This window comes from Paeniglutamicibacter psychrophenolicus, from assembly GCF_030812255.1.
Lineage (GTDB): Bacteria > Actinomycetota > Actinomycetes > Actinomycetales > Micrococcaceae > Paeniglutamicibacter > Paeniglutamicibacter psychrophenolicus_A.
In genome coordinates this window covers 169,812-224,666 of sequence record NZ_JAUSSH010000006.1, presented here as the reverse complement: position 1 = coordinate 224,666, position 54,855 = coordinate 169,812, and the positions used below count along the sequence as shown (strand labels likewise).

58 protein-coding genes and 2 tRNA genes (2 of these 60 running past the window's edge) are annotated in these 54,855 nt (G+C 67.5%); 38 read left to right on the top strand and 22 right to left on the bottom strand.

The features are described 5' to 3' along the window. From J2T21_RS11005 to J2T21_RS10985, 5 genes are all read left to right on the top strand, one after another. Window positions 1-843, top strand: the 3' portion of a protein-coding gene (locus J2T21_RS11005; protein WP_307581372.1) for an aminotransferase class I/II-fold pyridoxal phosphate-dependent enzyme. It extends 372 nt beyond the left edge of the window; only the last 843 of its 1,215 coding nucleotides appear in the window; its start codon lies beyond the left edge, outside the window; its stop codon occupies window positions 841-843. Further along, complete coding sequence (locus tag J2T21_RS11000) at window positions 840-2,012, top strand: cytochrome P450 (protein WP_307581370.1); 1,173 nt, start codon at window positions 840-842, stop codon at window positions 2,010-2,012. Before J2T21_RS11005 ends, J2T21_RS11000 begins: the two co-directional genes overlap by 4 nt. After that, window positions 2,009-2,794 (top strand): dethiobiotin synthase, encoded by a 786-nt coding sequence (gene bioD, locus J2T21_RS10995; protein WP_307581368.1) that lies wholly within the window; start codon window positions 2,009-2,011, stop codon window positions 2,792-2,794. Before J2T21_RS11000 ends, bioD begins: the two co-directional genes overlap by 4 nt. Before the next feature lie 81 nt (window positions 2,795-2,875). Next, window positions 2,876-4,087: an NAD(P)/FAD-dependent oxidoreductase gene (locus J2T21_RS10990; protein ID WP_307581366.1), complete on the top strand. Its 1,212-nt coding sequence runs from the start codon at window positions 2,876-2,878 to the stop codon at window positions 4,085-4,087. Window positions 4,088-4,203: 116 nt separating this feature from the next. Further along, window positions 4,204-4,569, top strand: coding sequence for a non-heme iron oxygenase ferredoxin subunit (locus J2T21_RS10985; RefSeq protein ID WP_307581364.1), 366 nt, complete (start codon window positions 4,204-4,206; stop codon window positions 4,567-4,569). On the opposite strand, the gene J2T21_RS10980 is transcribed toward J2T21_RS10985, so the two are convergent. Continuing rightward, entirely contained in the window at window positions 4,566-5,399 is an 834-nt protein-coding gene (locus J2T21_RS10980) for a hypothetical protein (protein ID WP_307581361.1), read from the bottom strand. The two genes, J2T21_RS10985 and J2T21_RS10980, sit on opposite strands and share 4 nt — an antisense overlap. A gap of 203 nt (window positions 5,400-5,602) precedes the next feature. On the opposite strand from J2T21_RS10980, the gene J2T21_RS10975 reads away from it, so the two are divergent. The 4 genes from J2T21_RS10975 (at window position 5,603) to J2T21_RS10960 (ending at window position 9,755) form a co-directional block, all read left to right on the top strand. Further along, window positions 5,603-6,889 (top strand): MFS transporter, encoded by a 1,287-nt coding sequence (locus J2T21_RS10975; protein WP_373457921.1) that lies wholly within the window; start codon window positions 5,603-5,605, stop codon window positions 6,887-6,889. 79 nt (window positions 6,890-6,968) lie between these two features. Next, the gene (locus J2T21_RS10970; RefSeq protein WP_307581359.1) at window positions 6,969-7,421 is read left to right on the top strand and encodes a DedA family protein; all 453 of its coding nucleotides are present in this window, start codon (window positions 6,969-6,971) and stop codon (window positions 7,419-7,421) included. Between the two features lie 205 nt (window positions 7,422-7,626). Then, window positions 7,627-9,003: a S1C family serine protease gene (locus tag J2T21_RS10965; protein ID WP_307581357.1), complete on the top strand. Its 1,377-nt coding sequence runs from the start codon at window positions 7,627-7,629 to the stop codon at window positions 9,001-9,003. A gap of 257 nt (window positions 9,004-9,260) precedes the next feature. Next, window positions 9,261-9,755, top strand: a complete 495-nt coding sequence (locus J2T21_RS10960; protein ID WP_307581355.1) for an Lrp/AsnC family transcriptional regulator — start codon at window positions 9,261-9,263, stop codon at window positions 9,753-9,755. Window positions 9,756-9,763: 8 nt separating this feature from the next. On the opposite strand, the gene J2T21_RS10955 is transcribed toward J2T21_RS10960, so the two are convergent. Further along, window positions 9,764-11,221, bottom strand: a complete 1,458-nt coding sequence (locus J2T21_RS10955) for a GuaB1 family IMP dehydrogenase-related protein (RefSeq protein ID WP_307581353.1) — start codon at window positions 11,219-11,221, stop codon at window positions 9,764-9,766. A gap of 239 nt (window positions 11,222-11,460) precedes the next feature. Between J2T21_RS10955 and J2T21_RS10950 the strand changes: the two genes are divergently transcribed. The 3 genes from J2T21_RS10950 (at window position 11,461) to J2T21_RS10940 (ending at window position 14,083) form a co-directional block, all read left to right on the top strand. After that, complete coding sequence (locus J2T21_RS10950) at window positions 11,461-11,754, top strand: DUF1540 domain-containing protein (protein ID WP_307581352.1); 294 nt, start codon at window positions 11,461-11,463, stop codon at window positions 11,752-11,754. A gap of 234 nt (window positions 11,755-11,988) precedes the next feature. After that, window positions 11,989-13,206 (top strand): NRAMP family divalent metal transporter, encoded by a 1,218-nt coding sequence (locus J2T21_RS10945; RefSeq protein WP_307581350.1) that lies wholly within the window; start codon window positions 11,989-11,991, stop codon window positions 13,204-13,206. A gap of 61 nt (window positions 13,207-13,267) precedes the next feature. Next, the gene (locus J2T21_RS10940) at window positions 13,268-14,083 is read left to right on the top strand and encodes a putative hydro-lyase (protein WP_307581348.1); all 816 of its coding nucleotides are present in this window, start codon (window positions 13,268-13,270) and stop codon (window positions 14,081-14,083) included. 258 nt (window positions 14,084-14,341) lie between these two features. Here J2T21_RS10940 and J2T21_RS10935 read toward each other — a convergent pair whose 3' ends face one another. Together J2T21_RS10935 and J2T21_RS10930 are read right to left on the bottom strand one after the other, a co-directional pair. Beyond that, window positions 14,342-15,337: an adenosine deaminase gene (locus tag J2T21_RS10935; RefSeq protein ID WP_307581346.1), complete on the bottom strand. Its 996-nt coding sequence runs from the start codon at window positions 15,335-15,337 to the stop codon at window positions 14,342-14,344. Further along, window positions 15,334-15,570, bottom strand: a complete 237-nt coding sequence (locus J2T21_RS10930) for a nucleoside hydrolase (protein WP_307581344.1) — start codon at window positions 15,568-15,570, stop codon at window positions 15,334-15,336. Before J2T21_RS10930 ends, J2T21_RS10935 begins: the two co-directional genes overlap by 4 nt. Window positions 15,571-15,859: 289 nt before the next feature. On the opposite strand from J2T21_RS10930, the gene J2T21_RS10925 reads away from it, so the two are divergent. Together J2T21_RS10925 and J2T21_RS10920 are read left to right on the top strand one after the other, a co-directional pair. Beyond that, window positions 15,860-17,134 carry an MFS transporter gene (locus tag J2T21_RS10925; protein ID WP_307581342.1) on the top strand — a complete coding sequence of 425 codons (1,275 nt, stop codon included), beginning with the start codon at window positions 15,860-15,862 and terminating at the stop codon, window positions 17,132-17,134. Between the two features lie 115 nt (window positions 17,135-17,249). Next, on the top strand, window positions 17,250-18,500 hold the full coding sequence (locus J2T21_RS10920) for an MFS transporter (RefSeq protein ID WP_307581340.1): 1,251 nt from the start codon (window positions 17,250-17,252) through the stop codon (window positions 18,498-18,500). Window positions 18,501-18,527: 27 nt separating this feature from the next. Here the strand turns inward: J2T21_RS10920 and J2T21_RS10915 are convergent, their stop codons facing one another. Next, on the bottom strand, window positions 18,528-18,992 hold the full coding sequence (locus J2T21_RS10915; RefSeq protein WP_307581338.1) for a hypothetical protein: 465 nt from the start codon (window positions 18,990-18,992) through the stop codon (window positions 18,528-18,530). Window positions 18,993-19,224: 232 nt separating this feature from the next. On the opposite strand from J2T21_RS10915, the gene J2T21_RS10910 reads away from it, so the two are divergent. Further along, window positions 19,225-20,001, top strand: coding sequence for a SurA N-terminal domain-containing protein (locus J2T21_RS10910; protein ID WP_307581337.1), 777 nt, complete (start codon window positions 19,225-19,227; stop codon window positions 19,999-20,001). A 19-nt stretch (window positions 20,002-20,020) separates the two neighbouring features. On the opposite strand, the gene J2T21_RS10905 is transcribed toward J2T21_RS10910, so the two are convergent. The 4 genes from J2T21_RS10905 to J2T21_RS10890 are packed head-to-tail and all read right to left on the bottom strand — an operon-like array spanning window position 20,021 to window position 24,865. After that, complete coding sequence (locus J2T21_RS10905) at window positions 20,021-20,707, bottom strand: GntR family transcriptional regulator (protein ID WP_373457920.1); 687 nt, start codon at window positions 20,705-20,707, stop codon at window positions 20,021-20,023. Between the two features lie 41 nt (window positions 20,708-20,748). Continuing rightward, window positions 20,749-22,491 carry an ATP-binding protein gene (locus tag J2T21_RS10900; RefSeq protein ID WP_307581333.1) on the bottom strand — a complete coding sequence of 581 codons (1,743 nt, stop codon included), beginning with the start codon at window positions 22,489-22,491 and terminating at the stop codon, window positions 20,749-20,751. Next, window positions 22,488-24,110 (bottom strand): 5-oxoprolinase subunit B/C family protein, encoded by a 1,623-nt coding sequence (locus tag J2T21_RS10895; RefSeq protein ID WP_307581331.1) that lies wholly within the window; start codon window positions 24,108-24,110, stop codon window positions 22,488-22,490. The genes J2T21_RS10900 and J2T21_RS10895 overlap by 4 nt, the downstream gene beginning before the upstream one ends. After that, window positions 24,107-24,865, bottom strand: coding sequence for a LamB/YcsF family protein (locus J2T21_RS10890; RefSeq protein WP_307581329.1), 759 nt, complete (start codon window positions 24,863-24,865; stop codon window positions 24,107-24,109). The genes J2T21_RS10895 and J2T21_RS10890 overlap by 4 nt, the downstream gene beginning before the upstream one ends. A 208-nt stretch (window positions 24,866-25,073) precedes the next feature. Here J2T21_RS10890 and J2T21_RS10885 point away from each other — a divergent pair, with 208 nt between their 5' ends. Together J2T21_RS10885 and J2T21_RS10880 are read left to right on the top strand one after the other, a co-directional pair. After that, complete coding sequence (locus tag J2T21_RS10885; protein WP_307581327.1) at window positions 25,074-25,262, top strand: hypothetical protein; 189 nt, start codon at window positions 25,074-25,076, stop codon at window positions 25,260-25,262. A gap of 68 nt (window positions 25,263-25,330) precedes the next feature. Then, entirely contained in the window at window positions 25,331-25,831 is a 501-nt protein-coding gene (locus tag J2T21_RS10880; RefSeq protein ID WP_307581325.1) for a DUF456 domain-containing protein, read from the top strand. Window positions 25,832-25,847: 16 nt separating this feature from the next. Here the strand turns inward: J2T21_RS10880 and J2T21_RS10875 are convergent, their stop codons facing one another. After that, complete coding sequence (locus J2T21_RS10875) at window positions 25,848-26,105, bottom strand: hypothetical protein (RefSeq protein WP_307581323.1); 258 nt, start codon at window positions 26,103-26,105, stop codon at window positions 25,848-25,850. Between the two features lie 245 nt (window positions 26,106-26,350). Between J2T21_RS10875 and J2T21_RS10870 the strand changes: the two genes are divergently transcribed. After that, the gene (locus tag J2T21_RS10870) at window positions 26,351-26,734 is read left to right on the top strand and encodes a hypothetical protein (RefSeq protein ID WP_307581321.1); all 384 of its coding nucleotides are present in this window, start codon (window positions 26,351-26,353) and stop codon (window positions 26,732-26,734) included. A gap of 383 nt (window positions 26,735-27,117) precedes the next feature. On the opposite strand, the gene J2T21_RS10865 is transcribed toward J2T21_RS10870, so the two are convergent. Continuing rightward, window positions 27,118-27,792, bottom strand: coding sequence for a TetR/AcrR family transcriptional regulator (locus J2T21_RS10865; RefSeq protein WP_307581319.1), 675 nt, complete (start codon window positions 27,790-27,792; stop codon window positions 27,118-27,120). Window positions 27,793-27,902: 110 nt separating this feature from the next. Between J2T21_RS10865 and J2T21_RS10860 the strand changes: the two genes are divergently transcribed. The 8 genes from J2T21_RS10860 to J2T21_RS10825 all read left to right on the top strand — a co-directional run bounded on the left by J2T21_RS10860 (window position 27,903) and on the right by J2T21_RS10825 (window position 36,681). Then, the gene (locus J2T21_RS10860; RefSeq protein WP_373457919.1) at window positions 27,903-29,327 is read left to right on the top strand and encodes a flavin monoamine oxidase family protein; all 1,425 of its coding nucleotides are present in this window, start codon (window positions 27,903-27,905) and stop codon (window positions 29,325-29,327) included. A 5-nt stretch (window positions 29,328-29,332) separates the two neighbouring features. After that, on the top strand, window positions 29,333-30,211 hold the full coding sequence (locus J2T21_RS10855) for a universal stress protein (RefSeq protein ID WP_307581315.1): 879 nt from the start codon (window positions 29,333-29,335) through the stop codon (window positions 30,209-30,211). Window positions 30,212-30,295: 84 nt separating this feature from the next. Beyond that, a complete protein-coding gene (locus tag J2T21_RS10850; protein WP_307581313.1) occupies window positions 30,296-31,822 on the top strand; it encodes an APC family permease in 1,527 nt (508 codons plus the stop codon). Between the two features lie 172 nt (window positions 31,823-31,994). Next, entirely contained in the window at window positions 31,995-32,525 is a 531-nt protein-coding gene (idi, locus tag J2T21_RS10845) for an isopentenyl-diphosphate Delta-isomerase (RefSeq protein ID WP_307581311.1), read from the top strand. A 230-nt stretch (window positions 32,526-32,755) separates the two neighbouring features. Continuing rightward, window positions 32,756-33,520 (top strand): electron transfer flavoprotein subunit beta/FixA family protein, encoded by a 765-nt coding sequence (locus J2T21_RS10840; RefSeq protein ID WP_307581309.1) that lies wholly within the window; start codon window positions 32,756-32,758, stop codon window positions 33,518-33,520. Between the two features lie 14 nt (window positions 33,521-33,534). Further along, window positions 33,535-34,503, top strand: coding sequence for an electron transfer flavoprotein subunit alpha/FixB family protein (locus tag J2T21_RS10835; RefSeq protein ID WP_307581307.1), 969 nt, complete (start codon window positions 33,535-33,537; stop codon window positions 34,501-34,503). Window positions 34,504-34,555: 52 nt separating this feature from the next. After that, window positions 34,556-35,488: a cytochrome b/b6 domain-containing protein gene (locus J2T21_RS10830; RefSeq protein WP_307581305.1), complete on the top strand. Its 933-nt coding sequence runs from the start codon at window positions 34,556-34,558 to the stop codon at window positions 35,486-35,488. A 56-nt stretch (window positions 35,489-35,544) separates the two neighbouring features. Continuing rightward, the gene (locus J2T21_RS10825) at window positions 35,545-36,681 is read left to right on the top strand and encodes an acyl-CoA dehydrogenase family protein (protein WP_307581303.1); all 1,137 of its coding nucleotides are present in this window, start codon (window positions 35,545-35,547) and stop codon (window positions 36,679-36,681) included. A gap of 177 nt (window positions 36,682-36,858) precedes the next feature. On the opposite strand, the gene J2T21_RS10820 is transcribed toward J2T21_RS10825, so the two are convergent. Beyond that, window positions 36,859-37,254, bottom strand: a complete 396-nt coding sequence (locus tag J2T21_RS10820) for a RidA family protein (protein WP_307581301.1) — start codon at window positions 37,252-37,254, stop codon at window positions 36,859-36,861. Between the two features lie 106 nt (window positions 37,255-37,360). Then, window positions 37,361-37,837 (bottom strand): Lrp/AsnC family transcriptional regulator, encoded by a 477-nt coding sequence (locus J2T21_RS10815; protein ID WP_307581299.1) that lies wholly within the window; start codon window positions 37,835-37,837, stop codon window positions 37,361-37,363. A gap of 399 nt (window positions 37,838-38,236) precedes the next feature. Between J2T21_RS10815 and J2T21_RS10810 the strand changes: the two genes are divergently transcribed. Both J2T21_RS10810 and J2T21_RS10805 read left to right on the top strand, forming a co-directional pair. Next, window positions 38,237-38,446 (top strand): helix-turn-helix domain-containing protein, encoded by a 210-nt coding sequence (locus J2T21_RS10810; RefSeq protein ID WP_175475412.1) that lies wholly within the window; start codon window positions 38,237-38,239, stop codon window positions 38,444-38,446. Window positions 38,447-38,524: 78 nt separating this feature from the next. After that, window positions 38,525-38,597, top strand: a tRNA-Ala gene (locus J2T21_RS10805). A gap of 22 nt (window positions 38,598-38,619) precedes the next feature. Here the strand turns inward: J2T21_RS10805 and J2T21_RS10800 are convergent. Next, entirely contained in the window at window positions 38,620-39,798 is a 1,179-nt protein-coding gene (locus J2T21_RS10800) for a DUF4232 domain-containing protein (protein WP_307581295.1), read from the bottom strand. A 48-nt stretch (window positions 39,799-39,846) separates the two neighbouring features. Beyond that, entirely contained in the window at window positions 39,847-40,317 is a 471-nt protein-coding gene (locus J2T21_RS10795) for a hemerythrin domain-containing protein (protein WP_307581293.1), read from the bottom strand. Between the two features lie 97 nt (window positions 40,318-40,414). Here J2T21_RS10795 and J2T21_RS10790 point away from each other — a divergent pair, with 97 nt between their 5' ends. The 5 genes from J2T21_RS10790 to J2T21_RS10770 all read left to right on the top strand — a co-directional run bounded on the left by J2T21_RS10790 (window position 40,415) and on the right by J2T21_RS10770 (window position 43,494). Next, window positions 40,415-40,630: a hypothetical protein gene (locus J2T21_RS10790; RefSeq protein WP_307581291.1), complete on the top strand. Its 216-nt coding sequence runs from the start codon at window positions 40,415-40,417 to the stop codon at window positions 40,628-40,630. A gap of 12 nt (window positions 40,631-40,642) precedes the next feature. After that, entirely contained in the window at window positions 40,643-41,056 is a 414-nt protein-coding gene (locus J2T21_RS10785) for a hypothetical protein (protein ID WP_307581290.1), read from the top strand. Between the two features lie 8 nt (window positions 41,057-41,064). Further along, window positions 41,065-41,514: a hypothetical protein gene (locus J2T21_RS10780; RefSeq protein WP_307581288.1), complete on the top strand. Its 450-nt coding sequence runs from the start codon at window positions 41,065-41,067 to the stop codon at window positions 41,512-41,514. An 85-nt stretch (window positions 41,515-41,599) separates the two neighbouring features. After that, a complete protein-coding gene (locus tag J2T21_RS10775) occupies window positions 41,600-42,754 on the top strand; it encodes a N(5)-(carboxyethyl)ornithine synthase (protein WP_307581286.1) in 1,155 nt (384 codons plus the stop codon). Between the two features lie 68 nt (window positions 42,755-42,822). After that, on the top strand, window positions 42,823-43,494 hold the full coding sequence (locus J2T21_RS10770; protein ID WP_307581284.1) for an alpha-ketoglutarate-dependent dioxygenase AlkB family protein: 672 nt from the start codon (window positions 42,823-42,825) through the stop codon (window positions 43,492-43,494). A 24-nt stretch (window positions 43,495-43,518) separates the two neighbouring features. On the opposite strand, the gene J2T21_RS10765 is transcribed toward J2T21_RS10770, so the two are convergent. Next, on the bottom strand, window positions 43,519-44,421 hold the full coding sequence (locus J2T21_RS10765) for an endonuclease/exonuclease/phosphatase family protein (protein ID WP_307581282.1): 903 nt from the start codon (window positions 44,419-44,421) through the stop codon (window positions 43,519-43,521). 333 nt (window positions 44,422-44,754) lie between these two features. Between J2T21_RS10765 and J2T21_RS10760 the strand changes: the two genes are divergently transcribed. Both J2T21_RS10760 and J2T21_RS10755 read left to right on the top strand, forming a co-directional pair. Further along, window positions 44,755-46,008, top strand: coding sequence for an NAD(P)/FAD-dependent oxidoreductase (locus J2T21_RS10760; protein ID WP_307581280.1), 1,254 nt, complete (start codon window positions 44,755-44,757; stop codon window positions 46,006-46,008). 175 nt (window positions 46,009-46,183) lie between these two features. Further along, window positions 46,184-47,416, top strand: a complete 1,233-nt coding sequence (locus J2T21_RS10755; RefSeq protein WP_373457918.1) for an MFS transporter — start codon at window positions 46,184-46,186, stop codon at window positions 47,414-47,416. 25 nt (window positions 47,417-47,441) lie between these two features. Here the strand turns inward: J2T21_RS10755 and J2T21_RS10750 are convergent, their stop codons facing one another. After that, window positions 47,442-48,050 carry a TetR/AcrR family transcriptional regulator gene (locus tag J2T21_RS10750; protein ID WP_307581278.1) on the bottom strand — a complete coding sequence of 203 codons (609 nt, stop codon included), beginning with the start codon at window positions 48,048-48,050 and terminating at the stop codon, window positions 47,442-47,444. 388 nt (window positions 48,051-48,438) lie between these two features. Here J2T21_RS10750 and J2T21_RS10745 point away from each other — a divergent pair. Further along, window positions 48,439-48,511: transfer RNA gene (locus tag J2T21_RS10745), tRNA-Ala, on the top strand. 62 nt (window positions 48,512-48,573) lie between these two features. Here the strand turns inward: J2T21_RS10745 and J2T21_RS10740 are convergent. Beyond that, window positions 48,574-48,990 carry a hypothetical protein gene (locus J2T21_RS10740; RefSeq protein ID WP_307581276.1) on the bottom strand — a complete coding sequence of 139 codons (417 nt, stop codon included), beginning with the start codon at window positions 48,988-48,990 and terminating at the stop codon, window positions 48,574-48,576. 293 nt (window positions 48,991-49,283) lie between these two features. Here J2T21_RS10740 and J2T21_RS10735 point away from each other — a divergent pair, with 293 nt between their 5' ends. After that, window positions 49,284-50,474, top strand: a complete 1,191-nt coding sequence (locus tag J2T21_RS10735) for an SH3 domain-containing protein (protein ID WP_307581273.1) — start codon at window positions 49,284-49,286, stop codon at window positions 50,472-50,474. On the opposite strand, the gene galK is transcribed toward J2T21_RS10735, so the two are convergent. Both galK and galT read right to left on the bottom strand, forming a co-directional pair. Next, complete coding sequence (gene galK, locus J2T21_RS10730; RefSeq protein ID WP_307581271.1) at window positions 50,475-51,641, bottom strand: galactokinase; 1,167 nt, start codon at window positions 51,639-51,641, stop codon at window positions 50,475-50,477. It lies immediately after the preceding gene. 11 nt (window positions 51,642-51,652) lie between these two features. Next, window positions 51,653-52,789 carry a galactose-1-phosphate uridylyltransferase gene (gene galT, locus J2T21_RS10725; protein ID WP_307581270.1) on the bottom strand — a complete coding sequence of 379 codons (1,137 nt, stop codon included), beginning with the start codon at window positions 52,787-52,789 and terminating at the stop codon, window positions 51,653-51,655. A gap of 267 nt (window positions 52,790-53,056) precedes the next feature. Between galT and J2T21_RS10720 the strand changes: the two genes are divergently transcribed. Then, window positions 53,057-53,833 (top strand): DeoR/GlpR family DNA-binding transcription regulator, encoded by a 777-nt coding sequence (locus tag J2T21_RS10720; protein WP_307581268.1) that lies wholly within the window; start codon window positions 53,057-53,059, stop codon window positions 53,831-53,833. 17 nt (window positions 53,834-53,850) lie between these two features. Here J2T21_RS10720 and J2T21_RS10715 read toward each other — a convergent pair whose 3' ends face one another. Together J2T21_RS10715 and J2T21_RS10710 are read right to left on the bottom strand one after the other, a co-directional pair. Next, a complete protein-coding gene (locus J2T21_RS10715) occupies window positions 53,851-54,378 on the bottom strand; it encodes a methylated-DNA--[protein]-cysteine S-methyltransferase (protein WP_307581266.1) in 528 nt (175 codons plus the stop codon). Continuing rightward, window positions 54,371-54,855 carry the 3' portion of a DUF1731 domain-containing protein gene (locus J2T21_RS10710; RefSeq protein ID WP_307581264.1) on the bottom strand. 916 nt of this gene lie beyond the right edge of the window, so only the last 485 of its 1,401 coding nucleotides appear in the window; its start codon lies off the right edge, out of view; the stop codon is at window positions 54,371-54,373. Before J2T21_RS10710 ends, J2T21_RS10715 begins: the two co-directional genes overlap by 8 nt.

Genomic DNA, 54,855 nt, shown 5'->3' with positions numbered 1-54,855 from the left:
CTGGGCGGACCGGGCAGCCACTTCATCCTCGACGCCCACGCCCACGCCAGCCTGATCGACGGCGCCCGCCTCTCCGGGGCCAAGGTGGCCACCGCCGCGCACAACGACCTCGACGCCGCCAGGGCGCTGCTTGCGGCGAACCGCGACTCGCCGGCACCGGCCCCGCGCGTGGCGCTGGTGCTCGAATCCCTCTACTCGGTGCTGGGGGATTCCGCCGACCTGGCCGCCGCGGCTGCGCTGTGCACCGAGTTCGGGGCGCTGCTTCTCATCGACGAGGCCCACTCGCTGGCCGCCACGCGCACCGGCTCGGCACTGCGTGCCGCCGGGCTGGCAGGATCCGGGCACGTCATCGCCACCGCCACGCTCTCCAAGGCCCTGGGCTCCCAGGGCGGGGTAGTGCTGCTGGGCGGGGAAACGGCGGGGTTGCTGCGCGAGCACCTGGTGAACACCGCCCGCAGCTTCCTCTTCGACACCGCGCTGGCCCCGGCCGCGGCCGGCGCCGCACTGGCCGCCCTGGAACTGGCCGACGCGCAACTGCTGGGACGGCTGGAACGCAACGCCGCCCTGGTGCACGACACCCTGTCCGCGGTGCCGCAGCTTTCCGGGCGCATCGAGCGGGGCGCCGGCGCGGTGCACTCGATCACCATGGCCAACGCCGCCGGCGCGGTGCGCACCGCCGCGGCCCTGCGCGCCCGCGGCATCGCCGTGGCCTGCTTCCGGCCCCCGTCCGTGCCCGACGGGGTGTCCCGGCTGCGGATCACCGCCCACGCCAACCACCGCCGGCGCGAGCTGCTCGCCGCGCTGCACACCATTGCCGCCACCATCCTGGAGGAAGAATCATGAGTTGTCCCCTTGCCGGGTCCACGGCCGTTGCCCCGACGCCTGCGCCGTTGGCCACGGCCCTGCCCGGCGCCTACCCCGAGGTGGTCAACAACCGCTACCGCAGCATCGAGGACCCCGCCCTGGTGCGCCGGATCCTGCAGCGCCCCGAGGACTTCACCCCGGCCAACGCCCTGGACACCGCCATCGACCTGGAACCGGCGGCCCTGCGCATCCTGGCCGCCGAGCGCTTCTTCCTGCCCCCGGTGCTGGCCAGCGCCGGCGGGGCAGCGCACCTGGCGGTCCGCCGCATCGTGGCACGCTTCTTCAGCCCCGCCAGGGTCGCCGCGCAGGCGGAGCCGATCCGGGCGCGCGTGGCCGGGATCTGCTCCGCACTGGCCACCGACTACCGCAACGGCGCCCGCGTCGACCTGGCCGCGCACCTGGCCGCGGTCATCCCGCCCGAGGTCATGGCCCGGCTCACCGGGATCCCGGTCCCGCCCGCAGCCGACCTCAAGGCCTGGAGCCTTGATTCCCTGGAGCTCTTCTGGGGCTGGCCCGACGCGGCCCGGCAACTGGAACTTGCCGCCAGCGCCGCCGGATTCCACGCATGGCTGCGCACCTCGGTCGCGCAGGGCCTGGCCCGCGACGACGGAAACCTCTATGCGGAGCTGCACAGAGGCGGGGTGGACCTGGACCGGATCCGCTCACTGGGCTACTTCCTGACCATTGCCGGACAGGAGACCACCGCGATGCTCATCTCCACGACGCTGGCCGCCGCGCTGCACGGGGGCCGCTGGGATTCCTGCGCGCAGGAATCCGCGGCCGCACAGCTGGTGGCCCAGTCGCTGGCGCGCGCATCCTCGGTGCCGACCTGGCGCCGGGTGGTGCGTGCCGACATCGAGCTGGACGGTGAGCGCTTTGCCGCCGGGGAGCAGCTGGTGCTCCGGCTCTCGGGCGGTGCCCTGATGGAGGGCGGGGACGATGATTCGCTGGCCTTCGGGTTCGGGATCCACCGCTGCCTCGGCGCGGGGCTGGCACGGATGGAAACCGAGGTGGTGCTGCACGCCGCGGCCCGCGCGCTGCCGGGGCTCGAACCGGCCGGCGGGGAACCGGACTGGATGCACCTGCTCTCCTTCCAATCCCCGCGCACCGTGTTCAGCTCGCGGCCGGGTGTGGGGGCGGCGGCATGATCATCGCCGTCACCGGGACCGACACCGACGTCGGCAAGACCGTCCTCACCGCGGCCCTGGCCGCCGGAGCCCTGGATGCGGGGCATTCGGTGGCCATCTACAAGCCCGCCCAAACCGGCGTGGAACCGGGGCAGGACGGGGATGCGCACGCGATCGGGTCCTGGCTGGGGAACCCGCCGGAGCTCACCCTGTCCGAGGGAGTGCGGCTGAAAGATCCGATGGCTCCGGTGGATGCCGCGCTGCACGCCGGGGGCCCGGCAGCCGCCGCGGCGCTGCCCAACCTGGCCGACCACCTGCGCCGCGCCCGGGCCCTGGCCAAGTGGCACGACGTGCTGCTCGTCGAGGGTGCCGGCGGCCTGCTGGTGTCCCTGACCCTGAAGGGGGAAACCATCGCGGATATTGCCCGCGGGCTGGGTGCCCGGTTGGTGGTGGCCACCCGCCCGGACCTGGGGACGTTGAACCACACCGCGCTGACCCTGGAAGCCGCCGCGGCGCGCGGCTTTGCCCGCGGGGTGCTGGTGCCGGGAAGCTTCCCGGCCGACCCCACCGCGCTGCAGCAGCGGAACCGGTCGAACTTGCGCGCGCTGGCCGGGCGCCACGGCTGGGCCTGGGCCGACGGCCCCCCGGCCGGAGCCGTGGCCAACCCGGCGCACAGACAGCGGATCCTGCACGCGGCGGGCCGGAAACTGGCCCCGGTGCTCGCCGAAGCGCCGTTGCAGGTTGCCCCGGACACCACGGACGGCCGTCCCGGCTTTGTGCCGGAGCCCGCCCACGCGGGATGATGGGAGGGCGGCAGGCGGCCACCGGTGTGTGCCCGCCCGCCGCACACACCCCTGACAGCCCCACGGATCGGCAACACCCCCATGAGCATTGAATCCATCCTGATCGTTGGCGGCGGCCTGGCCGGGTTCACCGTCGCGCAGAACCTGCGGACGCGCGGCTTCACCGGGACCATCGACATCATCGACCCCGCCGGGACCCCGTACGACCGCCCGCCGCTGAGCAAGGCCTACCTGCTGGGGGACAAGGACGCCGCGGGCATCGAACTGGCGCCGGCCTCCTGGTTCTCCGAACACCGGGTCGGACTTCTCCGCGCCACGGTGCACGCGCTGGCGACCGAACCGCTGGGCGTGGAACTTGCGGACGGCAGGAAACTGCACGCCGACATCCTGGTGCTGGCCACCGGCGGCTCCGCGCGCCCGTTGCCGGTGGCCGGCGGCGACCTGGACTCGGTGCTGGTGCTGCGCAGCCGCGCCGATGCCGACACGCTGCGCGGCAAGCTCGCCCCGGGCATCCGGCTGGCCATCGTCGGGGCCGGGCTCATCGGGGCCGAGGTCGCCTCCTCGGCGCTCGCACTGGGCGCCGAGGTCACGCTGATCGACCCCGTCGAGACCCCGCTGGTGCCCGCCGTCGGCCCGGAGCTGGCCCGGCGCCTGCACGCCATGCACTCCGGCGCGGGCATCACGGTCATCCACGGCACGCCCGCGGGCATCGAGCGGACCGGGGCGGGCCACCGGATCGAGCTGGACGACGGCCGGGTCCTCGAATGCGACGAGGTGCTCGTGGGCATCGGCATCATCCCCAATACCGCCCTCGCCCGGGGCGCAGGCCTGGCGACCGACAACGGCGTGCTGGTCGACGAACACCAGCGCACCTCGGACCCGCGGATCTACGCGGTGGGGGACATGGCCCGCACCCGGTCCGCCGACGGGACGCTGCAACGGCGCGGGGAGCACTGGGAACACGCCATGAACACCGGGGCCACCGCGGCCGCGGCGATCCTGGGCCAGGAACCGCCGGTGCACGGCGCCTCGTGGTTCTGGTCCGACCGCCACGGCACCCACGTCGAGGGCGTGGGGGACATGAACGCCGCGGGCACCACCATCCTGCGACTGAAAGAGGGGGAACCGGTGGCCGCCTTCAACGTTGCCGCGGACGGGCGGATGCTCGGGGCCGCGGCGATCGACGGCGGGCTGATGATCCGGGCGGCCCGCCGCATCATCGACCGCGGCATCGTTGTTCCGCCCGAAGCGCTTGCCGACCCCGAGGTCCCGCTCAAGAAGCTGGCCCGCTGACTCCCCGCACGTCCTTCGTGCCCCCCTTGCCCGCCGGGGCCCGGAAGGGCAAGACTGGGGGCAGTGGCGGCCGGTTGTCCCGGCCTGCCCTCCCGACGGAGAGGTGCGCGAATCGCATGGACACCGAGAACAGCCCCGGTTTGCCGGCCGTCGACCTGGGCGGCGAGGACCTGCTGGAACCGGGCACGGCGCTGCTGGTCCCCGCGGAATCCAGCGGCTACCCGGAGGACATAGCGCTTTTTCGCGCCGACTCCGGGGCTTACTACGCGCTGGACGATGAATGCCCGCACGAGGTCGCGTCCCTGTCCGAGGGCTGGATCGAGGACGACGAGGTCGAATGCCCCTTGCATTCCTCGCGCTTTTGCCTGCGCGACGGCAAGGTGCTGTGCCTGCCGGCCGTCCGCGATGCCCGCACCCACAAGGTCCAGGTCCTTGCCGGGCGGGTGCTGCTGCATCCGGGAACGGCCGCCGGCGGAAACTAGGGCAGCGGAATAAATCCCCGCACACGTTCCAGCGCCGCGGCCGTCCCGAGCTCGGCCCGGTCCGCCGGGTTGACCCGGTAATGCTCCAGGGTGCGCATCAGCTGGTCCGGGTTGGCGGTGAGCTCGTGGACCAGGATCACCAGGGCCTTGGCCTCGACGGCTTCCCCGGCCCGGTGACGCACCACGATCCAGGCCGGGCCGCGCTTGCCCAGGGGCCGGTGGCGGGCCGGATCGGTCGGCTCGATGCCCTCGAGGTCGTTCCAGTAGATTTCCCGGGTGCCGCGCGAGGAATGCAGCACGATGCGGCTGCGGGTGAGGTAGACCCCTGGATCCTGGGATGCGGCGGCAATGCGCGCCATGCGGATCCCGCGGTTCAAGACGTAGACCCCGATCCCGAGCAGGAAGACCGTCAGCAGGACGATCAATACCATCGGGTCGTAGCTGTGGATGACCAGCAGCCGTGCGCTCAGCGCCACGGTGGCCACCAGGATCACCACGGCCAGGCCCATCACCGCGGCGGCCCACTGCGGGGAGGTCCGGAACATCGGGAAGCACGTGGCTGCCCGCGGTCCCGTGCTGGTTCCGACCGCCGCGGTCGTGGCCGCCTGGTCCTCGGTCGGGCGGCGATAGGCCGCCACCACGCCCATCAGCACGGCCAGGGCACTGGCCAGCAGCCCGGTGGCAAGCACCGGCCGCTCGTGCAGCAGCGCGTACACCCCGGTGCCCGCCAGGAATGCCAGCAACACAAAGGACGGCACCAAATGGTGGGCCAGATTCCAGCCGCTGTGGCGCGGTGCCCACAACATTTGCCCGGATCCGCTTTTGCTCATGCCAGTAGCGTAATCTGCCCCGGCCCGAAAGCATGCGCGGTACGCGCAAGACAGGTGTCGTCAAAGGGGCGTTCGGGCCAAAACTCGCCTACGATAAACGCACTATGGAATCGATTCGCAAACGTGTCAAAGTGATCACCTGGCTGCTCATCGGGGCCCTGCTCGTGGGGACCGGAGCCGGCATGCTCTCGGGCATGATCTAGGTGGCGCGCACACCCAACGATCCCACCGCCCTTGCCGGCGGTGGCGAGGCGGGGCTCCCCGAGGCCCTGCGCACGCCGACCAAGGACGTCGCCCGAGGCTGGGTGGCCTCGGTCGTGGCGATCAACATCGGCATCAACATCGTCTTCTTCGCCCCCATCAACGTGTTGCTGGGGCTGCAGGCCACGGCGATCGATGCCGGGTCCAAGGAAGCGATCCTGTCGCTGGTCACCGCCTGCGGCGCCTCGGTGGCACTGGTGGCCAACCCGCTCTTCGGGGCGTTGTCGGACCGCACGGTCTCCAAGATGGGACGCCGCTCGCCGTGGATCCTCGCCGGGGCCATTCTGGGCGCCGCCTCGCTGCTGATGCTCTCCGGGGCCACCACCGTCGCGCTGATGCTGCTGGGCTGGTGCGGGCTGCAGGCCGGCGCCAACGCCGCCTATTCGGCCGTCACCGCCACCATCCCGGACCGCGTGCCGGAGCGCCGGCGCGGGGGCATCGGCGGGCTGGCCGCCATGGGCCAGACCGTGGGCATCCTGCTGGGTGCGGTGGTGGGCTTCGCCATCACCGGGAACATCGCAGTTGGCTACATGATCTGCGCCGCGGCCCTGCTGGTTTCCGTGGTCCCCTACCTGCTGCGGTCCAACGACCCGCAGCTGCCACGCGAGTTCCGCCCCGCCTTCAACCTGCTGGAGTTCGCCAAGGGCTTCTGGATCAACCCGCTGACCCACCGCGACTTCGGGTGGGCCTGGTTGACCCGGTTCATGATGAACACCGGCAACCAGATGACGATCGTGTATCTGCTCTTCTTCCTCACCGACGTGGTCAAGCACCCGGATCCCGCCGGCGGGGTGCTGGTGCTCACCGGCATCTACGCGGTCATGGTCATCATCAGCGCAGTGATCCTGGGGCCGATCAGCGACAGGAGCGGAAAGCGGAAGATCTTCGTGATCGTCTCCTCGATCGTGGTGGCCTGCTCCGCACTGATCATTGCCGTGTCGCAGAACTTCACCGGCGCCATCATCGGTGCCGCGGTGCTGGGGCTCGGGTTCGGCGCGTACCTGGCCGTGGACTTTGCGCTGCTGACCCAGGTGCTGCCCTCGGCCAAGTCCCGGGGCAAGGACATGGGCGTGATCAACGTTGCCAACTCCCTGCCCCAGGTCATTGCCCCCGCGCTGGCGTTCGTTTCGGTGAAGGTGCTCGGTGGCTATACGGCCCTGTTCATCGTGGCGGCCGTCATCGGCATCTTCGGTGCCTTGCTGGTGCGCAACATCCGCTCGGTTCCGTAGGAAAAGCGCACTTACCGTTCGATGTATGGTGGCTCACGAAAGTCCGGTTCCGTCACCCGGCACAGATAGGCTGGGAACCATGGACTGGTTAAAAGACGCACCCTTCGGCTGGGCGTTTGCCTTTCTGTTCCTGCTTTCCATGGCCCGTGCAAACACCACCTACTGGCTGGGCCGCGGCATCGCCGCCGGGGTGAAGCACACCCGGTTCCAGCATGTGCTCACCGGGCCGATCTACCAGCGGGCCGAACGCTTCATCCAGCGCTGGGGCACCTTTGCGATCCCGCTGTCGTTCATGACCGTGGGCATCCAGACCGCGGTCAACGCCAGCGCTGGCGTCGCCCGGATGCCGGCGCTGCGCTACCTCCCGGCGGTCGTTGTCGGCTGCCTGATCTGGGCCACCATCTATTCCACCGTGGGCATGGCAGTGATCTACGCCTGGCTGGCCCTGGGGTGGCAGTGGATCGTGGCGGGGGCCCTGGTGCTGGCGATCACGACCCTGGCGTGGATCCGCTACCGCCGCCGCGACGGTTAGCCCCGCACCTTAGAGCCCGGGATGCTCCACGGACATGGTGGCTGCCGGACTGGGTGCCCATGGCCCTTATAACGAACATACAACCTAAACCACGGATCTCTATCCTCGTCCGAAGCTCCCCCATATACTCCGATGACGTGCGCCGCACGTATTGGGGGCGTTGGCATGGTTCAGTGGGGACGGTGCCTTTTCTTGGGGAGGCATCATGACCGATTCACGAAAGATCGCTGCCACCGGCCTGAAAATGACGATCGGGCTTGTTCTCGCCGTGGCGTTGTCCGGATGCAATGGACCGGGCGCCGAAACTTCCACCCAAACACCACCGTCGCAAGGCGCCGGCGATGTGTCTCCAGAACCTGGCGGGACAGCAGGTACTGGAGCAACCCCAACGAATACAGCTCCGACCAAGCCAAAAACAAGCGATCCTGTGAGTCCGGAACCGATCAGTTCCCCACCGGTGCTGCCAAGCCCTTCTCCTTCGGGGGACTGGACTACGATGCAAACCGAGCTCGGGTCCGGAGTGGTCTTTATCCAGTCCCAAGGCTGCTGGAGGGAAACGTCAGGCCTCGGAACGGGTGCGCTCATCGGAAAAAACATGGTGCTGACAGCGGCCCACGTGGTGAATGAAGCGCACGAGATCCGGCTGATGCAGGGACACCGGGTAGCAACAGCCAAGGTCATTGGGTTCAACTTGAATGCGGATCTGGCACTTTTGCGTGTCGACAGCGATCTCGAAGGACACAAATTTGAAATTGCGTCACCGCTGCCGATACGCGGTGCCGAACTCGCAATTCTTGGTTTTCCGCATGCCGAAACATGGGATCCCGCACTTGGAAGTGATTCGCAGCTCCAGTTCAGCGAGGGGCATGTGAGCTCGCTGGGGCGGAGCATGGAGATTGAAGATATTGGAAAAGTGGCGAACCTTCTACAAACCGACGTGCTGGCCAATCCGGGAAATTCCGGAGGCCCCGTAGTGGACACCTCCGGCAAATTGATCGGTGTCGTTAGTGCGAAGGGGCGCTATGACGACGGCGGGCTCACTACGCCGCCGACATTTGCTGTTGAAGCCACACGTGCGGTGCAGGCAGTGGGTGAGTGGATTGAGCGGCCAACCGAGTACCCCGTCGCCGATTGCAGCGTTGATTCGGACCAAGAAAGCAGCGTCATTTTGGAGAACAAGGTAGACCATGACCAAGCGGCCAGCGTCGCAGAGACATTGCGGAAGTATGCAGAAGGCATCAATGTGGCCGATTATTCGCAGTCCTTCGCGCAGTTCTCTGATCAGCTGGCACTCAGAATGGTCAGCCCGGCAGCTTGGTCGAAGCGGTTGGGGACCTCCACGTGGAACAGCCTGACGATCGAAAAAATCAGCGGCAAGGGAGACATGCTTCGAGCCCGCGTTTCATTTGAGACAAACCAGGCGGCGGAAGAAGGCCCGGCAGACCTTGATGACCCCACCTGTTCGGTATGGACAATGAACTACACAATGACGTGGAGTGATTCTGGCTGGTTGATCAACGATTACAAGGAAGTGCCGGGCTCTCCGGCCGCATGTGACGTGGAAGAAGAATATGATTACTGATCTTGACCCTGGAGGGCTCATGACCTTGTCCGCTGGACGGCTGTCCTTCTAACGGAGCAAGGGCCCTTGACTATGATCCGCCGTTGGAAGCGCCAGCATCATGTTTCGCCGGTGCAGCCGCCGGCCCGGCCGTATTCCGCCGCGGACAGACCGTGTTCGGTTCAGCATGACTTCCTGCGGCGCGTTGGGCGCTTTGGCAAATATTCGTCGGTACGATTCAGGGAACCAATGTTTTAGTGCGAAAGCTGGGTATCGGCATGGCCATCACTCAAAGGAATGTTCGCCAGTCCAACCCCGTGGAGCTGGACGACATCGACCGCGGGCTGCTGCGCATGCTCACGGAGAATGCACGCCGCACCAACAACTCGCTTGCCGAGGAACTGGGCATCGCCCCCTCGACCTGCCTGGCCCGGCTCAACGCGCTGCGCTCGGCGGGGGTCATCCGCCGCTTCACCCTGGAAATCGATCCCGAGGTGCTGGGGCACGCGCTTGAGGCGTTGATCTTCGTGAAGATCCGCCCCGGCGCCCGCCACCTGATGTCCTCCTTCGCCGAGGAAATGCGCGCCAAGCCCGGGGTCACCCAGCTCTTTTTCCTGGGCGGCGCCGACGACTTCCTGATCCACGTGGCGGTGCGCGACTCGAAGGACGTGCGCCAATTCGTGCTTGACAACCTTTCGGCAAACCCGGCGGTGGCCACCACCCAGACCTCGCTGGTCTTTGAGCACAGCCAGGGCGCGGTGCCCTGGCTGTAGTCCGCCGGCTACCAGGACACCTCGCGCGGGCGTCCCTCCTCGTAGCCGGCCGCGGACTGAACCCCGACGATGACGCGCTCGCGGAACTGGGCAATCGAGGCGGCCCCGGCATAGCTGAACGACGAGCGGACCCCGGAAACGATCGAATCGATCAGGTCCTCCACGCCCGGACGCTGGGTATCCAGGTACATGCGGGAATGCGAGATCCCCTCATCGAAGAGCGCGGCGCGGGCACGCTCGAGGGCCGACTGGTGCCGGGTGCGTTGCTGCACCGCGCGCGCCGAGGCCATGCCAAAGCTCTCCTTGTAGAGCCGGCCCTCGCCGTCGGAGGCCAGGTCCCCGGCCGATTCGTAGGTCCCGGCGAACCAGGAGCCGATCATCACGGACGCGGCGCCGGCGGCCAGCGCCAGGGCCACGTCGCGCGGGTACTTGACCCCGCCGTCGGCCCACACCTCGACGCCGGCCTCCCGCGCGGCGGTGGCGCATTCCAGTACCGCGGAGAATTGCGGACGACCCACCCCGGTCATCATCCGGGTGGTGCACATGGCCCCGGGGCCCACCCCGACCTTCAGGATGTCGGCGCCGGCCGCGGCCAGGTCGCGGGTTCCGGCGGCGGTGACCACGTTTCCGGCAGCAATCTGGATCCGGCGCCCGGTGCGCCGGGCAAAGTCGTCGCGGGCGGCGACCGCCAGCGGAAGGGCCTCGATCATCTTTTCCTGGTGCCCGTGGGCGGTGTCCAGCACGATCACATCCACACCGGCCTCGAGCAGTTCCCGGGTCTTGGAGCCGACGTCTCCGTTGATGCCCACGGCCGCACCGACCATGAGCCGGCCGTCCGGGTCCACCGCCGGGGTGTAGAGCCCGGAGCGCAGCACGCCCTTGCGCGTCAGCACACCGGCCAGGTGCTCGCCGTCGAGCACCGGAACCATGCCCAGGTGCCGGGTGGCCAGGGTGTCGAACACCGAATCCAGGTCCGCGTCCTTGGCCACCGTGACGATGTCCGGGGTCATGACCTTGTTGATCGGGGTGAAGCGGTCGACCTCGAAACAGTCCTTTTCCGCGACGATGCCCACCGGGCGGTGCCCGTCGAGCACCACCGCCGCGCCATGGGAGCGCTTGCCCAGCAGCGTCAGCGCGGTGGAGACCGAGTCGTTGACGTCCACGGTGATGGGGGTTTCAAAGACGGTGTGTGCTGCCTTGACCTTCGTGACCATGTCGGTGAGGGCGGCCAGGGAAATGTCCTGGGGCAGGATCGTGACCCCGCCGCGGCGGGCGACGGTTTCGGCCATGCGCTTGCCGGCGACGGCCGTCATGTTGGAGACCACCAGCGGAATGGAGGTTCCCACCCCGTCCGGGGTGGCCAGATCCACCCCGGAGCGGGACACCACCGCCGATCGCGAAGGGACCATGAAGGTGTCGCTGTAGGTCAGGTCGTGGGCCGGGCGCACATCGTTGAGAAACTTCACACCTACAGGCTACAGGCGGAGCCCCGCGTGCGTGAGGCCCGTCACCCCGGCGCTTGCGGACCGGGCGGATTGGGTCATGCCCGGTGCACGGAATAGGCCGCGCAAGGTTTCGTACCCTTGGGTAGCAAAGGCCCGGATTAGGGTCCGGAAACGGCACTAATTTCTTGCACGCCTTTGGGTTTATCTTGGTAGGCAGAGCGGTCCGAATTCCGCGTGGCCGCCCGTTCCAGGAGTGCATCATGACCGTCACCGCGTCCGTCACCGAGTGTTCGGTATCCAATTGCTCGTTCAACGACCACACCCATTGCGGGGCGGCGGGCATCACCATCGGTGGCAACGCCGACCACGCCCAGTGCGCCACGTTCATCGACACCGGCGTACATGGCGGCCTGCCCAAGATCCTGGCCTCGGTGGGCGCCTGCCAGCGGGTCGAATGCGTCCACAACGACCACTTGATGTGTGGCGCCGAGTCGGTGCGCGTGGGCCCGGGGGCCGACAACGCAGACTGCCTGACCTACGAACACGGGGCCTGAACCGCGCCAGATTGAACGCTCCCCGGCCTGGGGGGTGCGCCTGCCTTCCGGGAAGGCAGGCCCTCGTCATGCCATGGCTTCGGGGCGCATCTGGCAGCGTCGGCGGAACGGTGCCGGGGAGGAGGGAAGTAAATTGTTGAACAACCTATTGCCAGGATTGTTCAACAACCTGTAGTGTACTTCTCATCGCTCCCACTTGTGACAGCAGTCACCCGCAACCCGATGGATGGAATCATGGCCACTCCTAGCACGAAACCGAAGCTCAGCACTTCTGCCAGGCGCACAGCAATGCTTGGCGCCATGTTCCTCATGGCCACCAGCGCCATCGGCCCCGGCTTCATCACCCAGACCACCGAATTCACGGTCCAGATCGGCGCCTCCTTCGCCTTCGCGATCGTCGTCTCCATCCTGGTGGACATCGCCGTCCAGCTGAACGTGTGGCGCATCATCGGCGTCTCGGGCCTCCGCGCCCAGGAACTTGGCAACAAGGTCCTCCCCGGCATCGGCTGGGTACTGGCGGGGCTGGTCTTCATCGGCGGCATGGTCTTCAACATCGGCAACATCGCCGGCACCGGCCTGGGCTTCAACGCCATGATGGGGCTCGACCCCAAGATCGGCGGCATCATCTCCGCCGTCGTGGCGATCCTGATCTTCCTGTCCAAGCGAGCCGGCATGGCACTGGACAAGATCGTGGTCCTGCTCGGCGCGATCATGATCCTGTTGATGCTCTACGTGGCAATCGTCGCCGCACCACCGGTCGGTGAGGCCCTGAAGAACGCGGTGCTTCCGGAGAACATCAGCTTCCTGATCATCACCACCCTGATCGGCGGAACCGTCGGCGGCTACATCACCTATGCAGGCGCCCACCGCATGCTCGACTCCGGCGCCGCCGGTGTCGAGAACGTCGGGGACATCACCAAGACCTCCATCTTGAGCATCATCGTCACCGGCATCATGCGCGTGCTGCTCTTCCTGGCCATCCTCGGCGTCGTCGCCGGCGGGGCCGTACTGACCACGAACAACAAGGCGGCCGAGGCCTTTGGCATCGCCGCCGGCGACATCGGCATGCGGTCCTTCGGCGTGATCCTGTGGGCCGCCGCCCTGACCTCGGTGATTGGTGCCGCGTACACCTCGGTTTCCTTCATCACCAAGTCCACCACCCCCGAACGCACCCGCAACCTGCTCACCGTCGCGTTCATCGGCGTGTGTGCGGTCATCTACATGTTCCTGGGCCAGGCGCCGCAGACGTTGCTGATCTTTGCCGGCGCCTTCAACGGCCTGATCCTGCCGGTCGGCTTCGCGGTCCTGCTCTATGCCGCCTGGCGCCGCCGCGACCTGCTGCAGGGCTACGTGTACCCCAAGTGGCTGTTGGTCATCGGTGTCGTGACCTGGCTGCTGACGCTCTTCCTCGGCTGGAACTCCCTGGCCGGCCTGTCCAAGCTCTGGGCCTAGCCCGAACACCCGCCCACAGCCCGCCAGCCACATCCACCCCTCCGGAAGGATTCCAGCAACCATGACACCCGCCAATTCGCCAACACCCGGAACCGGGGAACGAGCCGCTCTTTCCCCGGCCCAGGCACGTGAACTGTTCCGCAACGGATTGGCCGTGCCGACCGCCGGGTTCTCCCTGGGCTACGCGCAGGCAAACCTGATCATCGTGCCCAGGGACCAGGCCTTCGACGTATTGCTCTTCGCCCAGCGCAACCCCAAGTCCTGCCCGATCCTGGGCGTGCTGGATGCCGGGGAGACCAGCGGTGACCTGCTGGCCGGCGGGGACATCCGCACCGACGTGCCGAAGTACGTGGTCTACGAAAACGGCGTGAAGGTCGCCGAGCCCACCGACCTGACCGGGTACTGGCGCGATGACCTGGTCACCTTCATCGTCGGCTGCTCCTTCACCTTCGAGACGGCCCTGATGGAGGGCGGCATCCAGATCGCCCACATCGACCAGGGTGTGAACGTACCGATGTTCAAGTCGAACATCCGCAGCGCCTCGGCCGGGTCGATGTCCGGGCCCATGGTCGTGTCGATGCGCCCGATCCCCGCCTCCCAGGTTTCCGATGCCGTGCGCATCACCTCCCGATACCCGGCGGTCCACGGGGCCCCGGTGCACATCGGCAACCCGGAGGAACTGGGCATCATGGATCTGTCGAAGCCCGACTTCGGCGATCCGGTGGACATCCCCGCCGGGCACATCCCGGTGTTCTGGGCCTGCGGGGTCACCCCGCAGGCCGCCGTCATGGAATCCAGGCCCGCGCTGGCCATCGGACATGCGCCCGGGCACATGCTCATCACCGACGCCCGCGACAGCAACTACCTGGTGCCCTAGCAAGGCAGCTCTTCCACGAACCGGCATCAGCGGGAGCCGGCCGTGGTCCTCGATCCGCCATGGAAGTCCCTGTTCCCCCCCATGCAGGGTTCTTCCTGGCGCTCCAAAGGGTCGTCGACGGGAGCACCAGCCCATCGTCGACGCCCGTGGGAAGCGCGGCCCGGTTCTCCCCCCAGGAACCCGACGGCCGTGCATCCCGCGCCCGGGAAGCGACCGTTGTTCCCAGCCGTTCGCTTCCCGGGCGCCCCTGACTGCCGGCTACAGGTTTTCGGCGGCCAGCCAGGCGTCCACCTCGGCGCACAGGCGCGCCTTCGCCGGCTCCTCCAGGAAGGAAGACTCGATCGAGTTCCGGGCCAGCACCGCCTGCTCCCCGCGGCTCAGCTCGAACTGCCCGATGACCGCGGCGAAGTTCGCGTCCAGGTAGCCGCCGAAGTAGGCGGGGTCATCCGAGTGGATCGACACCTTCAGTCCAGCTTCCAGCATCCGCCGCAACGGATGCCCGGCCATGGTGTCAACCGTTCGCAGCCGCACGTTCGACAGCGGGCACACGGTCAGCGGCATCTGCTCTGCCACCAGCCGCTCAACCAGGGCCGGGTCCTCGAGGCAGCGGATTCCGTGGTCGATGCGCTCGACCTTCAGCAGGTCAAGGGCCTGGACGATGTACTCGGCCGGGCCTTCCTCGCCGGCATGGGCCACGACGTGCAAGCCGTGTTCGCGGGCGTAGGCGAAGACCTCCCGGAACAGGACCGGCGGGTAGCCGAGTTCCGAGGAATCCAGCCCGATGCCGTCGATGGCGTGCCTTTCCCGCACCATGGTGCGCAGGATCTCCATCGCCGATTCGGCCGGGGCGTGGCGCCAGAAGCAGGCGATGAGCCGGTGCGTGATGCCCCAGCGGGCCAGACCCGCGTCGAGGCCCGCACGGATCCCGGCGATCACCTCGGCAAGCGGCAGGCCGCGCTCGAGGTGGGCCTGGGGGTCGAAGAACAGCTCAACGTGCCGCACCCCGGATTCGTCGGCCCGGCGCAGGTAGGCGGTGGTGATCTCCTGGAAGTCCGCAGCGGTGCGCAGCACCGCCATGTTCGCGTAGAACAGGTCCAGGAAGGACTGCAGGTTGCTGAAGTCGTACTGCGCGCGCAGCTCCTGAAGCGAAGGCCATGGCAAATCGACGTTGTTCTGCCCGGCCAGGGGCAGGATGGTCTCGGGCTCCAGCGTCCCTTCCAGGTGTATGTGCAGTTCGGCAACGGGCAGTTTCACGGGCGGGCCAGCGCATCGTGGTGGCCCAGCGCAACCGGGATTCCCGCGTGGCCGGACAGCGCCAGCAGGTTCTGCGTGTTGACCGCGCCCTGCGCCGCGCTGGTGTTTCCGGAGACCGAGCCGATGCCCACCAGGTTGGCCCCGGCCCCCAGCAGGTAGACCAAGGCCAGGGCGTCATCGATCCCGGTGTCGCAATCCAGGAAGAACGGCCGTGTGTCGGTGGTTGTGCCCATGGGGTGGTGGTTTCCTTGCTCTTGGATCGATTCGCCTGCCACAGGCACGGCTCCCCGTGCGCGGTGCATCGTGCACGGGGAGCCGTGTGTGGAGCCAGGTATCCAGAATACCGGGCCGCCGGCGGGGCATCGGGCACCGTTTCAGTCACGTCCGCCCCTGCCTGGCAGGTTCCTTCCCGTCCGCGGGCGGCGGTGCGTCATCAATCCAACGCGGTGCGCAGAACCGTGGAACACTGACGTGCAATGCCTGTGATGCGCATCGCCTAGAAACTTGAAAGAGCCTCGACCCATGTCACGTCCCGCCAAGTACTGGTTTCCTGCGGCACTAAGCCTGACGATGGTCGGTTGGGGTGCCAACCAGTACGTTTCGCTGCTGGTCCATTACCGGGAGGAACACGGATTCTCCGAGGTCCTGGTGACCTCGCTGCTGGGTGTGTACGTGGTGGGCCTGGTCCCGGCGCTGCTGCTGGGCGGGCGGTACTCGGACCGCACCGGACGCAAGCGGCTGGCGATCCTGGCCGTGGCCCTGTCCATGGCGGCCAGCTTTGCGCTGATGGGCTCGGCCTTCGGCCCGGTGCCGCTGGTCATCGGCAGGCTGCTGGCCGGAACCGCGACGGGCCTGGCCATGGCCGCTGCGACAAGCTGGGTGAAGGAACTCTCCCAGCTGCCATGGGACGCTACCTCGGTGCCGGGCTCCGGGGCGCGGCGCGCCTCGTTGCTGACCTCGGCGGGCTTCTGGCTTGGCCCGGTGACCGGCGGGATGCTGGTGGCCTGGGCGCCTGTCCCCGACATCCTCCCGTACGCGGTGCACATCCTGCTCTGCGTCCCGCTGCTCTTCGTGCTGGTGCGGCTGCCCGAAACCAGGACGCGGCAACGGCGCCCGGTCCCGAGCGTGGCAAGGCCGGTAGCCTCGGGCGGTGCCCCCGCCCCGCGCGCCGGCACCGGACGCAAGCGCTTCCGGGCGGTCATCGCCCCGGCTGCACCCTGGGTCTTCGCGGCCGCCACCATGGGGTTTGTCGTCATCCCCGAAATGGTCCCGGCCATGCGGGAAGAACGCCTGGCCTACACCACCGTGGCGGTGGCGATCACCATGGGCTGCGGCGTGCTCATCCAGCCGCTGGCCCGCCGCGTGGACACGACCAGCAATGCCCGCTCGCTGCTGACCGGTGTAACGGTGGTGCTGCTGGGCATGGGCACCGTGCTGGCCGCGATCCTGCTGAACAGCCCGGTACTGGGGCTCGCGGCGGCGGCCCTGCTGGGCTGCGGCAACGGGCTGTTGATGGTCGGCGGGCTGCTTGAGCTGCAGCGTGCGTCCGGTCCCGACGAGCTCGGCACACTGACCGGGTTCTTCTACACGCTGGCCTACGCGGGGTTCCTCGCGCCGACCGCGGTGGCGTTCATCGCCCAGTGGGTCTCGAACACGTGGATCATGGCCGGGACCATCGTGCTGTGCGCCATCTCGTTGGGCGTCGTCGCGCTGAACTCGCGCAAGCACCTGCCGCATGCCCTGGAGCGGGTCGATTCCCGCAAGGAGCGCCGGGCCCGGCCCGAAACGACCCGGTAGCCGCAGGCTCGTCATGAAGCCGGGCCGGGCCGGGCGGGCGTGAAACACTGGCGTGCACGGTTTCCTGAATTCTTCACCGATCCCCGCCGAACGAAAGCCAAGAGTACACATCCCGATGTCCCGCACGCCCAAGCCCTGGTTCCCCGCAGCACTGAGCCTGATGATGGTCGGCTGGGGCGCGAACCAGTTCGTCTCCCTGCTGGTGTACTACCGGCAGGAGCACGGCTTCTCCGAGGTCATGGTCACCTCGATGCTCGGCGTGTACGTGCTGGGCCTGGTGCCGGCGTTGTTGCTTGGCGGGCGCTATTCGGACCGGACCGGGCGCAAACACATCACCCTCTTTGCCGTGGCCCTGTCCATGGCGGCCAACGTGGCGATGATGGGCTCGATCTTCGGGGCCCTTCCGCTCTTTGCCGGGCGTCTCATGGCCGGCATCGCCACGGGCCTGGTGATGGCCGCCGCCACCAGTTGGGTCAAGGAACTGTCCCAGGCTCCGTGGGACCTGCACTCGGTGGCAGGCTCGGGAGCCCGGCGCGCCTCGTTGTTGACCAGCGCGGGATTCTGGTTCGGCCCGGTGGTCGGCGGGCTGCTGGCCAACAATGCACCGGCCCCGGCGATCCTCCCGTACGCGGTGCACATTGCCCTGTGCGTTCCGGTGCTCTTCGTGGTGGCCAGGCTGCCGGAGACCCGTGTCGCAGGACAAGCCAGCCATTCCAGCGAGGAGGCCCGGGTTGCCCATCCCGAGGCCCGCAAGCGGTTCCGGCTGGTGGTGGCGCCTGCGGCGGTGTGGGTGTTTGCCGCTGGAACCACGGGATTTGCCGTCGTTCCCGCCATCATCCCCGGGCTGGGGGAGGGCCGGCTGGCCTACGCCACGGCAGCGGTGGCCATCACGCTGGGCTGCAGCGTGCTGATACAGCCGCTGGCCCGCCGACTGGACACCGTGGTTTCGGCCCGCTCGCTGCTCACCGGCACCGTCGTCGTTTTCGTGGGCCTGTCCGCCTTGCTGGCGGCGATCCTTGTCCCGAGCCCGGCGCTGGGGCTGGTGGCATCCGCGGTGCTGGGCTGCGGAAACGGGCTGCTGATGGTCGGCGGGCTGCTGGAGATCCAGCGGCTGGCCGCGGCCCACGAACTGGGCAAGCTCACCGGGTTCTTCTACACGCTGGCCTACGTGGGCTTCCTCGCCCCGACCGCCGTGGCCGTGGCCGCGCAATGGATCGACGGCGCCTGGATTATGCTCGCCATGATGGCCCTGGCCCTGGTGTCCCTGGCCTTCATCGGGACGAACTCGCGCAGGTTCCTGCCCCACGCCCTGGAGCGGGTCGAACCGCTGCCGGTCGAGCATGGGCGCGAACAATCGACCCAATGACCCAGCTGGTGCCCGCTCGCCCACCGGTCACGTGGTGACCTGGAACCCGACGCAGGGCACGTCACAGGATGCACGGGCCGCCGACATGCCATTGACCCCGAGGTCGGCGACGCCCAAGCGGTTGTCGCGGCCGGTGTCGTCGCACCAATCCAGCCCATCCGGAATGGCCGTGATGCCGTAGGAACCCGGCGTGGTTCCACCGGGGATGCGCAGGTCGTGGGTGAACGCGCCGTCATCCGACATCGGAGCCAGCTCGGTGGGCACGACCTGCTGCTGGTTGTCGACGAGTTCGATGCGCACCTGGGCATCCTTGCCGTAGCCCGGGTTGCACGTGGCACCGGGCGCCGATATCCCCAGGGTTTCGCCCGGGGCAGCGACCGGGGATTCTAGGGTGTAGGCCGGCGGCATGCACGGATCGGACGTGTGGATGGGGGCGGCGCACCCGGCGACGGCCAGCACCGGGCCCGCGCCGAAGGCTCCGGACAGCAACACCCGGGCACAGCGTGCCGCCTGCACCGCCGCGATTGACGTCCGCCTCCTGGGCCCCAGCGTCCACGACCGGTGCACGAACCGACAGGCCGGTGGCAACAACGTTGCCTCATTGTTGGGCAGGGCCCGGGATGCTTGGAAACAGCCCCTGCCATCCAGCGCGCCACCGGGTGTCCAGCGACCGCCCTGTTTCGCCTGTTAGTGTTCCAAGGGTCGATCCAAATGCTGGGAGTTTATGTTGCAGAAAAAGTGGGTTCTTTCCATGGCCCTTGTTGCCTCGTTGTCGTTCATGACCGGGTGCAGTGCCACGGCCGAACCGGAAGCGGCTCCGGCCTCCAGCAGCGCGGCCGTTGAGGCAGCACCATCAGATGCCGCAAGCCCGACCCCCGACCTCGCCGGGGTCCCCGAGATCGTTGCCACCGTCAACGGCGAGGAAATCACCAAGGCCGACTTCACCCGGATCTATGAGGGCCAATTCGCCCAGGTCCTGCAGCAGGCGCAGCTCTCCGGGCAGGAACTCGACCAAGGGCAATTGCGCAAGCAGACGGCAGAAGGCCTGGTGAACACCGAACTGCTGATCCAGCAGGCGGCCAAAAAGAAGGTCTTTGCCACTTCCAAGGACCTTGACGCGGCTTTGGCGGACGTGGCCAAGTCCAACGACATGGATGCCAAGGAATTCCTGGCGACCATGGATGCCCAGGGCCTGAACGAGGACGCGGTGCGCGCGCAGTTGAAGACCCAGCTCGAGGTCGAGCGGTTGATCTCCAAGGAAGTGGGAGATTTCCGGCCCTCCGAAAAGGAAACCAAGGCCGCGTACCAGGTGGTGCTCGACCAGTTCAAGAAGCAGGCGACCACCGACAAGGACGCGACCAAGGATGCGCCCAAGGCACCGAGCTACAAGACGATGAAGCCCGAGCTCGAGCAGCAGCTCAAGCTCCAGAAGGAGGCCGCGGCGGTCAAGGACTACGTCGCGGTGCTGCGCAAGGACGCCAAGGTCACCATGAACATGTAGGACCGCCCGGCGGGGTGACTCAGTTTTCTTCGGAGGCGCCCAGATGCGAGAGCAACTCGGCCTCGGCGCGATCCAGGTAGCCGCGCAGCGCGGCACAGGCCTGCTCGCGTTGGCCCGCTTCCAGCAGCTCGACCAGCGAGGCGTTCAGCTCCACGTAGTGCGAGTGGAAGTCGGGGGCGTCCCCCATGGCATGGAAGACCAGGCGCATCTGCGCCAGAACCTTGGTCATGAGTTCCTGCAGGTGCACGCTGCCGGTGGCCCGGACCAGTTCCTCGTGGAAGCACTGGTTGGCATCGGCCATCTTGGCGATGTCTCCGTCCTCCAGCGCGGCACGCGCGTCCACGATGATTGCGGCCAGGGCCGCGACGTCCAGATCCGGCCCCCAGAGCACCGCGGCGGGCTCGATCATCCGGCGCACCGCATAGATCTCCCGCACGCCCTCGGGCCCGGGGGAGGAAACGAAAACGCCGCGGTTGGGGATGCGGGTGATGACCAGCTCGCGGTCAAGCACCGCAAAGGCCTCGCGCAGGGTGTTGCGCGAAACCCCCAGGGCGTTGGAGAGCGCCTGCTCGGAAAGCTTGGCGCCGGGCAGCAGCTGGCCCTCGGCGATCCGTGAGCGCAACACCGCGGCAACCCACGCACCGGTGTGCGCGTGGGTTGACCCCTCGACCAGGGGCAGGGACGATAACAAGGCGTTCACTGGCATCCTTTCAATCTAATCGAACCCTTCCGCGGAAACCGCAAGCGTTAAGCGATACTCCCGAGTGCTTCGCCGCGGGCGATCGCGGTCCCCGGTTCCTGGGTTCCGCGGCCGAACGTGCCGGCCCGGTGGGCGGTGATGTTCGATTCCATCTTCATGGCCTCGAGCACCGCCACGGTGTCGCCCTCGGCCACGGCGGCGCCGTCCTCGGCGACCCACTTGACCAGGTTTCCGTTCATTGGGGCGGCCAAGGTCGATTCGTCGGCCGCCGTCTCCATGTTCTCGGCTGCCGCGTCGAGGGCGGCACCGGTGCCGCCGTGGCGGATCGAGTCCACCAGCGAGGCCGGAAGGCCGATGTTCATGGCCTTGCCGTCCACCTCGATGGTGAGGGTCTCGCGCGCCGAGCCCGGCTCCGCCGCGGCGATCTCCGGGCTGGAAGCCAGCTCGTCGGCGAACTCGGACTCGATCCACGTGGTGTAGACCCCGTAGCGCTCGTTGTTGGCGAAATCGGCGTTGCGCACCACCGCACGGTGGAACGGCAGCACCGAGGGAACGCCGGCGATGACCATCTCGTCCAGGGCGACCTTGGCACGGCGCAGCGCCTGGGCGCGGGTGGCACCGGTGACGATCAGCTTGGCCATCAGCGAGTCGTAGTGCGGGGGGATCACCGAGCCGGTGCGCACGCCCGAATCGACGCGGATGCCCGAGCCGGTGGGGGCCTCGAAGCCGGTGATGCGGCCCGGGCCCGGCAGGAAGCCGCGGGCCGGGTCCTCGGCGTTGAGCCGGAATTCGAAGGAGTGGCCCGTGGGCGCCGGATCCTGCGTGATCGAGAGGGCGTCGCCGGAGGCGATGCGGAACTGCTCGGCCACCAGGTCCACGCCCGTGGTTTCCTCGGTGATCGGGTGCTCGACCTGCAGGCGGGTGTTGACCTCCAGGAAGGAGATCAGCCCGTCCGGGGCCACCAGGTATTCGACGGTTCCGGCACCGTGGTAGCCGGCCTCGCGACAGATGGCCTTGGCCGAGGAATGGATGGAGGCGCGCTGCTCATCGCTTAGGAACGGCGCGGGGGCCTCCTCGACGAGCTTCTGGTGGCGGCGCTGCAGCGAGCAGTCGCGGGTGCCGACGACCACGACATTGCCGTGGGTGTCGGCCAGCACCTGGGCCTCGACGTGGCGGGGCTTGTCCAGGAAGCGTTCCACGTAGCACTCGCCGCGGCCGAAGGCCACAATGGCCTCGCGCACGGCGGAGTCAAAGGCATCGTCGATTTCCTCGAAGTTGCGCACGATCTTGATGCCGCGCCCGCCACCGCCGAAGGCAGCCTTGATGGCCACGGGCAGCCCGAATTCCTCGGCGAAGGCCCGGACCTCGGCGCCCGATGCCACCGGTCCATCGGTGCCCGGCACCAGCGGGGCGTTGGCGCGCACGGCGATCTCGCGGGCGGTGACCTTGTTGCCCAGTGCGCGGATCGAATCGGGGCTCGGGCCGATCCAGGTCAGCCCGGCGTCCATGACCGCCTGGGCGAAGTCGGCGTTCTCGGCCAGGAAGCCATAGCCCGGGTGCACCGCGTCGGCGCCCGAGCGGGCGGCGACGCCCAGGATCTTGTCGATGTCCAGGTAGGTCTCGGAGCTGGCCGCGCCGTTCAGGGCGTAGGCCTCATCGCTGCGGCGCACATGCAGGGCGTCGGCGTCGGGGTCCGAATAGACGGCCACGGAAACCAGGGATGCGTCGGCACAGGCGCGGGCAATGCGGACGGCGATTTCCCCGCGGTTGGCGATCAGTACTTTTTTCATGCGTGGTTTCCTTCGTCGGTGGGGGTGCCGGATGGGTTGGGGTCAACGAGTTCGAAGCGGATTCTGGCCCCGGGCGGCAGCTGCGCCGCGGCGGGCAGGTCCTCGGCAATGACCCCGGCGATGACCGGGTAGCCGCCGGTGACCGGGTGGTCTGCCAAAAAGAGCACCGGCAACCCGGAGGGCGGGACCTGCAGGGCGCCGACGGCGACGCCCTCGGAAGAGAGCTCGCCGGTCCGGATGCGTTGCAGCGGCTCGGCGTCCCGTCCCAGCGCGAGCCGGACGCCGACGCGGTTGGATTCGGCCGAGACCGTCCAGGCCTGGCCGGTGAGCCGTGCCAGGCCCGCTTCACCGAACCAGTCCCCGCGGGGGCCCTCGCTGATGCGCAGCGTGTAGATGCCCTGGGCGTCGGGAACCGGCAGCGGGGACGGCTCGGGATTGCCCACCACATGGGCCCCGTGGATCGCGCCGACCGGCAGCCGGGTGCCCGCCGTGAGCGCGGCCGGGCCGATGCCGGACATCGAGTCGGTGGAGCGCGAGCCGAGCACCGATGCCACAGCGATCCCGCCGCGCACCGCCAGGTAGCTGCGCAGCCCGTTGCCGCCGGGCTCCAGCCTCAGCACCTCGCCGTCAAGCAGCGCAAAGGGCGTGTCCATGGGGATCTCGCGCTCCTCATGGAACTCGTCCCCGTCCACCGGGTCCACGCGGATGGTGGCGGTGGCGCCGGAGACCGCGATGACGGCGTCCCCGTGGGCACGCAGGCTCATGGCACCGAGCAGGTTCTCGATGACGGCCTCGGTGGTGCGGTTGCCCACCAGCCGGTTGGCCTGCGCGGCGGAGGCGGTGTCCGCGGCGCCCGCCGCCGACACGCCCAGCTCGCCGTAGCCGGGGCGACCCAGGTCCTGGATCAAGGACTGCAGCCCGGGGTCCAGGATTTCGAGCGTATTGCCGGTGGGGGGCGCGGGGACGGCGGCGGGACGTGGCGCCGTGGCCAGCCTCAGGCTGGTGCGGCTCGGGACGAAGCGCACCCGGTCCTGCGGGCGGATCAGTGCAGGGTTGTCGCGGTCCAGGTCCCAGAGCACGGCGTCGGTGTGGCCGATCAGCTGCCAGCCGCCGGGGGACTGGCGCGGGTACACGGCCGAGTAGTCCCCGGCCAGGGCGACGGCACCGGAGGGCACGACCTTGCGCGGGGTGGAGCGGCGCGGAACGTTCAGCACCTGGTTCACGCCCAGCAGGTAGGCGAAGCCCGGGGCGAAGCCGCCGAAGGCCGCCCGCCACCGCTGCTGCGAATGGGCGTTGACGACGCCCTCGACGCTCAGCCCGGTCAGCTCCGCGACCTCGGCGAGGTCTTCCCCGTCGTAGTGCACGGGCACTTGAACCTCGGTGCCGGCGTTGTCCGGGGCGGCACCGAGTTCCAGGGTGCGCACGCTGGCGGCGATCTTCCGCGCATTGGCCCAGGAGTCTGCCTTGATGAACACGGTGCTTGCCGCGGCCAGCACATCGAGTTGCCCGGGCAGCGGGCTGGCCCCCAGCAGTGCGTCCAGGGCCAGCACCGAGTCGAGGTCGGAGAGCTCCACGAGCACCGACCGGGTTCCGGCGAAGCGGGTGGCGATCACGCTCATGCGAAGCTCTTGATGGTGACGCCGGCGGATTCCAGGCCCGCGCGCACCGCGGCGGCCATGGCGACGGCCCCGGCGGTGTCCCCGTGCACGCAGATGCTCTCGGCGTCCATCGGGATCACCGTGCCGTCGATGGCGACGATGGTGCCCTCGGTGGCCAGGCGGATCATGTTGGCGGTGACGGTTGCCGGGTCGTGCAGCACCGCGTTGGGCTCGAGGCGCGAGACCAGCGTGCCTGCCGGGGTGTAGTTCCGGTCGGCGAAGGCCTCGGCGACCGGGCGCAGGCCTGCGGCCTCGGCCTTGGCCAGGGCGAGGGAACCCGGCAACAGCAGCACCGGCAGATCGGAGCCGAAGGCGCGGATGGCATCGATGACGGCCTGGGCATGTCCCTCGTGGTGCACGATGGCGTTGTAGAGGGCCCCGTGCGGCTTGACATACTTGATGGTGGAGCCGGCGGCGCGGGCCATGGCCTCGAGCGCGCCGAGCTGGTAGAGCACATCGTCGGCCAGTTCGGTGGGGGAGCAATCCAGGAAGCGGCGGCCGAAGCCGGCCAGGTCTCGGTAGCCCACGTGTGCGCCGATGGTGAGGCCCGCGGCAACCGCGTTGCGGCACGTCTGCGCAATGACGCTGGGGTCGCCCGCGTGGAAGCCGCAGGCAACGTTTGCCGAGGATACGGAGGTGAAAATGGCGGCGTCGTCGCCCATCACCAGGTTGCCGAAGGATTCCCCGACGTCGGAATTCAGGTCGATGCAAGGCATTTGTGACCCCCGTCTCGTGTTGTTGTTACGTTAAGAATGCACCATCAACGCAGATTGTTCAACAATCTTTCGCTGCTGGTTTCCCCGCCGCCGACTTTCGTCCCCGCGATTCGTCGTGGCACATCCGCCGATATGGCGCCTAGGATGGGAAAACACAGGCAGCGGTGCCACCAAGCGGGTATCGCACCGATCCAAGGGGAGTGGACAGATGAGATTCATTTTCGAAGTCGACATGGGCACCGAGGCGATGAAGCTGGACCCCGAGGCGGAAATCTCCCGTGCGCTGCGCTACTGGGCCGGGAACCTCAAGAACTACCCCATGGATCCGGGTGCCGGCGAAGACATCTACGACAGCGAATACAAGCCCGCGGGCAGCTGGGCCATCGTCGAGGACTGAGCCGCTTTCCTGCCCCGGGTTCGGCGCGCCCCTCCGCGCCGGGCCCCGCGGATGCCAGACTTGCACTTGTGGATATCCAAATCATCACCACCGTTGTTGCCGGGTTGCTCCTGGCGGTCGCCGTCGTGGGAACCATCGTTCCGGTGCTTCCCGGAAGCCTGTTGGCCATCGGCACGCTGCTGGCCTGGGGCTGGATCCTGGGCAGCCCTGCCGCCTGGTGGTGCGCAGGGATCGGCATGGGCCTGGCGCTCGCCGGCTGGAGCGCCTCGACGGTGCTCACCGGCCGGAACCTCAAGCAGCAGAAGATCCCGCGCGGCTCCATTGCCCTGGCCATCGCGCTGGCCGTGGTGGGCATGTTCGTCATTCCCGTGCTGGGACTGTTCATCGGCTTCGCATTGGGGCTGGTGCTGGGGGAATACGGGCGGCGCAAGGATTTTACCGCCGCGTTGCGGGCCTCGGGATCCGCGCTCAACGCCATGGGGATCGGCGTCCTGGTCGAATTCGGGTGCGCGGCCATGGCCTCGTCGGTGTGGATGATCGGTGTGATCGTGCACTTCACCACGCGCTGAGCCAGGGCGGCCGGGCTCAGGCCGGGTCCGGCCCGGCCAAGCGGATCAGCGCCACCGTTCTTTCGCCGCGTCCAACGTAGGTGAATTCGGCGCAAATGGAAGCCGTTCTGCCGGCCGCGTGAACCTGCGCCCACCGGAGCGCCTCATGGACGTCGTCGGCGGCGACCAACCGCCACTCGTCGCCTGCGCCGTTTTCGTCCCGGAAATCCACCCGGTGGACCGGCTGCGGGTCCTCTTCCGATACGCAGCGCGGGTCGACACCGGTGGCGATCATCGTCCACGCCTGGCCGCGCGGCAGCGGAGCCGCCGGGGGCCGGTCCGGTCCGGGGCGTTTGGACGCATTGTGCCGCCGGCCACGGCTTTTGCGCGGCCCAGGCCACAACACCCTGTGAGCTTGCCAACCGAAAGCGCATAATAGCGCACCCGGGCGCAAAAGCACACGTAATCTTGGTGCTACAACGAACGAGTCTTGGGCGGGTGCTGATTTCTTTCCCCGCGAGCTGAAAAAAGGGGTAGGGAATGCGGTTGCTGCACAAGGCAATGCCACTGGGCGAAGACATCTTGCTGGCACGTCACGGCTCGAACATCGTCGAGATGACCCAGGACCGCAAGAACAACCTGACCCGCGCCCGCCTCGTCGACGGCAGTATCGACACCGCCTCGAACTTCCTGGTGAACCTCAATGCCATGGCCGCGGTCACCCCCGCCGAGCGTTTCGGCAAGGTTGCCGGCGACTACACGGCGGACCGGCTTCCGGTCAGCCGCCAGGAAATCCGGTTCATGGCCAAGCTCACCGGCATCTGGGCCGTTGCCTCGACCGCCTTCATCGGCGCAATGGGCTGGGTCATTTTCAACTACGGTGATCCGGGGTCCCTCGGGGGCCTCATGGGCACCTCGTTCTAGGGGCGACCCGCCCTTCCTGCTTGCAGCCCCGTCGCGACGCGCCTTTCCCACAAGGTGTCGGACCAACGGGGCTTTTTTGCGCCCGCACAACACCCGGGCAGCGCCTTGGCGCCTGCGGAACGAGAAGCGCCCGATGACCCGGCCAATGGGCAGCACCGCGCCCAGGGAAATCCACAACGGAGCCTTCAAGTCAAGGAACAGCAGCCCGATGCGGACCCGCTGGCGGTTCCGCAGGACGAAGACCGGCACCGCTACGGCAGCAACGATCGCGACCCGGTTCTTGGCGGTCACCCGCGAGAGGAACCGCACCACGGTGTTCGTTCCGGTTCCAGGGGCTTCGCCCGTGGAGCCAGCCTTTCGCGGATTCGCGGCTTGACGGTCGGCTATGTGGTCCGGGAAGTTGCCATCAGGCCGTTGACGATGGCGCGCAGCCCGGCGTGGAACGCGGCGTCGGCACTGTTGCGCCCGGTGGCCCGCTGCGCCTCCAGGGCGCCCTCGAAATTCGGGATGCTTCCGGCATTTTCCCCGGGATCGAAGATGTCCAGCGGTGCGGTGGCATCGAGGGCCGAGCCGAAGATGAATGATTCCAGGGCCACGATGGCGGGAATGATGTCTTCCTGCCTCCAGCCGGCGCGGGTGAACCCGGCCGCGACCTTTTCATACATTTCCAGCGTGCGCGGGGACCCCGAGACCGGCAGCACCGCGATCAGCGGGATCAGCGGCGCGTGCCCCGCGAAGATGTCGCGGTACGTCACCGCCCAGGCCGTGAGCGCCTCATCCAGCGACAGGGTCTCGAACACGGTCGAATCGACCCCGTCCATCACGATTTCCTGGATCCACTGCATGATCTCCTGCTTGGACTCCACGTGGTTGTACAGCGCCGAAGGGGAGACCGACAGCGACTTCGCCAGTGCAGACATGGTCAGGGTGGAGTATCCGCCCTCGACCACGAGCTTCAGCGCCGCCCGCGCAATGAGCTCCCGGTCCAGGACCCCAGACCTCGGGCGCCCGGCGCGGCGGCGCGGCGCGGCGGTGGAAGATGCTGGTTCTTGCTTCAAGTTCCGCTCCTGACGTGGCCCACTTCACAATACTGCACAACATGGCCTACCATGGAACCAGTCTAGTAAATGAACGACATTCATTTAGAACACCGGAAGAAGTGGACATCATGACAACCCTGGATCGCGACGTCGTCATCATCGGAGCCGGCCCCTCGGGCCTGACCGCAGCCTTCGAGCTGCGCAAGGCGGGAAAGACCGTCGCAGTGCTCGAGGCCCGCGACCGTGTCGGAGGCCGCACCTGGACCCAGGACATGGACGGGGCCACCATCGAGATCGGCGGCCAGTGGATTTCCCCGGACCAGACCGGCCTGTACTCGCTGATCGAGGAACTGGGCATCGAGACCTTCGAGCGCTACAAGGAAGGCGCCTCGGTCTACATGGCGGCCGACGGCACCCGCACCGTCTACACCGGCGCGGACTTCCCGGTGGCCGAATCCACCGTCGCCGAAATGAACAGGCTCATCGCCGAGATGGACCGCCTCACCGCACAGGTCGACCCGGACGCTCCGTGGGAGCACCCGCAGGCCGAAGAGCTGGACATGATCTCCTTCCACCACTGGCTGCGCACCCTCTCCGACGACGAGGTGGCCTGCAACAACGTCGGCCTGTTCATCGCCGGCGGCATGCTCACCAAGCCGGCCCACACCTTCTCCGCGCTGCAGGCACTGTTGATGTCATCCTCCGCCGGCTCCTTCACCAACCTGGTCGACGAGGACTTCATCCTGGACCGCCGCATGGTCGGCACCATGCAGGGCGTCTCGATCGCCGTGGCGCAGCGCCTGGGCACCGACGTCTACCTGAACAACCCGGTGCTCAAGCTCGACTGGTCCGAGGAGGGCGTGACCGCCCACGGCGCCGACGTGAGAGTCAATGCCAAGAAGGTCATCGTCGCCGTCCCGCCGAACCTGTACTCGCGCATCTCCTACAACCCGCCGCTGCCGCGCCGCCAGCACGTGACCCACCAGCACCAATCCATGGGCCTGGTCATCAAGGTCCACGCCGTCTACGAGACCCCGTTCTGGCGCGAAGAGGGCCTCTCGGGCACCTGCTTCGGCCCGACCTCGATCGTGCAGGAAATCTACGACAACACCTACCACGGGGAAGGCACCGGCACCCTGGTTGGCTTCATCTCCGACATGCAGGCCGACGCGATGTTCGAGCTCCCCGAGGCCGAGCGCAGGGAAACCATCCTCAAGGACATGGCCACGTACCTGGGGCCCAAGGCATTGGAGGCGAAGGTCTTCTACCTCTCCGACTTCGCCGCCGAGGAATGGACCCGCGGCGCCTACGCCACCAGCTACGACCTGGGCGGGCTGTTCCGCTTCGGGCCCGACCAGAACAAGAACGTCGGCCCGATTTACTTCTCCTCCTCGGATCTGGCCGGCGAGGGCTACCAGCACGTGGACGGCGCCGTGCGCATGGGACGGCGCACCGCCGCCCGCATCGTCGCCGCCGTGGACGGCACCGACGACGACCCGGGGTACGACGGAGTCATCTCCAAGTTCGGCACCCTGACCTCGATGGACGCCTAGGTTCCATGCGCTATCTCGTTGGATACACCGCCGACGCCCGCGGCGCGGAGGCCATCGCGCTCGCCGCGGCGCTGGGCGGGCCCACGGCCCACCTGGACATCGCCATGGTCCTGCCCGAGGACACCCCGTTCTCGGCCACCTACCCGGGCAGCGACCACGGATACTCCTCCATCCTGGCTGACCAGGTCGACGCCTGGGCCAAGGAAGCACTCAACTTGGTTCCGGCCGGTCCCACCGCCCGGGTCATCGCCCGCGCGGTCTCCTCCCCGGCCGCCGGATTGATCGCCATGGCCAAGGAAACCGGCGCCCGGGCCATCGTGCTCGGCGGGCGCAAGCGCCACGTGGCAGGGTTCTTTGTCCCGGGCCCGGTGGCCAGCTCGCTGCTGCACGCCTCGCCCTTCCCGGTGGCCATGAGCACCCCCGGTGCCGTCGCGTCCCTGGAAAGGGCCGGGGGCAAGCTCAGCCGGATCACCGCATTTGTCGGCACCCGCCCCGGTGCCCGAGCCGTGGTGCAGGCCGCGGCAACGGCGGCAAGCCACCAGAAACTGGCGCTGCGCGTGGTTTCCCTGGTGGCCCAGGACCATGCCACGGCCGGTTCCGCGGAAGCGGGAGACTCCATGGAGCGCACCCGGGCCGCGGCCGCCGCGGTCGTTCAGGAACTCGGCCTCACCGCCGAGATCACCGTGGCCTCCGGTACCGGCATCGACGACGCCATCGCCGAACTCGACTGGCTGGACGGCGAAATCGCCGTCGTCGGCTCGAGCCGCCTGGCGCGCAAGCGCCGGCTCTTCCTGGGCACCACGGCCCAACGCATGCTGCGGACCCTGCCGGTCCCGCTGGTTGTGGTTCCCAAGAACCACAAGCCCGAAACGGCCCGCACCTAGCACCAATCCCCGCATGACGGTGCCGCGCTTCCCCCTGCCCGCCAGGCGGGAAGCACGGTACCGCCCGGATGAAGGAATACAACCATGAGTCGTGACACAACGACCGAATCCCGCGCCACACCGGCGGCCGAATCGGGCCTGGGCGACAAGGGCCTGTCCAAGGGCACCGTCGGCGTACTTGGTGCCGTGGTCATCGGCATCTCCTGTATTGCCCCCGCCTACACCCTGACCGCTGCCCTGGGTCCCACGGTCGCCGAGGTCGGCACCCAGCTGCCGGCAATCTTCCTGGCCGGTTTCCTGCCGATGCTGCTGGTGGCCCTGGGCTACCGCGAGCTGAACTCCGCGATGCCGGACTCCGGCACCTCCTTCACCTGGGCCACCCGCGCCTTCGGCCCCTGGATCGGCTGGATGGGTGGCTGGGGCCTGATCGCCGCCACCATCATCGTGCTCTCCAACCTGGCCGCGGTCGCGGTGGACTTCTTCTACCTGCTGATTGCCCAGCTCACCGGCAACGACGCCATCGCGGAGCTGACGCGCAACCTGTGGGTCAACATCCCCACGACGCTGGTGTTCATCGCCGCCGCCTGCTGGATCTCCTACCGCGGCATGCAAACCACCAAGGCCTTCCAGTACGCGCTGGTCGCCTTCCAGCTGGTGGTGCTCACCTGGTTCGCCGTGGCCGCGTTCAGCCACGTGAACAACGGCACCGCCTTCGACCCGACCCCGATCGCGCTGGACTGGTTCAACCCGATGGCCGTGCATTCCTTCGGGGCCTTCGCCGCCGGTGTCTCGCTGTCGATCTTCATCTTCTGGGGCTGGGACGTCACCCTGACGATGAACGAGGAAACCACGAACCCCGCCAAGGTCCCGGGCCGCGCCGCCACGTTGACGATCCTGATCATCATGGGCATCTACATGGTCATTTCCCTGGCCGTGATCTCCTACGCGGGCATCGGCGAGACCGGCCTGGGTGCCGGCAACCCGGAGAACCAGGAATCAATCTTCGCGGTGCTGGCCGGACCGATCATGGGCCCGTTTGCGATCCTGATGTCGCTGGCGATCCTGTCCTCCTCGGCGGCCTCGCTGCAGTCCACCCTGGTGTCCCCGGCCCGCACCATCCTGGCCATGGGCTACTACAAGGCGCTGCCCGAGCGCTTCGGCAAGGTCTCCCCGCGCTTCATGTCCCCGTCCACGGCGACCATCACCGCCGGCTCGGCGGCCGCGGTGTTCTACGTGGTCACCCGGTTGCTGAGCGAAAACGCCTTGTGGGACACCATTACGGCACTTGGCCTGATGATCTGCTTCTACTACGGGGTCACCGCACTGGCCTGCGTCTGGTACTTCCGCCGCGAGGCGTTCGACACCGTGCGCGGCTTCTTCTTCAAGTTCCTGGCCCCGCTGGTGGGCGGGGTGATCCTGCTGGTGATGTTCGCGAGCACCGCGCGCGATTCCATGGACCCGGACTACGGCTCGGGTTCCAACATCGCCGGGCTGGGCATGGTGTTCATCCTGGGCATGGGCGTGCTGGTCCTGGGCGTGGCCGTGATGTTGTACATGCGCATCCGACAGCCCGGGTTCTTCAAGGGCGAGACGCTCAAGCGCATGCTGTAGGCGTTGGCCCGGCAAGACCACTGCCGGTTGCCGGTTTGGCGGGGGACATGACGCCCGCCAAACCGGCAGCCGCACCGTTAAGCCCGAAACGCGGCCATGAACCGGGCCCGTGCGGGCATGGGATGATTGAGGCCCAGGGGCATGGCCCCGGCACCTTCGAAGAAAGAGAGTCATGAGCGAGGAACTTGTGGTGTTGTTGGCCAACGACGGCACCCGCATCGGAACGGCATCCAAGGCGCTCGTGCACACCGCACACACGCCCCTGCACCTGGCCTTCTCCTGCTACCTCTACGATGGCCGGGGCCGGATCCTGATGACCCGGCGAGCCCTGTCCAAGAAGACCTGGGCAGGGGTGTGGACCAACTCGTTCTGCGGGCACCCGGGCGAGGGCGAATCATTCGAGGACGCCATCGCCAGGCGCGCCGAGCAGGAACTGGGCACCACCATCTCCTCGATCGTCCCGCTGCTTCCGGACTTCGCCTACCGGGCCGTGGACGCCTCCGGAATCGTCGAGAACGAGATCTGCCCGGTCTTCTCCGCGCTGGTCACCTCCGATCTGGCCCCCAACCCGGACGAGGTCGCCGAGTACGCGTGGGTCGACCCCCGGGCGCTGAAGACCGCCGCGCTGGCCACTCCCTTCGCCTTCTCCCCGTGGTTGCTGGAGCAGATCGGCCAGGGCTCGCTGGATGGCACCCGCCCCTGATCCCTGCCAGGCACCGTCCGCCGACCTTCCCCTGCCTTAGCGTGGGGGAAGGTTTTCGCATTTCCCGGACCGCTACCTGAAACGCCACCGGTACAGGCCAGGGTTCGAATCAAGGGGAAAAGCGGTGGGCACAGCTACGGCAAATTTAGTAGGAAGACCTAGTAAATTTTGGCCCTTCCCAGTAGAGTCGCGAATGAGTGAACGACACGGCACCCGGGAAGGGAAAACGGATGAAGATCGCGGTTTTGATCAAGCAGGTTCCGGACACCGCCGAAGAACGGATCCTGGATCCGGGCAGCGGACGGGTGGACCGGGAGGCAAGCGACCCGGTGATCGACGAGATCACCGAGCGCGCCCTGGAACTGGCCCTGACGGTCAAGGACCGGGACAAATCCACCGAGGTGGTGGTCGTATCCATGGGGCCGGCCGACACCATCAAGTCCATCCGCAAGGCACTGTCGATGGGCGCCGACTCCGGGATCCACGTGCTGGACGACGCCCTGGCCGGGGCCGACCTGGTAGCCACCGCCAGGATGCTGGCCGCCGCCCTGCGCGACACCGGTGCGGACCTGGTCATCGCCGGCAACGAGTCCACCGACGGGCGCGCCGGAATGCTCCCGGCCATGGTCGCCGAGCACCTTTCCCTGCCCCTGCTCGGTTCCCTGGTTTCCGCGGAGATCGGCAGCGACTCGGTCAGCGGCCGGAGGGTCAACGAGTCCGGTACCCAGGAGGTCGTCGCGACCTACCCCGCCCTCATCACCGTGACCGAACGCTTCCCCGAGGCCCGCTTCCCCAACTTCAAGGGCATCCTGGGCGCCAAGCGCAAACCCGTGGAAACCCTGTCCGCCACCGATCTCAGCGGAGAGACCATGGCGGCCAGCACCGTGCTTGATGTCTCCAAGCGCCCGGCCCGCACCGCTGGGGCCACGATCACCGACGACGGGAACGCCGCCGCCGAACTCGTCGACTTCCTCGCCTCCCGGCGCCTGATCTAGCAAAGGACCATTCCATGGCAAACATCCTGGCACTGGTTGAACTGACCCACACCGGACACCTGGCCGCCTCGGCCCGCGGCCTGCTGGCCGTCGCCGCACGGCTCGGCACCCCCGTGGCCGTCACCGCCTCCGAAACCGCCTTGGACCCGGCCACCGCGGCGCAGCTGGCCGACCTCGGCGCCGCCGTGATCCACGCGGTCCAGGTTCCCGGGGCCAACGGCACACTCGTCACCCCGCTGGTCGACGCCTTGGCCGACGCCGTGGCCGCCCACGAACCGGCCGCGGTGCTCGTGGCAGCCTCCGTCGACGGGCGCGAGGCCGCCGGCCGGCTGGCCGTGCGCACCGGCGGCGGACTGCTGGCCGACGTCGTGGATGCAGCGTTGTCGGACTCGGGCATCGAAACCGAGCACTCGGTCTTCGGCGGCAACTACACCGTCCGCGCCCAGGTCTCCGGCGCCCTGCCCATCATCACGCTGCGCTCCGGGGCCGTCGACGAGTCCGCTGCCCCGGCCGCCGGAACGCTCAACGCGGTGGCCCTGGAGCCGCCTGCCACCCGCACCGCCACCGTGACCGCATTTGCCGATGCCCCGGAAGACTCCGCGCGGCCCGAACTGCGCGGGGCCGCCACCGTGGTCTCCGGTGGACGCGGCCTGGGCTCGGCGGAAAACTTCGTGCTGGTCGAACAGCTAGCCGACGCACTTGGCGGCGCCGTGGGCGCCTCCCGGGCCGCGGTCGACGCCGGCTACATCGCCCAGGCCGCGCAGGTCGGGCAGACCGGCGTGTCCGTCTCCCCGCAGCTCTACGTGGCACTGGGGATCTCCGGGGCCATCCAGCACCGCGCCGGGATGCAGACGGCCAAGACCATCGTGGCGATCAACAAGGACGAGGACGCCCCGATCTTTGACATCGCCGACTTGGGGATCGTCGGAGATGTCTTTACGCTGGTTCCGCAGGTGATTGAGCTGCTCAAGTCCCGGACCTAACACCCGGGATGCACCCGATGACGATCCCAACCACGAACGCGAGGCACCACAGATGACGGCCCGGTCCACCCCCAAAAAGCAGGCCACCAACAAATGGGCACGAGCCGGCATCATCGCCGGGTCCCTGGTCGTCCTGCTGGTCATCGCCGTCTTCGTGGCCCGTTGGCTGGTCGGCCTCGAGTCGGTCAAGACCTGGTTGGACACCTACACCGGGCACTCGGCGCTGCCCGACGGCGCACCGGTCGGGTTCCCGGCCTGGCTGGGCTGGCAGCACTTCCTGAACGTGTTCTTCCTGGTGCTGATCGTGCGCACCGGCTGGCAGGTGCGCACCAATACCCGGCCCGCCGCCCACTGGGTGCGCAACAACAAGGGCCTGATCCGCACCAAGGGCGCCCCCACGCGGATCAGCCTGGACCTCTGGTTCCACCTGACCCTCGATGCCCTGTGGGTGCTCAACGGCATCATCTTCATCATCGTGCTCTTTATTTCCGGGCAGTGGGTGAGGATCGTGCCCACCAGCTGGGATATCTTCCCCAACGCGCTGTCCGCCGGGCTGCAGTACCTGTCCCTGGACTGGCCGACCGAAACCGGCTGGGTCAACTACAACGCCCTGCAGGTGCTGACCTACTTCGTAACAGTCTTCATCGCCGCCCCGCTGGCAATCGCCACCGGGCTGCGCATGTCCGGCGCCTGGCCCAAGAAGGCCGCCGCACTGAACAAGGCCTACCCGATGGAACTGGCCCGCGCCCTGCACTTCCCGGTCATGATCTACTTCGTTGCCTTCACCGTGGTGCACGTGGCACTGGTGCTGGCCACCGGGGTGCTGCGCAACCTGAACCACATGTACGCGTCCAACGACTCGACGGGGTTCGCCGGGCTCATCATCTTCGCGGTGTCCATCGTGGTGATCGTGGGCGTCTGGTTCCTGGCCCAACCGGTCTTCCTGCGCCCCCTGGCCTCGCTGACCGGCAAGGTCGGGAAGTAGCCAGGCAACACTTCCGACCTTCCGCCCGCCCGCCACCGACGACCCAGGAGCCGAGAATGTTTGAACTCACCGAAGACCAAAAGGCCATTGTCGAGATGGTGTCCGACTTCGCCGCCGAGAACATCGCGCCGCATGCCGCGGCCTGGGACCGGGACCACCGCTTCCCCGTCGACGTGCTGGCGCAGGCCGGGGAACTTGGCATGGGCGGGATCTATGTGCGCGAGGACTTCGGGGGATCGGGCATGAGCCGGCTGGACGCCGCACTGATCTTCGAGGAACTCTCCAAGGCCGACCCGACCATCGCGGCCTACATTTCCATCCACAACATGGTCGTATGGATGATCGACAAGTTCGGCAACGAGGAGCAGCGTGCTGCCTGGGTTCCGCAGCTGTGCACCATGGAGATGCTGGGCAGCTACTGCCTCACCGAACCCGGGGCGGGCTCCGACGCCGCGGCACTGAGCACCCGGGCCGTGCTCGATGGGGACCACTATGTGCTCAATGGGACCAAGCAGTTCATCTCCGGGGCCGGCGCCTCGGGCATGTACCTGGTGATGGCCCGCACCGCGGACACCGGAGGCGCCGGGATCACCGCGTTCATCGTCCCGGGTGAATCCGCGGGCCTGTCCTTCGGCGCGCTGGAGGCGAAGATGGGCTGGAACGCCCAGCCCACCCGCCAGGTGGTCATGGAAAACGTTCGGGTTCCGGTGGGCAACCGGCTCGGCGATGAAGGAACCGGCTTCGGGATCGCCATGAAGGGCCTGAACGGGGGCCGGGTGAACATCGGGGCGTGCTCGGTCGGCGGCGGCCAGGCGGCGCTGGACAAGTCGATTGCCTACCTGAAAGAGCGCGAGGCCTTCGGGGCACCGCTGATCGGGCAACAGGCGCTGCTCTTTGCGATCGCCGACATGGAGACCGAACTGGAGATCGCCCGGACCATGATCTGGCGCGCCGCCGACGCCCTGGAACGTGGCACCGCGGACACGGTCAGGCTCTGCGCCATGGCCAAGCTGGTGGCCACGGATGCCGGGTTCAACGCCGCGAACACCGCCCTGCAATTGCACGGCGGCTACGGATACCTCAGCGAATACGGGATCGAGAAGATCGTCCGCGACCTGCGCGTGCACCAGATCCTTGAGGGCAGCAACGAGATCATGCGCCTGATCATCGGGCGCCTGGCCGTGGAGAAGTAGGCTCCCCGCGCGTCACGGGTTGGGCAAGGCCACCGGGGCCGTGATCGGCGAGGACGTGAAGCCTGGGCCCTCGGAGACCGGGTATCCCCGAGCCTGACGGGGGACACGAAGGACCGGCTCAATCAATGGTTGGGCTTGGCCCTTCGTGTCCCTGAAATTTCATGCCCTGCGGGGTGGCTACTTGCCCGCCCAGGCGGTGGCCTGGACCTCGACCAGCAGCTCGGGGGCGAGCAGCGGAGCAACGATGGTGGCACGCGAGGGACGGTGGCTGCCGAAGGTGTCGACCCAGGCGCGGTTGTATTCCCCGGCCATGGCCGCGTCGTTGATGTAGACCGTGGCCGTGGCGACCGCATCGAGCCCGAGGTCGTAGGCGGCCAGGACGGTGCGCAGGTTCTTGAGCGTCTGGACCGTTTGCGCGTAGATGTCGCCGACCCCGACCAGGACCTTGTGTTCGTCCTTGGAGACCATGCCGGAAACGAAAACCAGGTCTCCGGCGCGGGTGGCGCTCGGGAACGGGCTTGCCTCGGTGGTGATGCCTGCAATGTCGATGTTCGTAAGGCCCAAAGTGCCCATGATGCTCCTCAATCAAATGTGGTGCGGACGGCAAAACGGCGCCCGGAAAAAGACTAGGGCATCAAGGGCAATGTCACCGGAACATTGCCGGGCATGTTTCGGCCGGTTAGCTCAGGTTGTTGAGCAGTGCGGTGGTTCGGTAGGGAATCACGTCGCGCAGGATCATCGAGGTGGAGGTCCGGGTGATTCCCGGGCACAGCCGGATTTCCTCGCTGACCCGGTAGAGGTCATCCGGATCGGTGGCGACGGCCCGGATCAAAAGGTCGGTGTCCCCGGCCGGGGCCACGCATTCCAGGACCTCGGGAATGAGGCTCAACGCGGCGATGGCTTCCTCCAGGTGCGACTGGTCCAGTTCGGCGCTGACGACGGCCGAGACGCCGCGTCCGACCGAGGCCGGCTTCACGCGGCTGGAGTTCGGGCGCAAGGCGCCGGAGCTGGCCAGGCGTTCCATGCGTGTCTGGACGGTTCCTCGGGCCAACCCCAGGCGCTGCGCCAGCATCATGGTGGGAACGCGGGGATCCTCGTCCAGGGCCAAGAGGATGCGCCTGTCCGTATCATCCAGTTGGTACGATTCCGGCGTCATTCCGGCTCCTTCGCCTAGGTTCGGTCAGACTGACCAAGTTGTTCGGTAGCTACCACTCCATGTTAGTCAAAATGATCAGTGATACCCAACTGTGTTGCGCGGTATGCCCGGTTGTTGCTTTAGTGGTTGTTAGAAGCTCAACCAAGGTCACAAGCTACGGGGAGCAGACCCCTGTAGCGGGACCGGATCCAGGCCGCGCTACAGGCCGGCCCACAAGGCCTCAGGTCGAAACGTCAGGGTGGTCCGCAAAGATTCCAAAACTTGGAGTCATCGCGGACCACTCTAGTTTTTTGCCCCCGGGAGGTCCCGAACCCGGTGAAACCGGCATCCGTTATCCACAGAAGCGACCTGGACCGCCTTGGTGACCCGGAAACGGGTAGCCTTCAATACATGAGGTTCATGCGTCTAGAAGATGTCGCCGACGAGTTGAATGTAAACCTGCCGCAGGTGCGGTCATTGGTGCGCAGCGGCGACCTGCCGGCCATCAAGATCGGCGGTCGCGGGGTCTGGCGGGTGGAGCGCAGCGAACTTGAAGCCTACATCCAGCGCCAGTACACCGTGGCGCGCGAATCCATCGAGGCCGGGGCCGCCGACGGCGACGAGGAATAGGCACCCGGCACCCTAGGATTTTGCATGCGGGTCGTCGCGGGTTTAGGCTGAAAATGTTGCGGCTCCAAGCCATGACACGGGGCATTAGCTCAGTTGGTAGAGCGCTTCGTTCGCATCGAAGAGGTCAGCGGTTCGATTCCGCTATGCTCCACACTTCTGCACCCGCCGGAACCCTACGGGGCTGGGCGGGTGCTTTTGTTTGTGCCGGTTGGATCCTTGACGAGCTCCCAGGCGGTGACCGACACGGCGCCGCCGTCAATGATGTCCAGGTCCACCGGCGAACTGTGGCGCAAGGTCCCCGCGTAGGGCGCCACCAGCATGGTCCCGGTGCGCACATCGCCCGCTGCCGCCATGGCGTTCCAGCCCAGGAAGGCCCGCGCGCTTTGGCCGGGCAACAGGGTGATGGCCGAGACCCCGGGATCATCGGTCATGAACGAACCGCCATGGACCACCAGCACGTCGATGGCCCACCCCTCGGCGTTGTTGAAGGCGATGTCTGGGTAGGACTCCACGATGCAAGGACCGGTCCCGGTATTCGTCAGGTCGAAGGCCATCCCCCGGTGTCCCGTCGCCCCCTCCGGTTCATGCCATGAAATGGACACGCCTTCGCCCGCACACCAATTTTCCCCGGTCGGTTGGAAAGCGTCCGACCGATCCGGCCATCCGTACGGGGTCGGCGAGGGAGCCTCGGTCGGCGGGGGAGCGGCCTGCGGGGTTTGGGTTTCCTCGGTGTAGTTGTAAGCGGCGGGGATCGTGACGACAAGTATCACTGCGAGCATCCCGGCCACCAACAACGGCATGGCATCGGGCCGCCGCCGCGCGGTCTTCGGATCGGGGATCGGCTTCGCGGATTTCATCGCCAGGGTTCCCGCCAGCGCGGGCAGCCAGCCCCAGATGATTCCCCAGTAGCCGGCCGCGAGCAAGGCGGGTTGGACGCCGTCCAGCAGCCACGCCAACCGCGCCGGCGGCCAGGAGGCAATGACGTCGCCCAGGGAAGCAAAGGCGGCCGTGGCGAAACCGGCGAGCACGATGGACATCCACATGGAAAGGAATCCGATGGGATGATTGCCGGCTTGCTTGCCCGCACGCATGCCGGCTCCCCGCAGCAGCAGGAGCGTAAAGGCCATCAGAGCCAGGACGGAAAACAGGGAAAGCAGGATCGGCCATGGCTGGGCCGATTGCCAGGTTCGCATGGTGATCGTCTCGGGAAAGAGCATCCGGGTGAATTGGGCGGGCAGGCGGACCTGGTGGGCGAGCATCCAGCCGTTCAGCGCGCCGCTGAACAGCCAGAGGATTCCTGCCCCGGCAACGATCCGGGCGGTGCCGATGGCTGTTTTTCCGTGTTGTCCCATGCCACCGAGCCTATCCGAGCTGGCTCGGGGTGCGGCGCCGCCGGCGGGTCAGGCGCGGGCCGAACGCGGCGACCAATCCGCGGGCAGGACCCCGGAGCCAAGGAAATCGCCCAAGGCCGAGGACGCCGTTTCGTCCAACAGCTGATCGGCCTGGGCGTAAATGACCTTTTCCTCCATGGCGTTGTGCTTGTCCAAAAGCCCGAGTAGTTCGGTGCAAGCGGTGCGGGTGCCGGGAGCGTCTCCGCGTTCGATCGAGCTGTCGATGCCGGCCATGGCGTGCCACAACTGGCCGTGTTCGCGTTCCATGGCGAAGATCGGCCCCATCAATCCGCTCCTTTTCAAGGGCGGAAAGAGGAACTCTTCCTCCAGGTAGATGTGGCGGCGAAGTCCGGCCAGGGAACGCACCAGTGTCTCGGACTGATCCTGCGCGGTTCCGGTCGCGGCCAGGTACGCCTCGATCCCTCCATCGATTTCGCGGTGCTCCGCCTCGAGCGCTGCACCCAGTGTCTGCTGTTCCACGACGTCTCCTTGCCCGAATCCACGATGGGATCCCCAGCATAGGCGCATTCACCCTCCCAAGGATCCCCGGATCCCCGATGCCAACGAATTCCAGCACATGGCACTCGGATTCGTCGAGCGGCGCATCCGGGTCTTTCACTTCATGCCTTACGGCGCAGGGATCTTCCCGGCTTCGGCAGCGGCTTTGCTGGTGCGTCGGCTCACCGACGTTGATCCGTGGGGAGCAACCGTGATGACCGGTCTGGGCATCGTGGCCCTGCTCATTTCCGGGGCTGGCGCCGGATTGGCGGCACTGCGGCCGGCCAAGCCGTAGGTGGCCTTTACCATGGCCGACCAGTCGATCCGGGGCGACAAGATTGCAGCCATCGGGATTGCGGTGGCCGGTGCGCTCTTCACGGTGCTTGCCGCCTTCATGGCCGGTGACCACGATATCGCCCGGGTATCGAGCATCCTGGTGGGGATGTGGGTTGCCATCGCCATCGCCATTGCGATCCATGGCCTGCTCCACGCCCGCAAACTGCGCATGGAGCGCGACAAGGTCTACGCCGCGCACCTGGTCGGGCAGCAACCCAACCGGAGGGTGGTCCGCGCGGTCATGCCCGGTCCGCAGGTCTTCGACACCGAACCCACCGAGTTTGAACAGGAAGCCGCCGCCTATGCCGGGGCCCAGGTCTGTGCCTGGGCCTGGATGCTTTTTGGTCCGCTCTTTGGGTACTTTTTGTCCCGATGCTGGTGTTGAGTTGGGCCATGGGGTTCGACTACAAAATGTGGATCGTGCCGGTGCTTGTCGCCCTCGGCTTCGGGCTGGCCTGCTTCGTCCACGGCTTCTTGAAGCTGAAAAGAGACCGCCCCGGCAAGGTGCGGTTCAGGCAGTGGTACGGGCGCAACCTGTACCAATCGGTGGGAAGCAACCGCAGGTCCGGCATCCTGTACTACGGCATGGCGGCGGGCGTTTTCATCACGGGGGCACTGCTTGCGGGGATTGCCGCCAGTCCCGAATTCGTGCCCTATCCAACGGCATTCGCCATCATGCTTGCCGCGATGACCACGCTGATGCTTGTCGCCAGCAGGATCCTGCACCGGCGCCGCGAACTCCACACCGCATGGCTGTTGCGCAACGGCTTGCCCGGGGAGAACCCGCCGAGCGAACGGTCGGAGAATCCGCCGCGGAGCGAAGGTAACACGGGCCGAACCTGAGTGCCCCGGATCACGACCCGGTGTACCGTGAGCCCTATGGGGCGGGTCATTTTGGCCTGCTCCTCCTAGGAAGAGAACAAGACGCATGGACTTTACAAACGAACTTACACTGGGTGTTATTGCCACTTCCAACAAGGTGGACGAGCAACGTTTGCCGATCCACCCGTCTCACTTTGAACGTATCGACGAGCGCTTCCGAGACCGCATCACGGTCGAATCCGGCTATGGGGTGGCCTGCGGAATGGACGATGAAGACCTCGCACCATTCGTAGGAAGATTTGCCACGCGCGAAGAAACCATGGCCGGCAGCGACATCATTCTCCTGCCCAAGCCCCAGGCCTCGGATCTGGCACAGATGCATGAGGGCCAGACACTGTGGGGCTGGCCGCACTGTGTCCAGGACACCGCACTGACGCAGCTGGCCATTGACCAGAAACTCAATATCATTGCCTTCGAAGCCATGAACCACTGGGGAACCGATGGCAGCTTCGGGCTGCACGTGTTCCACAAGAACAATGAATTGGCGGGCTACTCATCGGTCATCCACGCCCTGCAACTGTGCGGCAACACAGGTGACTACGGGCGCAGGCTCTCGGCAACCGTGATCGGGTTCGGCGCCACCGCCCGTGGAGCTGTCACTGCCCTGCGCGCCCACGGCATCCACGACGTGCGTGTCCTGACCGGACGCTCCGTCGCGGCCGTCGCTTCACCCATCCACTCCGTCCAAATGGTCCAGTTCGACCACGACGGCGGACCGAACCTGAGCGAGGTCATCACGGACGAGGGACGCTTGCCGCTGGCACCGTTCCTGGCCGAAAGCGACATCGTGGTGAACTGCACCCTGCAGGACCCCAACGCGCCGTTGATGTACCTGCAGACCGAGGACCTGACGGCGTTCTATCCGGGCAGCCTGATCATCGATGTCTCCTGCGACGAGGGCATGGGATTCGAATGGGCCAAGCCCACCACCTTCGCCGATCCGATGTTCACCGTGGGCCGGAACATCAACTACTACGCGGTCGACCACAGCCCCTCATACTTGTGGAACTCCGCCAGCTGGGAAATCAGCGAGGCACTGCTGCCCTTCCTGGACGTGGTGCTGGACGGGCCCGCCGCCTGGAAGGAAAATGAGACGATAGCCCGCGCCATCGAGATCCGGGACGGCGTGATTGTGAACCCGGCCATTCTCGAATTCCAGAACCGGGCAGCTGCCTACCCGCACGTCATCAGCGCCGGCTGACACCGGTACGGCTGCTCGGCCCGTGGCCAAGGGCCCGGAACCGAACCGACAGGAAGGACCCCCGCCCCATGGATGCGCTCTTTTCCGACAGCTTCCTGGGCCGTCCCCGGCGGGAGCTGGCGCCCGGGGCCCACTGGGTTCCGGATTGGCTGGGCCTGGAGGAACAACGCTGGATCGTGGCCCGCTTCCACGAGTGGGGACGGGGCCCGGTGCCGCCGCGCGCGGCCAGGATCGGTGCCCACGAGATGTCGGTCCAAACCGTGTGCCTCGGGTGGCACTGGCGGCCCTACGCCTATTCCCGCGAGGCCGTCGACGTCAACGGCAACCGGGTGCTGGAGTTTCCCGACTGGATTGCGCGACTGGGACGCAATGCCTTGTTGGCAGCCACCGGGGACCAGGCCGCGGCCAGGGCATACACGCCCGACACCGCCCTGGTGAACTACTACGGTGCCGACTCCAAAATGGGCATGCACCAGGACCGCGACGAACGGTCGGTGGCCCCGGTGGTCTCGATTTCCATCGGGGACACCTGCACCTTCCGCTTCGGCAACACCCTGAACCGGAGCAAGCCCTATCAAGACATCGCGTTGGCCTCCGGGGACCTGTTCGTCTTCGGCGGCCCGGCGCGCCTTGCGTACCACGGCGTCACCAAGGTCCTGCCCGGTACCGCTCCCGCCGGTTGCGGGCTGGAATCCGGACGCATCAACATCACCATGAGGGTCACCGGACTGGAGGGGTGAACCTCAACGATCGGCGGTGCCGAATCATTCCCCGGGCAGGTTCACCGTGGCCCGGACGGCCAAGTGGTCGCTGAGCCCGGCTTCGACATTGCTGTTCGAGGTGACCTCCAGTCCGCGCACCAGCACGTGGTCAAGGCGCATCATGGCAAAGGGAGCCCGCGGCCAGGTGAACCCGAAGAGCCCGTCGTCCTGGTTCGGCTCATCGAGCACCGTAGACATCTGCGTGAACGCCCGGTCGGTGCTGGTGGCATTGAAGTCGCCCACGGCCATGACGTTTTGGTGCGGGTCGGCCCGCACCGCGGCGGCCAGCTGCCCAAGCATCACGTCGCGGTCGACGTGGTCGTTGGGCCGGGCCGAGGCCGCATGGATGACATAGAGCGAAACCTCTCCCTGCCCGGTGGCCACCCGCGTCGACAGGGCGCGCTTCCATCCCAACCCCAGATCCAGGGAACGGGACTCCCCAAGGGGATACTTGCTCCAGACCCCGACGGTGCCCACCACGAAATGGTGCGGATAGGCGGTGCCCAGGGCATCGGTGACTCGTGAGGCGCTGCCGGCCTCGAGCTCCTGCAGGGCAACGATGTCGCTGCCGCTTGCCGCCAGCTCCTGCGCGGACTGCGCAGCCGCCCCGGTTCCGGCCTTGATGTTCTGGCTGGAGACCGTCAACGTGTGGGCCGCGGACGCCGGCGCCGTCCAGGACAGCGGAACGATCGCCGGGCCAAAAGCCAGGATCCAGGCCAGCGCGGGCACCAACAGGACCACCAGCGAGGTGCGGCTGCGCGAAGCCAGCGCCACCAACAACAACAGCGGAACCACCAGCCCCAGCCAGGGGGCGGCGTTGTCCAGCAGCAGGCCCAGGCCCAGGGCATCCGGGATGCGGGTGTGGAAAGCAATCAGCAGCGCGGTTCCCAGCGCGCCGAGAAACACCAGGAATCTCAGGAAACGCTGGGCGCGCGAGGGAGGCCGACGGGTACGTTTCGCAGCGCGTGGCCGGGGCGGGTAAACAGACATCGTTACCAAGAATCGCACATCGACCTGTTCGATGCATCGACGGCGGCTGTGATTCCGCCCAGAGACCTGTCACGTGATTCCCAGCCGGAACGCTGATGTTTTTCGGCGCCCACTCATCGGCCATGGCCGAACCCTCGACTCTTGCCACGCCAAGTGACATTCTGAAGAGAGGAATACACACGGTCACCACCACTTTCCCGAAAACCCCGAATCACGGCGGTGGCACCATCCTGGCAGGAGGCAATAACCATGAGTGAAGCGGCGATGACGCAAGCGGAAGCGCAAGGAGAATTGGGGACGGTGGTGATTGGCGGCGGACTTGCCGCGGCCCATTGCATCCACGAATTGCGCGAGGGCGGCTACACCAAGCCCATCACACTGATCGCCTCCGAAAACGAAGTTCCCTACGAACGACCGCCGCTGTCCAAGGAATTCCTCCAGGGCAGCAAGCCCGCGCTGGAACTCGAGCCCTTCCCCGGAAGCTGGTACACCGGCGCGGACGTTGCGATGCGCCTGGGCACCACGGCCGAAGCCATCGACAAGGCAGCCAAGACCGTCTCCCTGTCGGACTCCTCGACCCTGGGCTACGAAAACCTCGTGATCGCCACCGGGTGCCGTTCCCGGCTCGGGGGCCGCAACGCCAACATGACCGGGTGGGACCTGCCCGGCGTCCACACGCTGCGGTCGCTGGAAGACTCGAAGGCCATCAAGGAGCAACTGGTGTCCGGCCGGCACCTGGTCATCATCGGCGCCGGGTGGATCGGGATGGAGGTCGGCGCCTCGGCACGCTCGGCCGGCCTCGAGGTCACGGTGCTGACCCCGGACCAGGTTCCCCTTGCGACGGCCATGGGCGCCGAATTCGGGTCGCACGTGGCGCAGCTGCACATCGCCAACGGCGTCCAGTGCCGCTTCGGGACCGGGGTCACCGGAATCGCCGCGGACCCCCACAAGGGGTTAGCCGTGCAGACCCCGACCGGGGACATTCCCGCGGATATCGTCCTGCTGGCCATCGGGGCGGTGCCCAACAACGAGCTGGCCGTCGCCGCGGGCCTCGAGGTCGGCAGCGGGGTCGTGGTCGATGAGCACCTGCGCAGCAGCGACAAGAGCATCCTGGCCATCGGCGACATCGCCGAGGCCTACAACACCGCGCTGGGCCGGAACATGCGCGTCGAGCACTGGGACAACGCGATCCGCCAGGGCAAGCTCGCCGCCGCCACCATCCTGGGACGCGATCAATCCTATGACTGGTTGCCGTACTTCTTCACCGACCAGTTCGATTTGGGCATGGAATACGTCGGGGACCGGCAGGCCGAGGACGAGGCGGTGGTGCGCGGGGACATGGCCTCGGGGGAGTTCATCATCTTCTGGCTGCGCCAGGGCGTGATCACCGCCGCCATGAACGTGAACATCTGGGACGTCAACGACCACCTGCGCTCGATGATCGGCAAGAACATCCCGGTGGCGACGCTCCAGGACACGGGCAACGACCTGATGGCCCTCTAGGACCGGCACCACAGGTCCCGGAACACGCGTGGCACCCTCCGGCCCGCAGCGGCTGTGGGGGTGCTCACCAAGGCCCCGCGCGGTGCCCGCGGCCACGTAGGCTGGAGACTGCGGCGGCAGGAACGCAAGCGTTTGCCCGCCGTCGCCTCCGCACCGAACCTCGAAAAAGGGACCCGTGAATTCCGACGCCATCGCCCCGGGCAGCACCAACCTGAAACGCTCCACCCAACTGTCGGGGCGGGCACTGCTGCTGGCGGTCGTGGCCCTGGCCATGGGCGGGTTCGGCATCGGCACCACCGAATTCACCATCATGGGCCTGCTTCAGGAGGGCGCCACGGACCTGGGCGTCAGCAACGCCCGGATGGGCCTGCTGATCTCCGCCTACGCCCTGGGCGTCGTGGTGGGTGCCCCGATCCTCACGGCACTGGGTGCCCGGGTTGCCCGCAAGACCATGGTCCTGTGGCTCATGGCGTTCTTCACGCTGGCGAACCTCAGCTCGCTGTTCGCCGCGAACTACGAGTGGATGCTCGTGTCCCGCTTCCTGGCCGGGCTGCCGCACGGCGCGTACTTCGGCATCGCCGCGATCCTGGCAGGCACCCTGGTGCCCGCGTCGATGCGCGGGCGCGCCATCGCCTGGGTGATGCTGGGGCTGTCGGTCGCCAACGTGCTTGGCGTGCCCGTGGTGACGTTCCTGGGGCAGAGCTTCGGCTGGCGCTGGATGTTTGCCGTGGTCGGCCTCGTCGGGGCGCTGACCTGGGTTGCCATCCGCGTTTTCGTGCCATTCTCCCCGGTGCACGAGGGAGCCAGCATCCGCAGGGAACTGTCCGCGCTGCGCAGCGGTCAGGTGTGGATGGCGATGCTCACCGGCATCGTCGGCTTCGGCGGGTTCTTTGCCGTGTATTCCTATATCAGCCCGATCCTCACCGATGTCACCGGGCTGCCGATCCGGGCCGTGCCGCTGGTGCTGGGCCTCTACGGCATCGGCATGGTGGTCGGTTCGCTGATCGGCGGAAGGCTGGCCGACTGGTCGGTTCTTGGCGCCATCTACGTCGCGACCTCCGCCATGGTGCTCTTCATGGCGCTGTTCGGCGTGGTGGCAACCCACATGGTGCCGACCCTGGTGCTGGTCTTCATCCTCGGCGGCACCGGCTCGCTGCTGGTGCCAGCGCTGCAGGCGTTGCTCATGGATTCGGCCCCGCACGCGCAGTCGTTGGCCGCCTCGCTGAACCACTCGGCGCTGAATGTCGCCAACGCGCTGGGCGCGGCCCTGGGTGCAGCGGTCATCACCGCCGGGCTTGGGTACCGGGCGCCCGCGTTCCTCGGTGCGGGCCTGGCGCTCCTCGGGCTGCTGCTGGCGCTGGCCACGGGAATCCGGGCCAAGCGACTGGCAGCAGCCTCGTCGAGGTAGCCGCACCGGCGGGCGCGGTGGCGCGTTACTCGGAAGTCGCCGCCAGGCGCCCCAGCTTCTTGTCCATGGCATCGTGCGTCTGGGACATCAGTTCCTGCATGGTTCCCACGACATCGATGCTGCGGTCCACCAGCCACTGAAGCTGCAGGCCATCGGCCGCAGCCAGGACCAAGCGCGTCATGGTGCGGAAATACTCGAGTTCCTCGGCCGACGGCGTGGGCTTGCCGGCATAGTAGGAGTCTTCGGAGATCTTCAGCAACCGGGCATTGCGTTCCTGGAAGTAGGCCGCCGCGGGATGCTCCGGGTTCGAGGCCGCCGCGGCCATCGTCACGTACAGGGCAATCAGGCCGGGCTCGCTGGGTGCCTGCCCCAAGATATCGGCAAACTGGTCTTCTTGCTGCTCCAAGGTCCCGCTGATTTCATTGCGGGCGTCGCGCCTGCGCAGGATCTGGACGAGAAGGTCTTCCTTGGAGTCGAAATAATGCATCACACCGGCCAGGGACAGGTTGCACAGGCTTGCGACCTTGCGCAGGGATGTTCCCCGGTAGCCTTCAAGTGCAAACACCTCCAGCGCCACATCTAGAATCTCGGCACGCTTTGCTATGCCCTTTGCGTATGAACCACGTATTGCCATGTTGCTAGAGTAGCGAGATTTTGGGCCATCCCTTACTAACCTGACACCCCGCGGTATTAGGTGTGTCACCTGACCTGCGAAGACGCGCAGGAAGCGGATTTCGCGCCGCAGGCGCGGACATCCGGCTGTCTTGGATTTCGAAGCCCGCGGGCACCGCGGTGCCCGCGTCCCGCCGGGCGTCCGGAAGGCAACTGTGAGCGACGTCATGTTCGGGTTCGCGCTGCTGGTATTGCCGCGTATTTTTGCGCTTTCCTGCGGCCGATGGTGCGGTTCGGCCGGGTGTGCGGGGTGGGTGGAACCGGGTCGATTGGCGTTTGGGTGCCGGGGTGCTGTAGATTGTTATCTCGGTTCGGCAGCCCTTCGGGAAAGCCTGAAACCAGTCCTTTTCGGGGGTATGGCGCAGTTGGTAGCGCGTCTGCATGGCATGCAGAAGGTCAGGGGTTCGAATCCCCTTACCTCCACGAAATACGAAAGGCCCCAAACTTCATGTTTGGGGCCTTTCGTGTATGTCGCGTGGTGCGGTTCAGCCGATGGCCCGGTATCCCGAATAGCCGATCATGGCGCGCAACCACGTCACCAAGGGGGCAATCCCGGCATGCGGGAGGTCGCTGCCTCCGGCCGTGAACACGGGCACTTCCCCGCGCATGTGCTTGGGCAGCAGGCGCAGGATGCGGTCGCTGTCGCCGGAACCGGTCAGCAACAGGGCAACGGGCCTGAACCCGAACACGGCCTTGACCAACGCCAGTCCGTGCATGCGCGAGAAACGCAGCGGGCCCACCAGGACCACGCCGTCGAAATAGATGAGTTCGTGCGCCGATGAACTGGTGACTTCAAGGATTTCGGAGCGCAGCTCATGGGCGCTCAATTGCTCGGCAAGCTCGGTGGAACGCAGCTTGGCAAGTGCATCACGTTGGTAGTAGACGATGGCAACGCGATCCATGCGAATCCCTCATTCCTGCAGCGAACGCAGCGCGCGGGCAGGACCCGCGCGTCATTCCCTCCCACAGTATGCGCATTTGCAGGGAAATGGCTAGGAGTGCGGTGCCCGTGGGGCACACTCCAAGGCGTTTTCCAACGTGCGCGAATGCATCGGGTTGCGCACAATAAGGACACAACATGGAATATCGATTGCGGGTGGCGGCCGGCGGCCCCATACTGGCTGCAACAGTCTTCTGGGGGGAAGCAATCAGGGGGGAATTTCCGATGTTGGGGTCTTGGGGACAATACAATTCAGTGAGGGGCGCCTGCGGGCTCCTGGTGGCCGCGGCGCTGCTGGTTTCGTCGGTTCCGACGATGGCTGCCGGGGTGTCCGAGGTGCCCGCCGCTTCGGCCTCGGCGTCCGTGACGGTGGCGGCGGCGCTTCCGGCGTCGGTGCGCACCACCGCGAACCTGAACCTGCGCACGGGTCCGAGCACCGCGTACCGGATCCTGCTGACCATTCCGAAGGGCACCACGGTCAAGGTGCTCTCGCGTGCCTCCAACGGCTGGTACAAGGTCGGCTACGCCGGTCGCACCGGATGGGTCAGCAACTCCTACGTCACCGCCGTGGGTTCCTCGTCCCCGGGGGCGTTGCCGGCATCGGTGCGCACCACCGCGAACCTGAACCTGCGCACGGGTCCGAGCACCGCGTACCGGATCCTGCTGACCATTCCGAAGGGCACCACGGTCAAGGTGCTCTCGCGTGCCTCCAACGGCTGGTACAAGGTCGGCTACGCCGGTCGCACCGGCTGGGTTTCCAATGCGTACGTCACCACCGGCAGTGGCACCTCCACGCCAACGGCGCCCAGCACGCCCCGGTCCACCGGTCCGAACCGCACCTCGCGCGTGGTGCTGACCTTTGACGACTGCCCGCGCACGCTCAGCGCCTTCACCGCGGCCATCGACTACGCGGCAAGCCACAACATGGGCCTGGTCATCGCGCCGACCGGCAACTGCCTCTCTTCGTTCAAGGCGCGCTACGGCGTCGACCTGGCGGCGCGGGCCCGGGCCAAGGGGCAATGGGTCATCAACCACTCGGTGAGCCACCCGGACCTGCGCCCGCTGAGTTGTTCGGCCGCCGCCGCCCAGCTCGGCGGCACCGGCGTGCACACCAATTTCGGCCGGCCCCCGTACGGTGCGGTCGACGGCAGCGTCGTGTGCGCCTACGACCGGGTGGGCATGGCGATCTGGACCTGGTCGCGCGACACCCTTGACTGGAGCACCAAGTCGAAGGCGACCACGGTGGCCCGGGCCTCGGCCGCCAGGGCCGGGGACACCGTGCTGATGCACATGCAGTGGCAGGGATTCGCCCCCGACTCGCTGCGGCAGATCAAGGCCAACCTGGCCAGCCGCGGGCTGGGCGTGTGCCGCGCCTACCGCGGTGCCGACGGGGCCGGGGCCGTTCTCAGGACGCCCGTGCGGCTTCCTTCGTCGCTGCCCTGCTGACTACAGCTGCCGGGCGCCGGGCCCGGGGACCACGGAGAAGATTTCCGGGGCGATGTACCCGGCCGCGGCAAAGGCCGCCAGCACCGCGGCCAAGACCTGGCCGGCGCGCGAGACCTCAACCAGCGCGATCGCCGAGCCGCCGAAGCCGCCGCCGGTCATCCGGGAACCGATGGCGCCCGCGGCGATGGCGGTGTCCACGGCCAGGTCCAGCTCGACGCTGGAGATCCCGAAATCGTCGCGCATCGAGGCGTGGCTGGCCACCATCAGCTCGCCGATGGCCGCCGGCCCCCGGCTTTCCAGCAGCTCGACGGTCCGAAGCACCCGCTGGTTCTCGGTGACAATGTGCTTGACCCGCCGGTAGATCTCCGGGGCCAGGCTGGCCTCGGCCTCGGCCAGGCGTTCGATCCCCACATCGCGCAGGGCCTTCACTCCCAGTTCCTTCGCCCCGCGGGTGCAGGCGGCCACCAATTCCTTGTAGCCGCCCGAGTCGTGGGCGTGGCTGACCCGGGTATCGATCACCAGCATCACCAGGCCTGCGGCCGCCAGCGGCAGGCCCACCTGGCGCCCCTGGCGGGTGCGGCAGTCAAGGAACAGGGCGTGGTCGGGGGTGCTTAGCAGCGAGGCCGACTGGTCCAGGATCCCGGTCGGTGCCCCGACGAAGTCGTTTTCGGCCGATTGGCACACCAGCACCAGTTCCTCGCGGGAAAGCCCCAGGCCCAATTGCTCGTTCAGGCCAAAGGCCACGGCGCATTCGAGGGCAGCCGAGGAGGACAGGCCCGCCCCGATCGGCACCGAGGAATCCACCAGGATGTCGGCGCCGGGCAGGGTGAAACCGCGTTGTTCCAGCGCCCAGAAGACCCCGGCGACGTAGCGGGCCCACGGGGCCACCGCCTGGGGAACCAGCGCATCCAGCTCGGCCTCGACGACCGGGCCGCCCCGGGTCGAGGCGACGCGCAGCAACCGCCCGGATGCCTCCGGGCGGATCCGCAGCCCGACGCCCGCGGCCCTGTCGATGGCGAAGGGCAGCACGAAGCCCTCGTTGTAGTCGGTGTGCTCGCCGATGAGGTTCACCCGGCCGGGTGCGGCAAAGCACGCGTCGGGGGCCGCGCCGTACAGGGCGGTGAAGGAAGCGGGCAAGGCATCGAAGGCGGTGGGCAGGGCGGTCATGGCATCGTCTTTCACAGGGCGGGAATGGTGTTCGCCAGGCGGGCGGCGGACTCGCGCAGCGCCGCGGCGGCGGCCTCGGGGGTGACATCCCCGATGAACGCGCCCATGGCAGCCTCGGAGCCGGCCAGGTACTTGAGCTTGTTCTCGGCCCGGCGCGGGGAAGTCAGCTGCAGGTGCAGCCAGGCCTCGGCGCGGTGCTCGTGCGTCCGGGGAGCCTGGAACCAGCCGGCGATGTACGGGGTGGGGGTGGAATACAACCCATCCACGGTGAGCAGCAGCCGGTGGTACATGGCAGCCAGCTCGTCGCGCTCCTCGCCGGTCAGCTCGCCCAGGTCCGCGACCTGGCGGTGCGGCACCAGGTGAACCTCGACGGGCATGCGAGCGGCGTAGGGCACGAAGGTGGTGAAGTGGGTGCCGCGTTCCAGCACGCGCCGTCCGTCGGCGAGCTCGAAGTCCAGGATGTCGGCCATGAGGTTGTTCCCCGTGCGCGCCCTGTGTGCGGCGGCCCGCGCCAGGTGGTTCTCGGTGCGCGGGGTGGTGTACGGGTAGGCGTAGACCTGCCCGTGCGGGTGGTGCAGCGTCACCCCGATCTCGGCTCCCCGGTTTTCGAACGGGAAGACCTGCTCGATGCCCTCAAGCGCGCCCAGTTCCGTGGTGCGCTGGGCCCACGCCTCGATCACGGTGCGGATGCGGCGCTCGCCGAGCGTGGTGAGCGATTCGGTGTGCCCGGGGCCGAAGGCAATGACCTCGCAGCGGCCGTGGGACGGGCGCACCGCGCCGAGCTCGGCCTCCACGTGCGAGGCATGCTGCCCGGGTCCGAAGGAGGGGAAGCGGTTCTCGAAGACCACGACGTCGTAGGTGTCCGCCGGAATCTCACTGGCCATGTCCGGGCGCGTGGGGCACAGCGGGCATTCGCTGGCCGCCGGCAGGTGGGTGCGGCCCTGGCGGTGGGCGGCGAAGGAGATCCAGTCCCCGGCCAGTGCGTCGTAGCGCAGTTGCGATGTTGCCGGGCGGGCCGGCAGCTCGCGGGTGTCGGCCGGGGCGGTGAAGCTGGCCGGGACCGCAGCCTCGTCGAAGAAATAGAGCAGTTCGCGTCCGTCGGCCAGGGTGCTGCGTACCGGTTCACTCGGGCTGGGGTTGTGGTCCACGGCTGCTCCTTGGCGAGGTGTGTCATCGATCCAAATCAAACAATTTCGATCAAATTCTATCAGAAGGCAACGTAGGGCGGAAGGTCGGGAACACGCTCCCAAGTGCCCGTTGTCGGTCCTCTCCATCATTGGTGGATGTGGGCATTGGAAAATCCCCGCGGGGTTGGTGGATACCTTCCGCGCAACTTCGAACACCAAGCGACGATTTGTGTTCGTTTTTTCGCTACGATGGATTACTGAACCAGATGCCCAACCGAACGGATCGCCATGACCGAGATGCTGGCCAGTGCCCGGCAACAGCGCATCCTCGATGCCCTGCGAGAACGCGAGCAGGTGCGCGTGACGTCCCTGGCCGCCGAGCTGGGCGTCTCGGAGATGACGGTGCGGCGCGACCTGAACGCGCTGGCCGAGCGCGGCGCGCTGGTCAAGGTCCACGGAGGGGCCACGCTGGATGCCGCTCCGACCAGCAGCGAACCGGGCTTCACGCACAAGCTCGCACTGGAATCCGGCGAAAAGCTGGCCATTGCCCAGGCCGCCGTGAAGCTGATCAAGCCCGGCATGTCGATCGCACTGAACTCGGGCACCACCACCTATGCCCTGGCCTCGCAGTGCACCGGGATCAAGGACCTGACCGTGGTGACCAACTCCCCGCGGATCGCCGAGATCTTCTATGCCGCGGCCAACCCGAGCCAGAACATCATCCTCACCGGCGGGATCCGCACCGTCTCCGACGCCTTGGTCGGACCGCTGGCACTCTCGGCACTGGGCCAGCTGCACGTGGACGTGCTCTTTTTGGGCGTGCACGGCATGACCGCCGAGGACGGGTTCACCACCCCGAACATGCTCGAGGCGCAGACCAACCAGGCCTTCATCAAGGCGGCGGCACGCCAGATCATCGTGGCCGACCACACCAAGTGGGGAGTGACCGGGCTGTGCCAGATCGTCCCGCTGTCCCAGGTCGACGCGCTGGTCACCGGAACGCGTCTGGACGAGGAAGCCAAGGACCTGCTGCGCCAGGCCCTGGACACGTTGATCCTGGCCTGAGCAGCGTCCGACCCTTCCTAGAACAGGGTTGCCTCGGGCGGCGGCTCGATGCCCTCGAGGCGCAGCAGGAACAGCTTGGCCCCCAGCCCTCCGGCGTATCCGGTCAGCGAACCGTCCGCACCGATTACCCGGTGGCATGGAACGATGATCGAGATCGGGTTGCGCCCGTTGGCGGTGCCCACCGCGCGCGTCAGCTTCTCGTCGCCCAGCGCCAGGGCCAGCTGGCCGTAGGTGCGGGACGTGCCGAATTCAATGCGTGCCAGTTGCTCCCAAACCCGCTTCTGGAACTCGGTTCCCTGCGCATCCAGCGGCACCCTGAAGGCGGTCCGGGTGCCGGCGAAGTATTCGGCAAGCTCGCTCGCGCAGTGGGCGATGAACGGGTCATCGGCCACCGAGCCCAGCAGTTGCCCGAGCCTCTCGGGGTCCGGCGGGTGGGAGTGGTTTTCCATGTAGATCCCGGCGATCCCGCGCGCCGAGGCCACGATCCGCAGCTCGCCGAGGGGCGAGTCCATGACGGCGTGGCGCAGCCGGCGATCCTCAGCCAAGGATCTGCCCCAGCGCCGCCTCGAAGTCCGGATAGGTAAACTCGAACCCGGCATCGGCCAGCACCCTGGAGGTCACGTGCCGTCCGGTGGTGCCCAGTGCCGGGTCGGTGTGCAGCAGCACCGCGCCGGCTGCCAGCACCGGTGCCGGGGTGGGCAGCGAGAACCTGCGCAGGGGCCCGGGTGCCACCCGGGCACGCAGCGCGGCCATCATTTGGCTGTTGCGCACCGGAAGCGGGGCCGCGAGGTGGATGATCCCGGCCGGGAGGGCGAGGTTTTCCTCCAGCCCCAGGGCCGCCCGGACGATGCGCAGCCAGTCGGCCAGGTGGATCCAGCTGACCCATTGGTCCCCGCCGGCCACCGGGCCGCCCAGGCCGACCCGGGCCAGCAGCGACAGCCGGTCCACCAACGGGCTCTCCTGCTCGAAGACCAGGGAGGTGCGCAGGATATTCAGCCGCTTCGTGTGCGCCCCGGCCGCCG

Bases quoted from the DNA above. Each gene is read 5' to 3' on its own strand.
- J2T21_RS10950 (WP_307581352.1), top strand. From the start codon at position 11,461: ATGACCGTCACCGCGTCCGTCACCGAGTGTTCGGTATCCAATTGCTCG.
- J2T21_RS10840 (WP_307581309.1), top strand. From the start codon at position 32,756: ATGAAGATCGCGGTTTTGATCAAGCAGGTTCCGGACACCGCCGAAGAA.
- J2T21_RS10800 (WP_307581295.1), bottom strand. From the start codon at position 39,798: ATGGGACAACACGGAAAAACAGCCATCGGCACCGCCCGGATCGTTGCC.
- J2T21_RS10970 (WP_307581359.1), top strand. From the start codon at position 6,969: ATGGACTGGTTAAAAGACGCACCCTTCGGCTGGGCGTTTGCCTTTCTG.
- J2T21_RS10815 (WP_307581299.1), bottom strand. From the start codon at position 37,837: ATGACGCCGGAATCGTACCAACTGGATGATACGGACAGGCGCATCCTC.
- J2T21_RS10835 (WP_307581307.1), top strand. From the start codon at position 33,535: ATGGCAAACATCCTGGCACTGGTTGAACTGACCCACACCGGACACCTG.
- J2T21_RS10875 (WP_307581323.1), bottom strand. From the start codon at position 26,105: ATGATCGCCACCGGTGTCGACCCGCGCTGCGTATCGGAAGAGGACCCG.
- J2T21_RS10895 (WP_307581331.1), bottom strand. From the start codon at position 24,110: ATGAGCGTGATCGCCACCCGCTTCGCCGGAACCCGGTCGGTGCTCGTG.
- J2T21_RS10925 (WP_307581342.1), top strand. From the start codon at position 15,860: ATGTCACGTCCCGCCAAGTACTGGTTTCCTGCGGCACTAAGCCTGACG.
- J2T21_RS10945 (WP_307581350.1), top strand. From the start codon at position 11,989: ATGGCCACTCCTAGCACGAAACCGAAGCTCAGCACTTCTGCCAGGCGC.
- J2T21_RS10850 (WP_307581313.1), top strand. From the start codon at position 30,296: ATGAGTCGTGACACAACGACCGAATCCCGCGCCACACCGGCGGCCGAA.
- J2T21_RS10860 (WP_373457919.1), top strand. From the start codon at position 27,903: ATGACAACCCTGGATCGCGACGTCGTCATCATCGGAGCCGGCCCCTCG.
- J2T21_RS10920 (WP_307581340.1), top strand. From the start codon at position 17,250: ATGTCCCGCACGCCCAAGCCCTGGTTCCCCGCAGCACTGAGCCTGATG.
- J2T21_RS10775 (WP_307581286.1), top strand. From the start codon at position 41,600: ATGGACTTTACAAACGAACTTACACTGGGTGTTATTGCCACTTCCAAC.
- J2T21_RS10940 (WP_307581348.1), top strand. From the start codon at position 13,268: ATGACACCCGCCAATTCGCCAACACCCGGAACCGGGGAACGAGCCGCT.
- J2T21_RS10965 (WP_307581357.1), top strand. From the start codon at position 7,627: ATGACCGATTCACGAAAGATCGCTGCCACCGGCCTGAAAATGACGATC.
- J2T21_RS10750 (WP_307581278.1), bottom strand. From the start codon at position 48,050: ATGGCAATACGTGGTTCATACGCAAAGGGCATAGCAAAGCGTGCCGAG.
- J2T21_RS10830 (WP_307581305.1), top strand. From the start codon at position 34,556: ATGACGGCCCGGTCCACCCCCAAAAAGCAGGCCACCAACAAATGGGCA.
- J2T21_RS10770 (WP_307581284.1), top strand. From the start codon at position 42,823: ATGGATGCGCTCTTTTCCGACAGCTTCCTGGGCCGTCCCCGGCGGGAG.
- J2T21_RS10760 (WP_307581280.1), top strand. From the start codon at position 44,755: ATGAGTGAAGCGGCGATGACGCAAGCGGAAGCGCAAGGAGAATTGGGG.
- J2T21_RS10885 (WP_307581327.1), top strand. From the start codon at position 25,074: ATGAGATTCATTTTCGAAGTCGACATGGGCACCGAGGCGATGAAGCTG.
- J2T21_RS10890 (WP_307581329.1), bottom strand. From the start codon at position 24,865: ATGCCTTGCATCGACCTGAATTCCGACGTCGGGGAATCCTTCGGCAAC.
- J2T21_RS10900 (WP_307581333.1), bottom strand. From the start codon at position 22,491: ATGAAAAAAGTACTGATCGCCAACCGCGGGGAAATCGCCGTCCGCATT.
- J2T21_RS10930 (WP_307581344.1), bottom strand. From the start codon at position 15,570: ATGGGCACAACCACCGACACACGGCCGTTCTTCCTGGATTGCGACACC.
- J2T21_RS10985 (WP_307581364.1), top strand. From the start codon at position 4,204: ATGGACACCGAGAACAGCCCCGGTTTGCCGGCCGTCGACCTGGGCGGC.
- J2T21_RS10855 (WP_307581315.1), top strand. From the start codon at position 29,333: ATGCGCTATCTCGTTGGATACACCGCCGACGCCCGCGGCGCGGAGGCC.
- galK (WP_307581271.1), bottom strand. From the start codon at position 51,641: ATGACCGCCCTGCCCACCGCCTTCGATGCCTTGCCCGCTTCCTTCACC.
- J2T21_RS10810 (WP_175475412.1), top strand. From the start codon at position 38,237: ATGCGTCTAGAAGATGTCGCCGACGAGTTGAATGTAAACCTGCCGCAG.
- J2T21_RS10720 (WP_307581268.1), top strand. From the start codon at position 53,057: ATGACCGAGATGCTGGCCAGTGCCCGGCAACAGCGCATCCTCGATGCC.
- bioD (WP_307581368.1), top strand. From the start codon at position 2,009: ATGATCATCGCCGTCACCGGGACCGACACCGACGTCGGCAAGACCGTC.
- J2T21_RS10740 (WP_307581276.1), bottom strand. From the start codon at position 48,990: ATGGATCGCGTTGCCATCGTCTACTACCAACGTGATGCACTTGCCAAG.
- J2T21_RS11000 (WP_307581370.1), top strand. From the start codon at position 840: ATGAGTTGTCCCCTTGCCGGGTCCACGGCCGTTGCCCCGACGCCTGCG.
- J2T21_RS10820 (WP_307581301.1), bottom strand. From the start codon at position 37,254: ATGGGCACTTTGGGCCTTACGAACATCGACATTGCAGGCATCACCACC.
- J2T21_RS10790 (WP_307581291.1), top strand. From the start codon at position 40,415: ATGGCACTCGGATTCGTCGAGCGGCGCATCCGGGTCTTTCACTTCATG.
- J2T21_RS10825 (WP_307581303.1), top strand. From the start codon at position 35,545: ATGTTTGAACTCACCGAAGACCAAAAGGCCATTGTCGAGATGGTGTCC.
- J2T21_RS10870 (WP_307581321.1), top strand. From the start codon at position 26,351: ATGCGGTTGCTGCACAAGGCAATGCCACTGGGCGAAGACATCTTGCTG.
- J2T21_RS10910 (WP_307581337.1), top strand. From the start codon at position 19,225: ATGTTGCAGAAAAAGTGGGTTCTTTCCATGGCCCTTGTTGCCTCGTTG.
- J2T21_RS10960 (WP_307581355.1), top strand. From the start codon at position 9,261: ATGGCCATCACTCAAAGGAATGTTCGCCAGTCCAACCCCGTGGAGCTG.
- idi (WP_307581311.1), top strand. From the start codon at position 31,995: ATGAGCGAGGAACTTGTGGTGTTGTTGGCCAACGACGGCACCCGCATC.
- J2T21_RS10780 (WP_307581288.1), top strand. From the start codon at position 41,065: ATGGGGTTCGACTACAAAATGTGGATCGTGCCGGTGCTTGTCGCCCTC.
- J2T21_RS10785 (WP_307581290.1), top strand. From the start codon at position 40,643: ATGGCCGACCAGTCGATCCGGGGCGACAAGATTGCAGCCATCGGGATT.
- J2T21_RS10905 (WP_373457920.1), bottom strand. From the start codon at position 20,707: ATGCCAGTGAACGCCTTGTTATCGTCCCTGCCCCTGGTCGAGGGGTCA.
- J2T21_RS10990 (WP_307581366.1), top strand. From the start codon at position 2,876: ATGAGCATTGAATCCATCCTGATCGTTGGCGGCGGCCTGGCCGGGTTC.
- J2T21_RS10980 (WP_307581361.1), bottom strand. From the start codon at position 5,399: ATGAGCAAAAGCGGATCCGGGCAAATGTTGTGGGCACCGCGCCACAGC.